The following is a 57671-nucleotide window of genomic DNA, read 5'->3' as shown; positions in this document are numbered from 1 at the left end:
GGTTTCAACAGACAAAGCGGTTAATCCAAGTAATGTAATGGGTGCTAGCAAAAGAATTGCTGAAAAATATGTTCAATCATTATATTTCAATGAGTTGAAAGGTAATGCAGATACTACAAAGTTTATTACAACTAGATTTGGAAATGTTTTAGGTTCAAATGGATCAGTAGTTCCACTTTTTTCCAAGCAAATTTCTGAGGGTGGGCCAGTTACAATTACCCACAAAGAGATTATAAGATATTTTATGACTATTTCAGAAGCTTGTCAATTAGTTTTAGAAGCTGGTGCAATGGGAAATGGTGGTGAAATTTATATTTTTGACATGGGAAAACCGGTTAAAATTTTTGATTTGGCAAAAAAAATGATTCGATTGGCAGGGTATGTTCCTGATAAGGAAATAAAAATTAAAGAAATTGGATTAAGACCTGGAGAAAAATTATATGAGGAACTTTTAAATGATAATTCAAGAACATTGCCTACCCATCATGAAAAGATTATGGTAGCCCAAGAAGAAATTGATGAGCATTATTCTGTGAGAAAGTCTATTTTAGAAATTTTAGATGCTTCTACACAATATAATAATCATTTGATAGTTTCGAAGATGAAAGAATTAATTCCAGAATTTAAAAGTCTAAATTCAATTTTTGAAATTTTAGACAAAAAAGTTAATTAATAATTATGATTAAATTACCCAAATTTGTTGAAATTGGTTTATTGTTATTTGCGTTATTGTTGATAACCAGTTGTAGTCAACAAAAAAAAATTACCTATTATCAAAACGTTGATCAAATATCAACATTTAATGGTTCAAGTTTTGAACCCACAATTCAACCTGATGATTTATTAATGATTATAGTTTCGGCACCTGATCAAGAGGCTGCTGCTCCTTTTAATCTTACTTCTGAAAATATACCAACTCCTAATGGACAAGCTTATACAGCTGCGCGTCAACAGCAACTTTATTTAGTTGATAAAAATGGGCTTGTTGATTTTCCTGTTCTAGGTCAATTACAATTTGGAGGTTTAACAAAAACCGAAGTCATTGAGCAATTAAAAGAAAAATTGTTAAAATATCTAAAAAACCCAATAGTTAATATTCGTATTATGAACTTTAAATTCACTGTTCAAGGGGAAGTGACTAGACCTGGAAGTTACCCAATTAATAGTGAAAGAGTAACTCTAATCGAAGCATTAAGTATGGCGGGAGATTTAACTATTTATGGTAAAAGAAATAATATAGTTGTTGTTAGAGAACTAAATGGAAAAAAAAGCATAGGCAGAGTTGACATAACCAAGGCGGATTTTATTAATTCACCTTATTATTATCTTTCTCAAAATGATTTGATATATGTAGAGCCTAATAATGCTAAAAGTAGTGCTTCAACATTTAATCAAAATACAGGAGTATGGATTTCTATAGCTTCATTAGTTTCTTCTGCTATTTTCTCTATAATATTAATTAATAAAAATTAAAATAGGTTATGCATCATAACGTAGATAATACGGAAGAAAATAGTTTGAATTTTAGAGATTTATTGAATAAATATCTTATACATTGGAAATGGTTTTTGTTTAGTGTATTTGTTTTTTTAGCATTATCTAAAATTTATTTGCGCTATTCAGTTCCAATTTACAAATCTTACACAAGTATTCTAATTAAAGATGATAAATCTGGAGGTTTAGCATCAGAGTTATCTGCTTTTCAGGATATAGGTTTGTTTTCTGGGTCAAAAAGTCGTCTAGAAGATGAGATAGAGATATTAAAATCTAGAAAATTAATTGAGAAAACAATTAAGGAGGGAGAGTTTAATGTTAATTATGTTCAAGAAGGTCGTATCAAATCTTCTGATGTTTATGGAGATAATCCAGTAAAAGTATCTTTTTTCAATAAAAAAGAACTTCTTTATAAAATGGATACAGTATTTAGTGTTGATGTAATTTCAGAAAGTCATTTCGATTTATTTAGTCAAGACAATAATAAAATTGGAAGATTCTCTTTTGGACAGAAAATCAAATCAATAAAATTAGGGGATTTCATAATACAAAAAAATATAATTTTTGATGATTATGATAGACCTGAGCCTTCAAGAAAAGGAAAAGTAATTATATCAATAACAAATATTGAGAGTTTAGCAAATAATTTTAAAAGTAGACTAACCGTAGAGCCATTATCAAAGTTCGCCAACGTTGTTGAAATGTCAATAACAGATCGTGTAAGTGATAAAGCAGAGGATTTTTTAGATAGATTAATAGAGGTTTACAATAAAGATGCAATTAATGATAAAAATCTTATTTCTGAGAAGACTGCAAAATTTATTAATGAAAGATTAGAAATAATTACAAAAGAATTAGGGGATGTTGAAATTGATGCAGAAAAATACAAGAAAAATAATAAAATTACTGACATTCCTACTGAAGCAGAATTAAATTTGAGAAAAGCCAGTGAAATTAATGCAGAAAATATTGGCATTGAAACACAGCTTAAAATTGCAGATTTAATGATAAATTATTTACAAAAAAATAAGGAGTCAGATATTATACCTGCAAATATTATTCCTTCAGACAATAACTCTTCTCACATGATATCCGAATATAATGGATTGGTCGTTGAAAGAGATCGCATTTTAAAAAGTTCAACGAGTGATAACCCTTTAGTAATTCGTTTAAATGAAAAAATTTCAGCTCTTAGACTGTCAATTAGTGAAAGTTTATTGAGGTTGAAATCTTCTCTGTTAGTTACAAATAAAGAAATTAGTAAACAAAAGTATACTATAGGAGGAAGAATATCTCAAATTCCAAAACAAGAAAGAGAGTTTCGTAATATATTTAGACAGCAACAAATTAAAGAAGAACTCTATCTTTATTTATTTAAGAAAAGAGAAGAAACTGCAATAGCTTTAGCTGGTTCTGCGCCAAATTCAAAAGTTGTAGATGAAGCTTATTCTTCTGATACTCCAGTTTCACCAAAAAAGCAAATGGTTTATTTGATAGGATTGATTTTAGGTTTTTTTATTCCTTTTTCTGTGATTTATTTAAAAAACCTTTTAGATACGAAAGTTAAGGATAGACATGATTTAGAGCGTATTGGAGTACCATTTATTGGAGATGTGCCCCATTCAGACTTTAATAACGAAATTATTCAAGCAGATAGCAGGACTAGTTCTGCAGAGGCAATTAGAATAGTAAGAACTAATTTAGAGTTTATATTAAATAGTGTTAGTGTTGATAAGGCTAAAACAATATTTCTCACATCAACCCTTCCAAAAGAAGGAAAAACTTTTATAACTATGAATTTGGCAGCTACGATAGCCATTTCTGGTAAGAGAGTTTTGTTGATTGGAATGGATATACGTAATCCAAAACTGGAAGAATATGTAAGCCTTCCTAATAGAGGTTTGACTAATTATTTGTCTTCAATTAATACAAATATTCATGATTATATAGTGAAACAAAAGGGATATGAATGTTTCGATATAATTCCAGCAGGTGTAATACCTCCTAATCCTGCTGAGTTACTTATGAGTAAAAAAATCGAATTAATGTTTGAACAACTTAAAAAGGAATATGACTATATTGTTGTGGATACTGCACCAATAAGTTTAGTTACAGATACATTGCTTATTTCTCAATATGCAGATTCTTTTATTTATGTGGTTAGAGCAAAATATTTAGAGAAGGGACTTCTGAGAATTCCTGAAGCTTTATATAGAGATAAAAAATTACCAAATATGTGTGTTTTATTAAATGATACCGATACAATTAATGGTTATGGTTATGGTTATGGTTATGGAGTTGAAGTCGAGTCTAAGCCGTGGTACAAAAGATTTTTTAGTTTTATTCCTTTTTTAGGATAAATTATTTGAATAATATAAAAAACCTCTAATTAACAATTAGAGGTTTTTTATATTAAGATTATTATTTAAAAAATTCATTATTTTTTAAGACTTCTTCAAGTGTTTTTGTGTCTTTTAATAAGATTTTGTTTTCAAAGGCTTTTATATGTTTTTGATGATGAACATCTGAACCTGAAAAATCATACAGTCCTTTTTCTAAAATTTTTTTTGCTGTTTCGGCTACTTCGTTTCCATAATAACCAACTGTCGAAAGCAGATTTAATTGAAGATAACAACCTGCATTTTTTAGTTTTTTAAATTCATCAAAATTTTTGTGATAAAATAAATAACGCTCTGGATGCGCTAAAACAGGTTTGTATCCAGCAACTTGTAAGTCAAATAATAAGTCATATAGATGAATAGGAGCATTTAAATAAGACATTTCGACTAATACCAAATTATCTTTCAAAGTCAATAAGTCTCCTTTTTTGAATAGTGAAGCAAAATGGTCGTCTAATAAATATTCTGAGGCTGCTTTTAATAATATATTATTTTCAGCTAACATTAGGTTAGTTTCCTTTTCTTTTTCTAAAATACCTTCTTTTGTATTATCCCAAAAACCAGTAAAGGTATGAGGGGTTGTGATAAATTTTTTGAAGCCTATTTTTTGTAATTCAGAGATTAAATACTTTGTATCGTCAATTGTTTTTGCACCATCGTCAATACCTGGTATTAAATGAGAATGAATATCTACATAATCATTAGGGATAAGATCTTTTAGTAGCGTTTTGTTTTTTTTGAAAAAAATCACGATTTTAGGGTTTAGTTTATTGCAAATTTAATAAATAGCCACTGATAATCATCATGATTTAAAAATGATGATATTATTGATTTTATCTTTTAATTTCTTTATGCTAATAAAGTTTTGTTATGCTTGATTTTGGATCGGCTATACAATAAGCGAAATTTATTTTTTATTTTCTTTTAGTTTAATAGAGTAATAAATGATTTTAGATTTGCTTAAACCTTTAAAAAGGTTAATTTTGAAGTTAATAAGATGAGAATGTTAATTGATGGACAAAAAAGAATTTTCGGAAGGTGAGTGGCTCTATGAAATTGGACCAAAAAATAATGTTTTTGAACTGAATTTTAAAGAGATTTGGCATTATCGTGATTTATTAATGCTTTTTGTCAAGCGAGATATTGTTACAGTTTATAAGCAAACCATTCTAGGGCCTTTGTGGTATTTTATACAGCCCCTTTTTACGGCCATTACTTTTACAATCATTTTTAATAATGTTGCAGGAATACAAACAGGAAAAGTACCTTCTTTTCTGTTTAATCTTGCTGGAATAGTTGTTTGGAATTATTTTACGGCTTGTCTAAATGAAACTTCAGATACTTTCAAAAAAAATGCTGCCATATTCGGTAAAGTCTATTTTCCTAGAGTTATTTTGCCAATGTCAATTGTAATTACCAATCTAGTTAAGCTAGGAATACAATTAATCATTTTTATTGTTTTTTATGTTTATTTCTTAACTCAAGGAATGGAATCCCATGTAAACTGGCTCTTTATTTTTTATCCTTTGTTAATCGTTGTGATGGGGCTCTTAGGATTAGGTTTTGGAATGCTTATTTCATCGATGGTAACAAAATACAGAGATTTAACATTTTTAGTCTCTTTTGGAGTGCAATTACTTATGTATGTTTCTGCAGTCATGTACCCTATGGATTTAGTAAAAGAAAAGTTGCCTCAATTTGGCTGGTTAATAGAGTATAATCCTTTAGCTTATGTAGTTGAGACTTCACGTTATTTACTTTTAGGGGAAGGAACTTTTTCAATATGGGGAACCGTTTATACAATTTTAGTGTCAATAATAATATTTTTGTTTGGTTTGATTATTTTTAACAGAACAGAAAAGAGTTTTATTGATACAGTTTAAGAAAAAATAATCAAATTCTGAATTAGAATAAGGAAAATAATTTTAGGGTTTAGAAATTGTTTTAGACATATTCTTTCAATTTTCATATTTATAGATGGAAGAAAATAATACAATATTAAAAGTTGAAAATATATCCAAACAATACCGTTTAGGTACAATTGGAACAGGAACTATTAGTCATGATCTAAACCGTTGGTGGCATAAAATAAGAGGCAAGGAAGATCCTTATCTGAAAGTTGGTGAGACAAATGATAGAGCTCTCAAAGGAGAAAGTGATTATGTTTGGGCACTGAAGGATATTGATTTTGAAGTTAAAAGAGGCGAAGTTTTAGGTATTATTGGTAAAAATGGAGCAGGTAAATCTACTTTACTTAAAATTTTATCTAAAGTAACTGCACCAACTACAGGTAAGATAAAATCCAGAGGCCGAATAGCTTCATTACTAGAAGTTGGGACTGGTTTCAATCCTGAGCTTACAGGAAGGGAAAATATATATTTGAATGGAGCAATTTTAGGCATGACTAAACAGGAAATAACCAATAAACTGGATGAAATAATAGAGTTTAGTGGTTGTCAACGTTATATTGATACACCTACGAAACGTTACAGTAGTGGTATGACTGTGCGATTGGCATTCGCCGTGGCAGCTTTTTTAGAGCCTGAAATTTTGGTTGTGGATGAAGTTTTGGCCGTTGGAGATGCTGAGTTTCAAAAAAAAGCCATCGGTAAAATGCAAGATATTTCAAAAAGTGAGGGAAGAACAGTGTTATTTGTAAGTCATAATATGGCAGCAGTTAAGAGTTTATGTACAAAGGGAGTTGTTTTGGAAAATGGAAAGGTAGTTTTTAAAGGAGATAGTGATGAATCTGTTGATTTTTATTTAAATATAAATACAAATAGCGAGCAAAGAGTTTATGATAATGTTAAAATAAAAAAAAATGGAATCAAAAAAGTCGAATTTTTAAATTCAAACATTCCAATAAAGCATTCAGAAAAGATTAGAATAAAAATTGATTTCCACGAGCAAATTGCTAATTTTAGTATTGGATTAGCCTTGCTAGATGCTAATAAAAATAAAATTTTTACTAATGTTTTTTTTGTTGAGAATACAAAGGAAACTATAACATGTGAGATTCCAGATGAATTACTCTTAAAAGGGTTTTATAGTTTTGACGTGGCTACTTTTAATACCAGTCAAGTATTTGAATATTTACATGATGTTTGCAATTTTGAAATTGAAGATTTAGATAACGATTACAGATTTCAAAATAGAAATATAGGCAATATAAAAGTGAATTGTGAATGGTATTAGACAGATTAAAAAAAATTATTAAAAAAATAATTTATGGAAGCAATAAGATAGAAAATAAGAATATTATTTTAGATCCAAAGGTTTGGGTTTATTCTAATGTTGTTATGGAGACCAATAAGGGAGGGACAATTGAAATAGGTCATTCTACAGAAATATTAAATGGAGTTTTAATACTTACTTACGGTGGTAATATAAAAATAGGTTCAGGCTGTTCTATTAACCCCTATACAATTTTATATGGACATGGTAATTTAACTATTGGTAACAATGTACTTATTGCTGGACATTGTTTAATAATACCTGCAAATCATAAATTTGAAGATTTAGAAAGACCAATTAATAAACAGGGATTGTCTAAGAAAGGTATCTTAATTGAAGATGATGTTTGGATTGGTGCGGGTTCTAGAATTTTAGATGGTGTAAAAATTGGTAAAGGAGCAATTATTGCCGCTGGAGCAGTTGTAAATAAAGATGTAGAGCCTTATACCATTGTTGGAGGTGTACCTGCAAAGTTTATAAAAAAAAGATAGTATGCTAAAAGTTATAAAAAAAATTTACACATATATATTTAAAAAAAAGTTGTCACCAGATGATTTTTTTGAGAGAGAAGTTGCAAAAAATAAATTGATTCAAAATATTGAAAAAAACGAGAATCATTTTCTAATTAAAACACCAAATTTATCATTAGTAGTTAGAAATCAAAATCATAGTGATTTTAGTGTTTTCAAGCAAGTATTTAATAAAAAAGAGTACAAAGCAATAACAAGTTATTTGAAAATCAATCTTGTTAAAAATGATAAAATGACACTTATTGACGCTGGCGCTAATGTTGGATATACCTCAATATTTTTTTTAAATGAAATTAAAAATATTCAAGTTTATGGTATAGAACCTTCTAAAGATAATATGGAGGTATATAAAAAAAATGTTGACTTAAATAACTATAAAAAAAATGTTTTTTTTTATGAAAATGCCCTTTCTGGAATTGAAAACAAGTCATTTTCTTTAAATAATTCATTTAGAGATGGAAAAGATTGGTCAATTGCTACAAGTGAAAATATTGATGGAGAAATAAAAGGGATAACAATAAATCAAATCATTAAAGAGCATGAATTAGAACACATATCGTGCTTAAAAATTGATATTGAAGGAGCAGAACGGTTTATTTTTACATACGACAATGATCTTTCTTTTTTAAATATTACTTATTTAATAGCAATTGAAATTCATGATGAATACGACTGTAGAAAAACAATCTATGAAATATTAAAAGAATATAATTTTGTTCTATTTGAGACAGGTGAATTAACAATTGGAATAAATAAAAAATTTATCTAAAAAACTATTTAAGTCTTTTATTCTCTCCTAAAAATAATTATAGAATTAATTTGATATTGGACAATAATTTTGATAGTATATTTTTTAAATATAGTTTTTTTTGCATTTAAAGTAAATCAATTAAGAAAATGGATAAATTCAAGTATTTTCTAAAATATTTAAAATATGTTTTTTCGAGAAAAAAAAGAGCAATCTATATTGGATGTCTAGGGAATAATAACTTGGGTGATGATGCTGTTTATACAGGCATAGTTAATATGGTAAAAAGCAAATTAGTTTTATATGATATTAATTACGCAAAAGTGAGTTCAGGAAGCTTTTTTCGAAAAATCTATTTTCCAGAACCTGATTATATTATTTTAGGAGGAGGAACAATTATAAGAAAAGGGAAAAATGAGAGCTATTTAAGGCTTTTAAATTTATTTTTGGATAAATACCCCAATGCAAAACTTTTAAGTTTAGGTGCAGGTGTAGCAAATACAGAATTTGCCCAAAAAATAGGATTTCCTACAGATATTCCTGCATGGATTGAATTCCTAAATAAATGTTTTTTTATTTCTATCAGAGGACCTTTATCCAAGAATATATTAAAAAATGAATGGAAAATAAATCAAGAAGTAGAAATACTGTATGATCCCGCAATCTTTCACAATCAAACTAAAGAAATAAAAGCCAAAAATAAAACTATAGGAATCAATTTTTGTGATATAATAGGCAGAATACACGGGTTTAATCAAGAAGCTGTTGGAGTTTTTGCAAAATCTTTAACACAAAAATTACTGGATGAAGAATGGATAATTTGGTTATATCCAACTACCCCTAATGACATAAATTACATGATAAAAATATTAGGAGAAGATATTGTAAGCAAAGTTAATATTTATAAAAATTGTTTAGATTTAAATAAAAGTATTGATTTCTTTAACTCTATTGATTTGTTTGTAGGCATGAGATTGCATGCAATTGTATTTTCTAGTTTGTCTAGTACACCTTTTTTTGCAATTGAGTATGAGCAAAAAACTTCAGATTTTTTAAAATCGATAGATTTGGAAGAATATGTTATTCGGACTGATAGTTTGGATGTTGATGAAGTTTTAAAAAAAATACATGATATATATCAAAATGTAGATATTTTGCAAGACTCCATTTATCAAAAGATGTTATTTGCAAAAAAGGAGCAAGTGACTCGTGTTAAAGAATTATTATCAAGATTATAAAAGGTGAAAATTTCCATTATACATCCATTTACTCCACAAGCAGCAGGAGTTGTTGAAAAAAGTGTATCAACTTATCACAGTCAGCCACATGTAATGGCTATGGCAAATTTGGCCATACAAGAAAAATATACGTGTGTGATGGAATATTTTACTCCAAAATGGTTTAGATATTCTTCTTTTAACTCGATTTTAAAATGGAATTTTTATCCTGTTGATTTCAAACTCAATGGAGATCATAAAAAATGGAAGAAACAACGTTCTTCTTCGTGTTTAAAGAATTACAAAAGGGAAACACCTGATGTAACTATCATTAATATGTCAGCACATTCCAGTCCATTTTCTTACGAATTATCTAAAATAATATTAGAAAATGGGAAAAAATATATAGCCATGTTGGGAGGGCAGCATTATACCGATGTTGAATGGGCAAGAGATTATTACAGAAAGGCAAATCATATTTTGGTTCATACTTACATGCAAAAAAGAGAAATGGAAAAAATGGAGATGTTTAAAGGTTTAGATATAAGGGTGTTTCCATTAGGAGTTGATTGTAATGTTTTTACTCCACAAAATACTAAAAACGTATCTCCGGAACTATTATATGTTGGGAGAATTGTTGATTGGAAAAGGGTTCATTTAGCTATTGAGGCTATTTATGAATTAACTCAAAATGGTTTTCCTGATGCTAAATTAAAAATAATAGGCCCCATTTCTTCTGAAGAGTATTTTAAAAAATTAGAAGACCTTGTAGAAAAATTTAATTTGCAGGATAACATTTTCTTTTTAGGACATAAAGAACATAATGAGTTACCTGAGTTTTTTCAAAAAGCTGACTTGTTTTTGTTGCCAAGTGATAAAGAAACTTTTGGGATGGTTATGATAGAGAGCATGGCCTGTGGTACTCCAGTAGCGGGAATGAATTGTCCGGGTGGTCCCGCTGATGTAATTACAAATGGAGTAGATGGAATCTTATCTACACCAGAGGAATACGCTCAAGCAATAATCAGATATTTTCAAGATCAAGTTTCAATAAAGCAAATGAAAGCAAAAGCTAGAGAGACAGCTGTTGTTAAATATAGTATTGATGAAACCACAAGAGTATTGTTTGAATCTGTTCAATCAGCTTTACATTCGTAATGAATCAAATTCTAATAAAAATATTTACACCACAGGAACTCAATCACTCTTCCTATATTCAAACAGGTTTGTTTGAATTAGAAAAAGAGTCTTTTTTAAAAACAAAAATCAATCTTTCTTTTTCCCAACGATTAGGAACTATAAGAATTAATGATAAAGAAATTACTGAAACGCAACAATCACATCCTAAAACTTCATTCTACCAGTTAGTTGATATTAAATCAGGTAAAAAAATAAATTTTGCAACTGATTTGTATGATGCTTCTTATTCTTTTTCAAAGTACGCCTTAGATTATTGTGACTTTGTCTTTAAAAGAAATTATAAAGAAGAGGATATCAAAAAATTATCTAAAAATTATCAAGACAAGATTTATCCATTAGGGTTAAGTTTTAAGGTTAAACCAGATAATGGAAAAAATAAGTATGTTTTTTATTTAGGGGTTTTTGTTATCAATGTAATTCAAAGTATTAAGTTAGACTCTCTGTTTTTTAACAGGTTGAAAAGAACTATTAAAAAACAGATACAACATTGTAAAAATGCCTATAATTCAAATGACTTAGAGAGTTACGAAAAATTCAATTTTGTTTCTCCTGAAAATTCAGTATTATTTCAAACTCGTTGTTTTCCATCAGAAGAACAAAATGATGTATTTAAAATACACCAACAACGCTATAGAATTATACTAGCTTTAAGAAAGAGATTTGGTGACCTATTTAAGGGAGGTTTTATTCCATCAAATTTGGCCAAAGCGAAATATCCCAATGCTCTTACTAATTTACCTACCGATCCAGATTCATATTTAGAATTAGTAAAAAAAAGTAAAGTAGTCATTTATACTCGAGGATTAATATATTCACCAGCTTGGAAAATGGCTGAATATCTTTCTCAGGGTAAAGTTATTGTTGCCGAAAAATTAACCGCAGAGTTACCTGTTCCTCTGGAGAATGGTAAGGAGGTTTTATTCTTTGAAGATGAAAAAGAGTTAATTCTACTAATTGAAAAGGTTTTAAATGATTCGCAGCTTTCAGAAGTATTGTCACATAATGCAAAAAAATATTTTGATAGCTATGTTCATCCAAAAGAGAATATGAGAAGAATCATTACTTTTATGCTCAATCAAAATAAATAATGAAAAAAGTCATTATCCATCATCGTTCATCACATCATTCCGAATATTCTGGATATGCTAAATTAATTAATTATATAGATGATGCAGAAGTCATTTCTGGAGAAAATTCTATTTTATCTGAGAGATTGGCTCGTTTTGTTAAAAGATATTGTCCTCAAAATTTTGGAGGATATGACAGTGTTAGTGCCAAAAAAAACGAAGAGTTATTGAGAAAATTTTTGTTCTCTAGGAATAAAAATATTTTGATTCATTATTTAAATGGAGAAAGAGACATAAGACAAGCAATTAATTTTTTGCCTAAGAAGATAGTTAATATCGCAACTTTTCATAAAACACCAACTGTTTTAGCGACAGAATTTAATAATCTTAAATATTTTCAAAAACTTGATGGTGCAATTGCTGTAGGAATTAATCAAGTAGATTTTTTAAAAAAATGGCTTAATACTGAAAATGTGGTTTACATTCCTCATGGTGTTGATACTGATTTTTTTGTGCCAGATTACTCTAAGAGAAAAGAAAAAAGCCTTTTGTTTGTTGGGCAGCATTTACGTGATTTTGAGGTTTTAAATTATACCATTCCTTTTTTGGTAGATAAAGTTCATAATCTTGAAATCAATGTGGTTTTAAAACAAAAATTCCAAAAAAAAATTATTGAGCATAAAAGTGTAAATATTTTTTCAGGAGTAGATGATATTACACTTCGTGAAATGTATCAAAAAGCTTCGTTATTATTTTTACCCTTGACAGATGTTACTGCATGTAATTCTATTTTAGAGGCAATGGCTTGTGGATTGCCAATAGTAACCACTGATTTAGAGGGAAATAGAGGTTATGGTTTAAATGAGTACAATAGCTTCTTAGTTCCTAAAAATGATTATTCGGCATTATTAGATACAACCTTATATGCCATTAATAAGGATACAGCTCATATGGCTATTGAGACTAGAGAAAATGCCTTAAAATTCAGTTGGAATAAAATAGGATTAGAAGTGAACAAATTTTATGAACAATTAAAAAGATGATTACTTTTTTTAGTTATCTAAAAATAATTAAAAGCATACATGGTATATTTTTAAATTTTAATGATACTAAGTTTAAAATATCATTAAAAAAATGATTGTTAGTGATAAAAATAAAAAAATAATGAAAAAAACAGCAATAGTAATTACTTTAGGGAAACATCACGTTCATTATTGTAAAGCGCTTATAGCGAGCATTGAATTTTTTAATCCTGAACTCCCTATTGTTATTATTAAAGATGGAGTATTCAATACTAAATCACTAGAAAAAAGAAAGAATGTCTCAGTTGTAAATTCTAAAGAAATAAATAAAATACATCAACTGGATTTATATATTCTGCTGAATAAACTGAACATTTTATTTTTGCCTCAAATAGGATTTGATTTTGATTGCTATATTCACCTTGATGCTGATTCTATATTGACTAATCCAATTGAATATGAATTTTTTAATCAAGAATCAGATTTTTTTATCTTACAGGGTAATATAATTAAAAAAAATGATAATGAAAAGATGAATAATCTAGCTCATTATGCTTTTAATCTTTTAGATTTTCCAGAGTATAGTTTTGATGATAACGAATTGTATTTTTTTTCAGCTAGCCATATAGCTATCAATAAAAGAATTATTCCAAAACTAATAGAGCTTTTGAAAAAACATCGTTACGAATTGAATAAAGAATTTATAAACGATAAGAGAATTCGCTTTAACGATCAAGGTTTTTTAAACTTAATGATTAATTATTTGAGCCATATAAAAGAGATAGTAGTTAAAATAAAAGACATGGGAATTTATGGAAAGCAAGCAGCAAAAGATTTTCCAAAATTGACCTTGGAGAATATTAAAAATAAGATAGATACAGAGGTCATGTTTATTCATTACACGGCTCCTTCCAGAAAAGTAACCATGAAGGCACATAATTTTGGAGATTTGTTAGATTACTTTCTAAGATTGTTTTACAACAATGGTTATTTGTTCTATATTGATGAAAATTTAAGATATGCTAGACATTATAGGGATTGGTTTTGGAAAAGAGCTAAAAATAAGCTTAAGCATATTTCAAAAAAAATCTAAAAAACAATATAAATTATAGCTTAAAAATGTGTGGATTTTTAGCCGAATTTAACATACAGAACAACTTAACCAATAAATCTGAATTTAATAGGTTATTGGACTTTTCTCAGAATAGAGGACCAGATTATCAAGGGTATTGGAGCAATTTTTCATCAGTACAATTTGGTTTTAATCGTTTGGCTATCTTGGATTTGTCTTCTGCTGGAGATCAACCTATGACAAGTCCTCATGGAGAATACACTATTGTTTTTAATGGTGAAATATACAATCATAATGAATTAAGAAAGCAACTTACCATCACCAATTTTAAAGGAAGTAGTGATACCGAAACAATTACAGCTTGTTTGGAAGAATGGGGTATCAAAAAAACAATAATGGCTTTAGATGGTATGTTTGCAATTTCAATTTACCATAACCCTTCTAAAACTATTACTTTAGTAAGAGACTTCGCTGGTATTAAACCTTTGTTTTATGGTTGGAATGGTACTACATTAGTAGCTTCGAGTCAGTACGATCAAATTATAGAACATCATAATTACAAATCGAAATCAATCAATTCAAATGTATTAAAATTATATCTTCAACAGCATTTTGTTCCAGCTCCTTTTGGATTGTATGAAGATACATTTCAAGTCAGACCTGGTGAGATGATAACTTTTACAGTTGATGGTAAAAAAGAATATTTCCGTTATTGGGAATTGCCTTCAAACAATTCTTTTTCTATTTCAGATGTTATTACTGCTCAAAAATATATTGCAGATACTTTAGATTCTTGTGTACAAGATCAATTATTAGCAGACGTTCCCTTGGGAGCTTTTTTGTCTGGTGGAGTAGACTCTCCATTAGTTTGTGCTTTTGCAAAAAAATACCAATCTAGCCTGAAGGTTTTTTCCATTGGATCTGATAGTAAAGTACACGATGAGTCGTTTCGCGCTTCTCAATTTGCCAACGCCTTGGAGCTAAAACAAGAGTTATGGAAATTGAATGCTTTGGAAATGAAAAAATATTGGAACGAAGCAACTCAAGTTTTGCATGAACCTTTGGCTGATTTTAGTGTTTTTCCGACTTATTTAGTATCAAAATTAGCAAAGAAAAGTGTAACTGTAGCATTAAGTGGAGATGGTGGAGACGAATTGTTTTTTGGATATGAGCGATTTTGGAGTGTAGGGAAAAATATTAAATATCAACATTATCCTTCAATAATTAAAAAAGGGATTTATGGTTTTGATAAATATGCAACAGGAAATAAAAGAGTAAATAGTGTATTGTTGTCTTCTCATCAAGGAAAGGCTCATGAAAGTTTGCATTCCCGTTTTCGGGAAAACTGGCTTAATCAAGTAGCGCCTGATTTGCAAAATATAACTTTACCTGAGGAATGGGATGTTTATGAGTATCAAAATTGTAAAGATGAAAGAGATTTAATGGCTAAAATGCGTAAAGCTGAGTTTTATGGTATGATGCAAAAAACATTGCGTAAAGTAGATTTGGCTAGCATGGGAAACAGTTTAGAAGTTAGAGTTCCCTTTTTACAAAAAAAAATGATTGAAGCAAGTTTACAAATCGATCCGTTATTGAGTTATGGAAATGGTCAACAAAAACAATTGCTCAAAAATATATTAGCTCAACAAATTCCCACCGTAGTTAGAGAGGAAACAAAAAAAGGGTTTTCAATACCATTGTCTAAATGGATTAGAGAAGATTTAAAAGATACTTTTTCGACAGTTTTGTTAGAAAAGGATTTATCAACTTTTGGTTTTGATAAAAGTGTGGTCGAAAAAATGTTGAGCAAACATTTAAAAGGAGAAGTCGATTTAAAATGGCCTTTGTTTACTTTATACGCTTTATTGAAATGAAAAAAATAAAGATTTTGTATACCATTCCTAATTTCGATACAGCTGGAAGTGGTAAAGCACTTTTGAATTTAGCGTTAGGTTTAGACAAAAATAAATTCGAGCCCCACATTCTATGTCTTCATAATAATGGGATTTTTTTTGAAACAGTAAAAAAGTCAGGTATTCCTATTCATATTTTTGATTATTTACCCAAAGAAAGACCCATTCTAAAAATGTTAAGGGACTGTTGGAAAGTTTCAAGGAAATTAAAAAACATAAATCCAGATATTATTCACAGTTTTCATTACAGTTCTAATTACACCGAAGCTTTATCAGCTAAGATGGGAGGAATTTGTTGGACCTTCACCAAAAAAAATATGAGTTGGGGTGGCAATTCAGCAAACAGTTGGAAATTACGTTCCTTTTTGGCAAAAAAAATCATTGTGCAAAATACAGATATGCTTCGTGAGTTTTATCCAAATAATGTAAAAACTACATTAATACCGAGAGGAGTGGTTTTGGAGAAGTTTCAATCAACTATGCCTATACTTGAGATTAAAACAAAGATGAATACTTTACCTAATCAACGAGTATTAATTTGTGTGGCCAATTTTACACCTGTAAAAGGGATAGAAACCTTAATTAATGCTTTTGCTCAAGTACATAAGAAAAATTCGGATTGGGTTTTGTGGTTGGTTGGAGATAACAATAATGAATACGGTCAAAAACTAATTAATATGGTTAATTTGTTAGGTTTAAAAGAGAAAATTATTTTTTCTGGTAAACAAATGAATGTAACTGACTATCTTAATCATGCAGAACTATTTGTCCTGCCAACTTTAGAAAAAGGGGAAGGTTCTCCAGTAGCTATGTTGGAAGCTATGGCTAATGGTAAAGTCGTTTTAGGAACTGATGTTCCTGGTATAAAAGACCAATTAAAAGATTATCCAAGTCATTTATTTGCCGCAAAAAGCACTCAAGAACTGGCAAGTAAATTAGATAATTACATGATAAAAACGAAAGAGGAATTGAATGAATTAGGAATACAGTTTTATAATTTGGTTAGCAAAAATTACAGTATAGATTTAGAAATTGAAAAACATGAAAAGTTTTATTTTTCTTTAGTTTAAATGAATCAAAATGCAACAAATAATAGAATTCCTTCTTTAGATGGATTAAGGGCTATTTCCATTTTAATGGTGGTTTTTGGCCACGCTTTTCATATAGGAAATTTGAATATTGCAAATTTAGGGGTGCGTATTTTCTTTGTCATTTCAGCGTATTTGATTGTGGGTATTTTACTTCGAGATGTTGATAAAGGCCAATTTTCTATTAAAACTTTTTATTTTAAACGTTTTTCAAGGACTTTCCCAGCTTTTTATTTCTATTTACTAATAGTATATGTTGTGTTGCAATTTCTTGATCTGTTTGAATGGGAACAATTTTGGAGAGCACCTGTATATCTCGAAAATTACCATCCAAGAAGTCTTTGGAATGATAAACAATGGTTTGTTGGGCATACTTGGTCATTAGCGGTTGAAGAGCAGTTTTATGTTCTTATCGCTCTACTTTTTTTATTTCTAAATAAGAAAATTTTATCAAAGCGTCATTTAATTTTAGTGTTTATTTCAATTGTTTTATTAGTTCCATTGATTAGGGTTTCGTACTTGTATTTTACTTTTATTCCTGATATTTTGGCTGGATCAATCCATCGTTCGTTTGAAACAGTTGCTGATTCATTAGCTATTGGAGGTATTATGGCAATCTTTCCTTCACAGAAAATAAAAGCATCAAAATATTTTCTATATTTTAAAAATAAAATAGCAGGGTTAATCCTTATTATTTTATTATGTCAGTTAATGAATAGTTCTTTTGTGGTTTCTCTATTAGGACTTAAGATACGTTATTTGTATAATCTGATAGGACTAACTGTCATTAACAGTTGTATCGGTTTAATTTTATTGTTATCGATTCATTTCCCCTCTGATTCTTTTTTTACAAGATTTTTAAATTGTCGATTTATGGTTGTAATTGGTTTATGGAGTTATTCAATTTACTTATGGCAACAAATTTGGTTGTATTCTTGGGATTTTCCTTTGATTTTTAAATTTATTGGAATATTGATTTGTTCAGTTATTTCGTATTATTGTATAGAAACAAAGTTTTTAGCTTGGCGAGATACTTTTTTAAAAAGAAATGAAAATATTTAAAATACCAATAATTCCTTACAAGTCCACATTTGTTGGTGAGCAAAATACATTGGACTATCAAGCCATTTGTATTTTTGCAGCTACTGGTTTTTTTTTGGATGATGATACTTTTTTTAAAGAGCAAAAGGTATTGCGCCCATCTAACACTTACCAAATAGAAAATAACACAGTTGTCTCTAAAAATACTTATTTTAAATGGCATTATAGTCCAGTTGAAAGACCATTAGATCAAATTGTTCAGGAATTTGCTACTTTATTTGAAACTATTATAAAAGAACAAGTAGGTGATAAAAAAGTCATTTTGCCTTTATCAGGAGGGCTTGATAGCAGAACTCAAGCTGCAGCATTAAATTATTTAAAAATACCTGTTTCTAGTTATAGTTATGAGTTTACTGATGGACATAAAGAAACAAAGTACAGTGAAAAAATTGCTAAAGTCTGTAATTTTCCTTTTTCAAAATGGGAAATCTCTTATGGTTATTTGTGGAATTGTATAGAAGAATTAGCGAAAATTAATGACTGTTATTCGGAGTTTACACATCCTAGACAGATGACATTTTTAGAGAATTATAAAAAAATGGGAGACATTTTTTCTCTTGGGCATTGGGGAGATGTACTCTTTGATGATATGGGAGTGTCTGATGATTTGTCATTCAATGACCAAGTTGAAATAATTATAAAAAAAATAGTTAAAAAAGGAGGAATTGAATTAGCCGAATCTTTATGGAATGAATGGAATTTGGATGGGAGTTTTAAAGATTATCTTAAAAATAGAATTATTACTCTATTGAAAGAGATAGATATACCTCAAAGTGCTAATGCTCAAATAAGAGCTTTTAAAAGTCTCTATTGGGCTCCTCGCTGGACAACTACCAATTTGAGTGTTTTTGAAAATGCAAAACCTATAACTTTGCCTTATTATGATAATAGGATGTGTGAATTTATTTGTTCTGTTCCAGAGCATTATTTATCAGGAAGACAAATTCAAATCGCGTATTTAAAAATGAGAATGCCAGAATTGGCAAAGATTACTTGGCAAGATCATAGGCCATTTAATTTGTATAATTACCATTGGGATAAAAAACCATGGAATATTCCTTATAGAATTTTTAATAAAGTATTCCGAATATTAAAAAACAAGAAAATTGTTCAACGTAATTGGGAATTACAGTTTTTAGGTGAAGAAAACGACAAGCAACTACAAAAATGGCTTTTTGAAAATGAAAAAATGCAAACGATTATTCCTGTGAAATTAATTAACATATTTTATAAAAACTTTCAAAACAAAGATGCAGTAAATTACTCACATCCAGTTAGTATACTTTTAACTTTATCGTTGTTTTTTAAAAATCAAAAGTGAAAGATAATTTAAAAATAGCAATCTATTCTGGAGAAATTCCTAGCACAACTTTTATTGAACGTCTTATTTTAGGATTATCTGATAAAGGTTGCAAAATTTTGTTATTTGGATATGTAACAAAAAAAATAAAATATAAAGAAGGTGTCATTATAAGAGGTTATGCAGACAACCGCTGGTATAAAATGTCTCAGTTTTTGAGATACTCGGTATTACTTTTTTTATTTCGAAATACAGAAAAGAAAAAATTGGATGAATACATTGCAAAAGAAATGAAAAAGAAAACGTTTGCAAAAATGAAGTATTACCCTGTTTTATGGCATAAACCTCATATTTTTCATTTACAATGGACAAAAAGTGTTAAAGATTGGATTTGGGTTCAAGACTTTGGGATAAAACTAGTAGTAAGTCTTCGAGGAACGCATATTACAACAACACCTTTATCAGATTTGAAAGTATCTGAAGAATACAAAAAATACTTCCCAAGAATAGATGGATTTCATGCAGTTTCAGAAGCTCTTAAGAAAGAAGGAGAAAAATATGGAGCAGATTCAAGTAAAATAAAAGTGGTGTATAGTGGCTTGTCTGAGGCAGATTTTGTAGATAAGAAAAGAAATCAAGATAAGGTTTTTAAAATAATTTCAGTAGGAAGAAATCATTGGATAAAAGGCTATTCTTATGCTTTAGACTCCTGTAAAATTCTAAAAGAGAATCAATTCGAATTTGAGTATACCATTATTGGAGCCTCTGGAGCAGAAGAATTAGAGTTTGTTAAGGAAAAGTATAAATTAAGTAAAGAAGTAATATTTACAGGAAACAAATCCTTTAATGAAGTTCAAGAAAGCATTAAAAATGCCGACTTATTGTTATTGCCTAGTATTGAAGAAGGAATTGCTAACACTGTTTTAGAAGCTATGCAGTTGGGAACAATTGTACTTACAACCAATTGTGGAGGTATGTCAGAAGTAATAAAAAATGGAAAAAATGGATTTATAGTTCCAATTCGTGATCCACAAATGATTGCGGAAAGCATCATGAATTTAGCTTCTATGGATCAAAAGAAAAGCGAAGAGATTATCAAAGAAGCTTTTATTACCATACAAAATAATCATTCTGAGAAAAAAATGATCACTGATATGATTTCTTTATATAATGATGTATTAAACAATGCTTATCAAAATAGTAGTCAAGACAAATTAGGAAAATGAAGATTGGATTAGTATTGCCTTCAACTCCAGGTTATTCCGAAACATTCTTTAGGAATAAAATTCTAGGATTGCAACAAAATGGTATTAAAGTTATTCTTTTTGTAAATGATTACAAATCGGATGAATATTTTTTAAACTGCAAAGTTATTAAAGCACCAAGACTTGGTGGCAATAAGTTTAAAGTAGTTTTAAATATTTTTATGCAAGTATTAAAAATGGTTTTAGTAAGTCCAAGAAATAGCTTAAAACTATTTATCCTGAATAAAAAAGACAAACTTTCCACCACTCAAAATGTAAAGCAAGTTATAGCAAATCAGTTTTTGCTAACTGAAAAGTTAGATTGGATCCATTTTGGATTCGGAACAATGACTTTAGGACGTGAAAATGTAGCACAAACCATAGGCGCTAAAATGGCAGTAAGTTTTAGGGGGTTTGATATTGGTATTTATCCTTTAAAACATCCAAACTGCTATAAATCAATGTTTCAAAAAGTAAATAAAATTCATGTAATATCTGATGATTTAGCTAATTTATTATATCAAGAAGGCTTGTCTGAATATAAAAAGATAGTTAAAATTACCCCGGCTATTGATACTCATTTTTTTCTTTCAGAGGCAAAAAAAGAAAATGCAATTTTGCAATTTACAACTATAGCAAGACTACATTGGAAAAAGGGATTGGAAAATACTTTGGAAGCATTGTGCTTACTTAATCAGCAAGGAATTGATTTTAAATATACAATTATTGGAGATGGAGGTGAAAAAGAACGGTTAATATTTGCAGTAAAACAATTGAAATTGACAGAAAAGGTTATTTTTACAGGTAAATTATCATCTGAAAAGGTAAAAAAGCAATTGGAAGCAACCGATATATACATCCAATATAGCCTGCAGGAAGGTTTTTGTAATGCAGTTTTAGAAGCTCAAGCTATGGGGGTGCTTTGTATTGTATCAGATGCTGAGGGACTTTCTGAAAATGTTATAGACAAAGTAACAGGTTTTGTAGTGCCCAAACAGCAACCTAAATTACTATTTAAAAAAATAAAAGAGGTGATTGATTTGGATGATGCCCAAAAGAAAGAATTAAGCCTAAAAGCTATGGAAAGAGTTCAAAATGAGTTTACTATCGAAAAACAGCAACAAGAATTTTTAAATTTTTATGAGGAAAATTAAAAAAATTATTTTACAAATTTTTGCGACTACTTTTTTTCAGCCTTTTTTTGAAAAATTACATTACATAGCGCTTAAAGGAATGAACTATGGTTCTGCAAATAGCCCTTTAGATTCTGGTGAAAAAGCAGTAGTGAAATGGCTTAAAAAGGAGTTGCCACAAAACCCTGTTTTATTTGATGTTGGAGCAAATAACGGGCAGTACTTAGAGATGTTATTAAATGTTTTGCAAGATATAAATCCAATAATCCACTCTTTTGAACCAGATGCAAAGGCATTTCAGAAACTATCTGAAAAATTTGGACATCTAGAACATGTTATTCTAAATAATTTTGCTTTGGGTGATAAAGAAAATACTTCAATACTTTATGTTAGTAAAGATGGAGGTGTTGATTCGAGTTTAATCAAAAGTAATAATCATGATTTTTTAGAATACACCATTCAGGTGAAGACTTTAGATTTATATTGTTTAGAACATTCAATTTCAAAAATAGATTTTCTTAAAATTGATACTGAGGGATATGAAATGAGTGTTTTAAAAGGAGGTATTAATATGATAGAGAAAAAAGGAATTCACAAAATACAACTTGAACACGGCTCAATTCATTCTATAATGGCTGGATCTAGTTTATTTGAATACAATAAAAAACTTTCTGATTTTGATCTTTTCCATGTAAAGCAAAATGGGATATATCCTATTCGATATTCTCCTAAAAATGAAATTTTCTACAATTCTAATTATATTTTTACATTGAAATCAAGATAGAGATTTTATAAATACTATTAAGTAAGATAATGTATTAGAGAAATTATTACCTGTTTTGTTTGATTAGGTCATACCCAATAATTTTTTGTGGAGGACATGAATCGTTTTAAGTGAATCAGAAATAATGAATGTTGTTTTTATTATCAGACAAATAAAAAAATGATTACTAAAGAGATGAAAATTTTTATTGAAGATATTTCATGTGATTTAAAAAATAAAAGAGAACTTTTTATTTTGACACGCCCCTTTTGGACTAATAAAGGATGGAGTAATTCTTCAAAGGAAAGCCCAAATTGGGATGATTTGGAGGATTATTCATTTACTGATAATGTTTTAGAAGCCCAGGTTTATTTCATTCCTCTGCCTATAAATCAATACCCTAAAGAAAAGCTAGATGAGATTAATGAACTATGTCAGAAAAATAAAATAAAAGCATACGGATACATTTCAGGTGATTTTGGAGAAAATTTAGGTAATTACGAGAACATAGTCTTTTTTAGAATGGGAGGCTTTAAATCTCAATTAGGTGATAACAATAAAGGATTTCCTGTGCCACTTTCAGACCATTTTCAAAGACTATTTCATCACGATCACCCAATACCGTCAGATAAAAGTTCAAAACCTATAATAGGTTTTTGTGGTCATGCTTCTCTATCTCAGAAAAAAAGACTCAAAGAAATTTTAAAATGCATAAAAGAGAATTGTCGTCGTTTTTTTAAAAATTATAAGCGCAAAGATTGGGAACCAATGTTTGCATCAGCTTATGAAAGAGCAAAACTTTTACAATTGTTTACAAAATCTTCTTTAATTAAAACAAATTTTATTTTTCGATCACAATATAGAGCTGGTGCACAAACTGAAGAGCAACGAACTAAAACTACTTTAGAATACTATAATAATATTAAAGATTCAGATTATGTTTTGTGTGTTAGAGGGGCAGGTAATTTCTCTGTTCGTTTATATGAAACATTAATGATGGGTAAAATTCCTTTATTTGTGAATACAGACTGCTTACTACCTTTTGAAGATAAGATAGATTGGAAAAAGCATGTTGTTTGGGTGGAATGGAAGGATAGAAAAAATATTCTGCAAAAGGTGATCTCTTTTCATAATCAGTTAACTAATGAGGAGTTTTTAGAGATTCAAATTAATAATAGAAAACTCTGGAAGGAAATACTTTCTGTAAAAGGAATTTTAGAATTAGTGAAAAATGATATTTAATTTTTTAAAATATTTAAAACCTATTTGGTATTTTAATTTAAGACCATCTACAGATTTTTGCTACTTTCCAACAGAGACTCAATTAAAAGAGGCTGGTATAGGTGTCTTAAAAGATGAACGTTATCTAAGTGATGATGCTAAAGTTAGGGATTTGGGCTGGACTGCTTTTCAAAGAGGATTTATTAGTAAGACTAATGAAAAAGGTTTAGATGTTTGGCAAAATATTAAAGTGCCCATTTATGATGAGTATGTTTTTTTACGTAAAAACTTTCATTGGGCTTGGGTTACTTATGTTTTATTTCTTCGAATCATAATGTTACATAATCCGTTTGTAGACATTAAGTCATTTTTGAAAACTAGAAGCGTAAAAAGAGTCGATTTTTCCAAAGATGTTATCATTTCTAATGATTATGAGAATTTTCATAGTCAATTAATTAATTCAAAACCATTTGTGTCAGTAGTTATTCCTACTTTAAATAGATATCAATATTTGAAAGATGTCCTTCGCGATTTAGAAAATCAAACTTATAAAAACTTTGAAGTCATAGTGGTTGATCAAACAGATGATTTTAGAGAAGATTTTTATAAAGGATGGAATCTTGATTTGAAATATTGGTTTCAGGAAGAAAAAGCACTTTGGCGAGCCCGTAATGAAGCAATTCAATCTGCTAAAGGGGATTATATTTTATTGTACGATGATGATTCTTTGATAGAGTCTAATTGGATAGTTGAACATTTAAAAACAATAGATTTTTTTGATGCTGATTTATCATCTGGAGTTTCCATTAGTACTGTTGGTGCCGATGTACCCAAACACTATAGCTATTTTAGATGGAGTGACCAGTTGGATACAGGTAATGTGTTGTTGAAAAAAGAAATTTTTAAAAATATAGGACTATTTGACCGTCAATTCGAAAAGCAAAGAATGGGAGATGGTGAATTTGGGTTAAGAGCATACTTACACGGCTATAAAAACATTTCAAATCCCAAAGCAAAAAGAATTCATCTTAAAGTTGGTGAAGGAGGTCTAAGACAAATGGGGAGTTGGGATGGATGGCGTCCTAAAAAGCTATTTGGACCAAGACCAGTGCCAAGTGTTTTGTATTTGTCGCGTAAATATTTTGGCAACAAATTCTCAATATTTTATATTTTTAGTGCTATTTTACCTTCATTAATCCCATATAAGTTTAAAGGAAATAAATTTTTAAAAGGATTATCATTTTTATTAATACCTTTTCTTTTACCTTTAGTTATTTATCAAGTTGGAAAGTCATGGAATTTTTCAACCAAAAAAATTATTGAAGGTGAAAAAATTGAAAGTTATATATAAGTTTTTTTGAGATGCTGAAAAAAATAAAAAAAGTAATAGGGTATTATATCAACAGAGAGGATAGTGGTTACCATAATTTTAATATTTCTGGAGTGACTTTAAGAGGAATTAAAGGAACAAACAGAAAAAAAGTTGATCAAGATGATGCCTGGTTTTTTGAGCTTGCAAAAAACGCTGAACATATTTTCGATTTGGGCTCTAATATTGGATATATGTCTTTGTTGGCTGCCATACAAAAAAATAATAAAAGCATTTTATTGGTAGATCCTAACCCCGAAGCTCTAGCCAGAGCAGCACAAAATATGATAGTAAATGGCTTTGGGCATAAAACTAAATTTATTTCAGCATTTATTGGAGATGTCGATGGCGAAAAAGTTAAATTTTATACTGTTGGAACTGGTGAAGCCGGAAGTATGTTTTCTGGGCATGCTGAAACAGCGGCTGTCATAAATTCGTTTTATGAAGTAGAAAAACTAACAATTGATACTTTGGTTTCAACCTTAAATTTAGTTCCTGATTTAATTAAAATAGACGTCGAAGGCGCTGAGTTTTTAGCGCTTAACGGAGCAAGTAAAACAGCTTCATTAAGCAAAACTAAATTTTTTATTGAAATGCATTCTCCTCCGGAGTTGCCTATGAAAGAAAACGCACAATTAGTACTTAATTGGTGTTCGCAAAACAATTATAAAGCTTACTATTTAAAAGACGCAGTTCAACTTAAAGAAGCCGATGTCATAGCAAGCAGAGGTAAATGTCATTTGTTATTATTGCCAAAAGATGAGGGATATCCTGAGCGCTTAAGGAATATAAAACAAGGAGATTCTCTTCCTAAAATGATTTAATTTGATACAAAAGATTGTTTTAATTACTTCTGAATTTCCACCTTTACCAGGAGGAATAGGAAATCATGCTTTTAACTTGGTAAATCAACTAGTTGCTAAAGGTTTTGAAGTTACGGTTTGTACAGATCAACGATCCAAAAATCTTCAAGAAGATTTGCAGTTTGATAATGAATTGCCTTTTTTTGTTAAGAGGATAAAACGTTATAGAATTGTTTTTGTGACTTATTTTATGAGGTTAGTAGTGTTTTTTGCTGAAGTAAAAAATAAAGAGACTATCTTATTATCAGGCAAATTTTCGTTGTGGTCAGGAGCGATTCTTAAATTTTTTTTTAGAGAAAAAAGGTTTGTTGGAATTCTTCATGGATCAGAATTGTTAGCAGGAAATAAGTTGCAACAAGCGTTTACAAAATGGAGTTTGAAACAACATGATGATTTAATTGCGGTTTCACATTTTACTAAAAAAATGGCTTTGCAACTTGAAAATTCACTTTCAATTAACGTGATAAATAATGGATTTTCATCACAATTTGAAAATGACATTATACAAACATTAAATGGCTTTCCAAAAATTGTTACTGTGGGTAATGTAACTTATAGAAAAGGTCAGCAAAACATTATTAAGGCACTACCTAATTTGAGAAAAACTTATCCTGATGTTCATTACCACATAATAGGTTTACCAACAGAGAAAAAAAATTTTATTGAATTAGCAGAGCAACTGGACGTTTTAGAATCAATTACATTTCATGGTGCAGTTTCTAACAATGAGTTAAAGGCGATTGTTTCAAGTTGTGATTTGTTTGCAATGCTTAGTCAAAAACTTTCAAATGGTGATTTTGAAGGTTTTGGAATCGCAATTTTAGAAGCGAATGCATTGGGAATACCTGCAATTGGTTCATCAGATAGTGGAATTGCTGATGCTATATCAGATAAGTTTTCAGGTAGATTGGTACTGCCTAATGATCTTGAAAGTATTAACGAAGCAGTTAAAGAGATAATGAAGGATTATGAACAATATTCTGCAAATGCTAAACAATGGTCAAAGCAATTTGAATGGGAAGTCGTTATTGATAAATATCTAGATCTAATTTGTAAATGAAAAGAAAGAAGTTAGTCATTATTTCTCATACAGAGCACTACAAAAAAGAAAACATAATCACTGGATGGGGTGCAACAGTAAATGAAGTTAACTTTTTAGCTGATTTTTGGGACAACATTACTCATGTAGCTTGTTTATATGATCTGAATTCTCCAAAAAGTGCTTTGCCATATATAAAAGATAATATTGAATTTGTTCCAATTCCTCCTTATGGAGGTAAAAGTTTTTGGGATAAACTTTTGATTTTTTTCAAAATTCCAGCAATTATTTTTACAGTTTTAAAGTCAATTAAAGGAGCTACTGAAGTTCAGTTGAGACTACCTACAAGTATTGGGATATTTTTGTTGCCTCTTTTTTCAATTTTAGCTTTTAGAAAGTTTACTTTTTGGGTTAAGTATGCTGGAAATTGGGAACAAATTAATGCTCCTTTGTCTTACAGATTTCAAAAATGGTGGCTGGTCCAAAATTTTTTCAAAAGCAAAGTAACGATAAATGGATTTTGGGATAAGCAACCAAAAAACTGTATTTCTTTTGAAAATCCATGCCTTAATCAGGATGATTTAAAAAATGGTAAAGAAACAAGTTTGTTAAAAACTTTTAATGGGCCGTTTACATTTTGTTTTATTGGAAGAATTGATGAAGCAAAAGGTATTTTAGAATGTATTGATGCTATAAAAAAAATCAATTTTCACTTGATTGAGAAAGTTCATTTTGTAGGAGATGGAGATTTATTAGCCAAATGTAAAGATGAATTGTCTTGCTTAGAAGATAAAGTTATATTTCATGGTTTCTTGGATAAAACAGGAGTTCATGAAATTTTAAAAATAAGTCATTTTTTGCTTTTGCCTTCAAAATCAGAAGGGTTTCCTAAAGTAATTGCAGAAGCAGCTTGTTACGGTGTTCTATCAATTGCTTCAGACGTAGGTAGTATACCTCATTACATTAATCAATCAAATGGTTTTTTGTGGAATATAAACTCAGTTGAAAAGTATCAGAATGTTTTATTAAAAGCGATTTGTGAGAATTCAGATATTTTGAAAGAAAAGTCAAAAACGGTTTTAAAGTTAGCCGAAAGTTTTACTTTTGATATGTATTACGAAAATTTGGAAAATAAAATTTTAAAGTCTTAAATGGGTGAGCAGTTTTTGTTTTTTTGGCAGGACATTTTAAGAATAATTGGTCGTAAAAAGTATAGATTTTTTGTATTGCTTTTTACACGATCATTTTGGGGATTGTTTTTGTATAGATTTGAAAGAACAGGTTTTCTTATTTTTGGACAATTTTATGGAGTTATAAGACTTCCTTTTATTCCTTTTTTTGCGATCATGCAAAGTTTTTCAAACATTGATATTCACTATAAAGCAAGCATAAAAGGAGGAGTTTTAATTCTACATCCATCAGTTGGGGTTGTTATTTCTGGGAAATCTATTATAGGGAAGCAATTAACTTTAACAGGAGGAAATGTCATTGGGATTAGCTCAACATCAAAAAGTGAAATTTTTGAGATAGGTGATTTCTGTAATTTGGGGGCAAATGCAACAATAATAGGGCCGTTAGTTTTAGGTAATCATATTACAATAGGAGCGTCTTCTTGTGTGGTTAAAAGTTTTGAGCAAGATAACTTAATTCTGGCAGGCGTTCCAGCAAAAAAAATTGTTAAAGCTAATGGAAAGTAATCCTGAAAAAAAATATTATCTATCACTAATAATTATTCATGCTTTAGTTGGTATGATTGTTTTGTGGTTTCGGCCTATTTCTGTTCTTTATGCAACATTAATTTTTGGATTGGGTTGCTATTTTATTGTGAAGAATAAAAACCAAAATAACGAGGCTTTGTTTTGGGCCGCATATGTAGTTGGTGCTGAGGTTTTCTTGAGAATGACTAAGGGTAATATAGGAAATGAGTATGCAAAATATTGTGTTATAGTTTTTATGTTATTGGGGCTATATTTTAAAGGTACTTCAAAGAAAGCGATGCCTATTTTGACATACTTAATTCTTTTAATTCCAGGTGTTATTATAGGAATTTTAAACCTTAGTTTTGATGCAAATATTAGAAAAGCGATAGTATTCAATTTGTTGGGGCCAATTTGTTTAGCAATTGCTTCAATTAGTCTGGCGGGTAAGCCAGTCAGTTTGAAAGATGTTGATAAGTTGACAAGATGGATGTTATATCCTATTGCAGCAATGTTAGTATACATTTTTTTATTTAATCCAAGTGTTAGAGAGGTCGTTACAGGGACCGATTCTAATTCTGCAACATCTGGGGGGTTTGGTCCTAACCAAGTATCTACAGTTTTAGGATTGGGAATGTTCTTAGTTTTTGTCAGAATAGTTTTTTTTTCAAAAAAAATACAACTTATACTATTTAATCTATTCTTCTTGTTGGCATTAAGCTATAGAGGTGTTTTAACCTTTTCAAGAGGAGGTGTTTACACAGGAATGGCTATGATTGCAATTTTAATATTAGCAATTTATCCTTTTATATCGCTTAAAGGCAAATTCAAGGTTAATTTACTTGGAGGATTGTTGATTTTTGGTGGTTTTTTGGTTTTTGGTTATAGTATTTCACAAACTGGAGGTTTAATTTTGAACAGATATAAAGGAGAAGATGCTTTAGGAAGAGAAAAGGCAAGCAAATTTTCAGGAAGAGAAGAAATTGCTGCCAGTGAAATTCAAATGTTTTTTGAGAATCCTATTTTGGGTGTTGGTGTTGGTAAAAATAAAGAATATCGTGAGGAAATGACTGGTATTAAAGCTGCTTCACATAATGAAATTTCAAGAATGTTGGCAGAACATGGGTCTCTAGGTGTAATTTGTTTATTGATTTTATTAATCACTCCTTTGGTTTTTTACTTTAATAATAAACAGCATATTTTTTTATTGTCTTTTTTTATTTTTTGGCTTCTTACAATTAATCACGCAGCTATGCGTATTGCTGCGCCAGCTTTTATATATGCACTCACTCTTTTAAAACTAACTATCGTTGAAAAGCCTACTTTACATAGGGAATAAGTTGACCAATACGGGTCTTAATGCGACAACGATTGATACTTTAAGCAAAAAATTGCAAGAAGAAGGTTTCTCAATTACTACTACTTCATCTAAGAAAAATCAAATCGTAAGGTTATTTGATATGATGTTTTCAGTTTTGAAAAATTATAAAGTAAATTATGTTTTGATTGATACATATAGTACTTCTGCTTTTTGGTATGCTTTTTTTGTAAGTCAATTGTGTAGATTTTTGAAGATTAAATACATTCCAATATTGCACGGTGGTAATCTTCCTTTTCGATTGGATAATAGTCCAAAACTCACAAAAATGATTTTTAATAACTCCCATATAAATGTCGCCCCTTCAAATTATTTGTTGAGTGAATTTAAAAAAAGAGGATTTGAAAACACAATTCACATTCCGAATAGTATTGATGTCAGTAATTATGCTTTTAAATTAAGAGATAAAATTACACCTAAACTGCTTTGGGTTAGAGCATTTGCATCTATTTACAATCCGAAAATGTCTATTGATGTCTTAAGTAAAATAAAGATAAATTATCCAGAAGCTACACTTTGTATGGTTGGTCCTGATAAGGATGGTTCCTTAGAAGCAACCAAAAAATATGCTAATGAATTGAAATTAGATGTAGACTTTACTGGTAAATTAACAAAGGAAAAATGGTGTAAATTAGCATCTAGTTATGATATTTTTATTAATACCACTAATTTTGATAATACACCTGTAAGCGTTATTGAGGCTATGTCTTTGGGATTGCCTATTGTTTCTACTAATGTAGGAGGTTTACCTTATTTAATTGAAAATAATAATACAGGACTTTTGGTAGATGCAAATAATGTTGAAAAAATGGTTGAAGCCGTAGAAAAGTTATTACAGGATGTTGAATTAACTCACAGACTTTCGAATAATGCGCGATTAATGGCAGAAAAGTTCGATTGGAGTCAAGTTAAAAAAGAGTGGATAAATGTTTTAAAGTAATTGATATTTTAAAATAATTTGCTGTTATTTGGGTATAATAATCTTGATCTCCTAAGCCCTTAAATATGAGCCAACATAAACAAATACATTTTGAAGTTTCTGAAAGAAAAGTACTTCTCAGACTTTTTGATGTAATTGTTGTTTTACTATTCTTGCATTTTTTAGGAGGTTTTTTCGAATTCCATTATTTCACAATCTCTTCTGAAAATTTTTACTGGACAATTGTATTGTCTTTTTATATTCTCTTTTTTGGAACTGTATTTGAAATGTACAATTTGCAAGTGGCAAGTAACCAGTACCAAATATTAAGAAGTATTGTTTTAACCTCTTCTTTAACCGTTTTAGTTTATCTTTTAACTCCAATTTTAACTCCTGTTTTGCCTGAGAATAGACTGCAAATAGTCATGTTTTATTTTGCTATTCTTTTTTCGCTTTTTTGTTGGAGGATGATATATGTGAAATTTCTAGCTTCAACACGTTTTGTTAAAAGTGTAATTTTGGTATGTGATAAGGCTGAATTAGATGAATTAGTTAAAGGAATTCAAAATGTTGATCCACATTATAAAATTGTTGGTTATGTTAATCTAGAAGTTAATCAGACTAAAGGTGTTGCATACAAGCAAATCAAATCTATCGAATTGAATCAGATAGATTATTTTTTAGAAACAAATTTCGTTTCTGAAATTGTAATTGCATCCCAAAAAACAGAAAGTATTACTGTTGATTTGTATAATAAGCTTATCAATCTTTTAGAAAAAGGGTTTATGATTCGTGAATATACTCAAGTATATGAAAATATAACCCATAGAATACCTGTTCAGTACGTAGAAAAAGATTTCTATAAATACTTTCCTTTCTCAAGAAGCAATCATAATAAATTGTATATAAGTGTTGTAAGGTTTTTAGAGATACTTATTTCGTTATTAGGATTAGGTGTAGGGGTTTTAATTTTGCCTTTTATTTTAGTTGGAAATATGATTGGGAATAGAGGTCCATTATTCTATACACAAGAAAGGGTGGGTAAAAATGGCCAAGTTTTTAAAATATATAAACTAAGGTCTATGATAGTTAATGCCGAGTCAGATGGAGCGGTTTTTGCAACAGTTGGAGACAGTAGAGTTACAATGTTTGGTAAGTTTCTAAGAAAGTCTAGGCTTGATGAGGTGCCTCAGTTTATTAATGTTCTCAAAGGAGATATGGCTGTAATTGGTCCAAGACCGGAACGACCAGTATTTGTTAAAGAAATTGCAGCAATGATGCCTTTTTATGAAACAAGACATGTAGTTAAACCTGGTTTAACAGGATGGGCACAAGTGAATTATTCTTATGGTGAAACCTTACAGGATAGTTTGATAAAATTACAATACGATTTATATTATATCAAGCATCGTAGTTTGTTTCTTGATTTAAATATAACTGTAAAAACTATTAGTACCGTTTTATTCTATAGAGGGCAATAAAAAGCTTTATTCTTTATTAGTTTTCGTTTTAAAATATAATCTCAATAAAATTATTGTTGAAGTGAACAAGATTGGTAAAATCATTATAAGATGTGCCTTATTAATCATATACAACACATAAGCTCCTAAACAAATCAAACAGATAAGACTTACTTTTTTGATAGCTTTTAAGTTGTTTTTGACTAACGAATAAGCTAAAATTAAAAACAAAGGATTAAATAATAAAACATTATAGTTCCAAAGTACTTCACGATGTAAGGAATAAAGTCCAACCAAACAGAAAAATAATCCAATAAGTCCAAAAACGCTCAAAAATAGAATATTTGTTGCCTTTTTATTTAAAATTGCAAACGGAAGAAGGAAAACGATTAAAGCATAAGAGCTGTTCCAAAAATCAAATTCATTTTCTTCTGGAGAAGCTTGGAATAATGTCTCAATTTTTCCTACTAATGGCTTTCTTTGATATGAAGTTTTTTCTAAAACTTTCATCAAATCTAAAGGTAAAAACAAAACCTTGGCTTGTTCGTCAGGACGATGACCAAAAATAATGTTGATTCCTAAATTTAACCAATACTGTTTTTCTTGGTAAGGAAATAAAACATCACGATAGCTTTCGTTTTTGTGTAAAGTGTTTTTTATAGGTTTGTTTTGTAATACCTCATTTACGACATCAAGTACTTTGGTAGTGCAATTTCGATCAATAAATTTGTAAGTGTAAAATTTATCTTCAGAAAAAATAGATTTATTAAGCTTTTCAAACAGTTCTTGCTTTTCAGATAGTGAAATATTTAAGAATTGCTCGTAAATGCTTCTGTTCTCTTGTTGGTAACTATATTCAAAATCAGCATAAGGATAAGCTGCTGCATAATATTGAAGATCCCCTTTAACGAATTTTAATATAAAATTTTCAGTTCTAAAATCGAACATACCATAATTCCATACGTAATCAAAATTGTTTTTTACATCCTTGATTCTAATGGCTGTATGACCATATAGTGTATGTGATTCGTTAGCAACATCAACGGTAAGAATGCTGATTTTTGTTTCGGGAGTTATGGGGTTAAATTGTGAAAAAGCAATAATACTGTTCAGTAAAATAATAAAATGCAGTAACTGTTTTTTCATGATTAATTTTATCTAAAAATGGATAAATCTACTTTTAGTGAGAATACATTTGAATATAAAGCCGAAGCTTGGTTTCCTAAATCGGTTAATGCATAATCAACCGAAATGCCTTTGTAATGAAATCCTAAACCTATATTAGGTTGAAAGCTTACTTTTTCTGATCCGCTGATTTGTAATGTATTTTGAAAATTTCCAACGCCAGCTCTAGCAAAAGCCAAATTATTATACCCAAATTCGAATCCTACAGCAGGGGAGATACTTACAAAACTTGTAGAAATGATATCATTGGTTTGTTGGAATTGCATATTCAAATTAGCAGACGCTAAAAGACTCATGTCATTGTGAAAATCAAATTTTCTTGCCGCACCCAGTTGAGCTTTAGGTAATGTTATTTCGCTATTTTCTGGTAAGTCTTGATTTTGTAGTGGACTTTGAGTTTGAGCATCTTTAATTTTTTGGAATTCTTCTTCGTTAATGTTCCAAATGTTGTAAGTTGTTGTTACATCGCGAATCATTAGTCCAAATTGCCAATCGTTTTTTTGAAATTGTAATCCAATATCAAATCCAAATCCCCAAGAACTAGCAAAATCTCCAATAATTCTTCGAATAACTTTAGCATTAACACCATATTGAAATCCTTGAATTGGAAGTTCTCTTGCGTATGAAAAAGTTACACCATAATCGGCAGTAGAAAACAAACTGATTCGATTATAATCAATATTGCCGTTAGAATCTATAAGTTGGGTTGTATTTAGGATGTCATCTACCCCAAAACGAATAATATGAGCACCCCAAGCACTTCTGTCATCAATTTTTTTAGCAAAACCAGCATAATCATACTGAGCAATATTTGCAAAGTAACTGGCATGCATTAAAGCAGCTTCACTATCTTCAATTTTTAATAAACCAGTAGGATTCCAGTATCCAGAATTTACATCGCCACTGTGAGCAACCATGGCATTAGACATACCAAAGGCACGTGCATCTACTCCTATATTCATGAATTCATTAGAATACTTTCGTATAGTTTGTGAATGGACCATCGAGAAGGTCATTAAAAATGCAAATAAGACTAGTTTTTTCAAGAGGAAAATAGTTTCAGCAAAGATTAAATAAAAATCTGATATATTAAACTCTGTTCTATATAAAGTTATTGTGTTAAATTTGCTTTCTTACATATAAACTTAATAGTACTAATGGATATTAAAAAGCACATTCCCAACATTATAACATTACTTAATCTTTTTTGTGGTTGTATTGCATTAGTTTTTGCGTTTCAAAAACAGTTTGAATTAACATTCTTATTCGTGAGTTTGGGGATATTTTTTGATTTTTTTGATGGTTTTTTTGCTAGAATGTTTAAGGTGCAGAGTGAATTAGGGTTACAATTAGATTCATTAGCTGATATGGTAACGAGCGGAGTAGTGCCAGGCTTTGTGATGTTTCAACTTATGTTAAATTCTTTTGGAGCTGATAAAGTTATAGATGTAAATTCTTGGGATAATTCTGTGATGATAATTCCTTTTTTAGGATTTATAATTACACTTGGTGCTTGTTTTAGATTGGCTAATTTCAACATAGATACTCGTCAAACAGATTCTTTTATAGGATTGCCAACTCCAGCAAATGCTTTGTTTATTTTGAGCTTACCTCTTGTGATTGAGTACTCAGGAATTGATTTTGTATCGGAGTCATTACAATCTATTAAGGTTCTTTTGGTAATTACAATTTTAAGTGCATATGTAATGAATGCAGAAATCCCTTTGTTTTCGCTTAAAATCAAAAACTTTTCATTTCAGAAAAATGCTTTACAAATTTTCTTTTTAGCTGTTTCGATTGTATTTCTTTTAGTTTTTAAATATTTAGGCGTTCCGTTGATTATTCTCTTTTATGTTTTATTATCGGTAATCAATAATGTATTTGTTAAAAAGGAAAAGTAATCTATGCCTGTAAAAAAAGTTGCTGTTAAAAGACCACCAGCTAAAAAAGGTGGTAAGACTACAGCTAAGAAACCCTCTTTTTTTTCTAGTTCTACTTTTTTTAAACTGATTTTGGTATTCAGTTTAATTGTCGTGATTTACAGTCAGCGTGATGTTTTAGCATATTATTTAGGTTTTAAAACAGATAAAATCTTCTTTGAACCACGAGAAGTAACTGTAAATAAAGTACTTGATGCTCATATTGAGAAATCATTTGGAATAGACATATCTGAATATCAGGATAAAATTAATTGGGATAAGGTTAAAGAAATAGATGGCGGTTATCCAATAGAGTATGTGTTTGTTCGTGCTTCTATAGGAAATGAAAGAGCCGATAAAAAGTTCAAAAAATATTGGAAGAAAGCCAAAGAAAAAGGATTTGTTTGTGGAGCCTATCATTATTATCGTCCCAATGAAAATTCTATTGAACAAGCAGATAATTTTATTAAACAGGTTACTCTAGTTGAAGGAGATTTTCCGCCAGTCCTTGATATTGAAAAGTTACCTAAAACACAATCAATTGAACGTTTAAAAATAGGGTTGAAGAGATGGCTTGAGAAAGTTGAAGCACATTATGGTGTTAAGCCTATTATTTATAGTAGCGAAAGTTATTACGAGGATTTTTTAAAGGATGATTTTGAGGAATATCCTTTTTGGATTGCAAACTACACCGCTTTTTATAAAGATATAGATGACGAATGGTCTATCTGGCAACTTACAGAAAACGGTTGTGTACCTGGAATAAAAGGTCCAGTAGATGTAAATATCTACAATGGAACTTCTGTCGAAATGAAAGAATTGTTACTGAAATAGTTTTTTAATCATCTGTAAATCAATTTATTTTTTAAATGGCGTAAGAATGTCATAGCTAATTAATGGTAAAGTTTTGGGGTGTTTTTTAGAAGTTATTATTCTTGCAGTACAAATTTGAATTATGAATCAACCAGAATTAGGGAAAAAAATTTTAGAGTTAAGACTTTCAAAAGGATTAACACAAAATGAACTTGCAGATAAATGTAATGTAAGTTTACGTACTATTCAGCGAATTGAATTGGCTGAAGTGACTCCTCGTAGTTTTACTGTAAAATCTATTTTCTCTGTTTTAGAATATGATTTTTATAATTCAAATTTTCCAATTGTAAATGAAAAGATGTCGTCAAATACAAATTGGGTAAAAGATTTATTTAATTTAAAGAAAAACACAATGAAAAAATTATCAGTATTGTCTATTGTCTTAATTGTTGCTACAGTTTTTTTGACAAGAAGTGAAAGTCAAGCGCAAAATGTTAATGGATGGTTTAAAACAGGTAGTAAGCCGAAGAGTTATGAAACAGTACTTAATAGCTCTAAAAGTAAAACAGGAAAAAAATGTGCATACATAATGTCTATTGAGGATAATATTGAGGGTTTTGGCACATTGATGCAAACTTGTGAATCTAGATTTTATTTGGGTAAAAGAATTAAAATGACAGGTTACGTAAAGACTGAAAATGTTAAAAATTGGTCTGGAATGTGGCTGAGAGTTGATGGAGTTACTGATCAAGGTAAACGTAAAACGTTAAGTTTTGATAACATGTTTAATCGAAGTCTGAAAGGTGATAATGATTGGGTAAAATGCGAAATTATCTTAAATGTTCCAAAAGATAGTAAAACATTAAACTATGGTGTATTGTTAAATGGGACAGGGGAAGTTTATTTTGATAGAGTTTCTTTTGAAATATTAGGAGATATCTCTGAAGATACTACAGAAAAGAAAATGTTGGAAAAACCCGCAAACATTGATTTTGAAGAATAATAAAAAAGAGGGCGCTATTGTGTGCCCTCTTTTTTATTGTTTTAGTGTTCTTTTGGTAAAAATACCATCATTAGAATGATAATAATTGTTAGGCCAGCAAAAATTCCAATGCCTTTTTTATTAGCAAAATTTACGGTCCAACCCATCCATTCAATTCTTTTATTAACCCATCCTCTTGGGTCTTCAGGATTGTAATAAATTCCTCCCCATTTCCAATTTTTAGGGTCGTTGTGCCATTTTTCGATTTGTTCTTTCGTAGGTTGCATTAAAATAGATAGGGTATTATGTTTGTTAGAATTGCTAAAAAATAATATTCATATTTGAAATTTGTTCGATGGGCTTTAACAATAAAAAAAAGAGTTAAAAGAATTCTGCTAAACCAGTAAAATAAAAAGAACATAGGTAATGCAAAATTGCATCCACCTTGTTCATTATCGGATGGTAAAAAGCAACAATAGAGCAAATACATAAAAGTGTAAAATGAAATTATTGCTAATTCTTCAAAATGTCTTTTGCAAAAATCCATTAAAACTCAATCTTAGTTCTTCTTAATTCGAAGTTTTGACCAAGATATACACGGCGTACCATTTCATCTTCCACTAATTCTTCAGGAACTCCGGCTTTAAGGATTCCGCCTTCAAACATTAAGTAGGTTTTATCAGTGATGGCAAGAGTTTCTTGTACGTTGTGGTCAGTAATTAAAATCCCGATGTTCTTGTTTTTAAGTTTAGCTACAATACGCTGAATATCTTCTACAGCAACAGGGTCAACTCCTGCAAAAGGTTCGTCAAGTAAGATGAATTTAGGGTCTGTTGCCAAACAGCGAGCAATTTCAGTACGACGACGTTCACCACCTGAAAGTAAATCACCTCTATTGGTACGAATATGACCTAATGAAAACTCATCAATCAAAGCTTCCATTTTAGCTTCTTGTTCTTGCTTACTCAAGTTTGTTAACTGAAGCACGCTCAAAATGTTTTCCTCGATAGTCATTTTTCTAAAAACAGAAGCTTCTTGAGCAAGATAACCAATTCCGTTTTGAGCGCGTTTGTACATTGGAAAATCCGTAATATTCATGTCATCAAGATAGATGTTACCTGAATTTGGTTTTACCAATCCCACAATCATATAAAAAGAAGTTGTTTTTCCTGCTCCATTTGGGCCCAATAAACCAACAATTTCTCCTTGGTTTACTTCTACCGAAATCCCTTTTACAACCGTTCTTTTTTTGTAGGTTTTGATTAAATTATCTGCTCTTAATATCATGTATGTGATTTTGGTTATTCGTTTATTCGTTGATTTGATATTCACAAAATTAGGAAATAACCAAATAACCAAATAAACACATTAACAATTATTTAGTTTCTTCTAAAGCTTCCCAGAATTCGTAAGCCCTTCTTAAATGAGGGATTACGATTGTTCCACCTACTAATGTAGCAACACTCATTGCTTCCATCATTTCTTTTCTATTGATGCCTAACTTGTAGCAAGTTTCTAAATGATACTTAATACAATCGTCACAACGTAATACTGCCGATGCTACTAATCCTAATAATTCTTTTGTTTTAACATCTAAAGCTCCTTCAGCGTAGGTGTTAGTGTCTAAATTAAAAATACGTTTGATGACTTTATTGTCATCAGCCAATAATTTTTCGTTCATTTTAGAACGATAATCGTTAAACTCTTGTACTAAGTTGCTCATTTTTTTCTTTCTTTTTTACTACTAATTTCGAGATTAGGATACTTATTTCATATATCAAAAGCATTGGTACTGCTACAGTGATTTGACTTACTACATCAGGAGGAGTCACAATTGCTGCAATAATTAAAACAATAACAACAGCATACTTTCTTGTATTTTGTAAAAATGTAGGTGTTACTATTCCAATTTTTGTCAATAAATAAATTATAATTGGTAATTCGAAAAATAAACCACCTGCAATTACTGAGGTTTTAATCATACTGATGTACGATTCTAAATTGAATTCGTTTTTTACAACACTACTTACGGAAAATGTAGCAACGAAATTTACAGACATTGGTACAATTACATAATATCCAAAAAGGACTCCTATGAAAAAAAGTAATGAAGCGGTTATCACAAATACCCTGGCATATTTTCTTTCGCTTTCATACAAAGCAGGACTAATAAACTTCCAAACTTCCCATAAAAGGTAAGGAAAACCTAATATAAAACCTGCTGTTATACAAGTCCAAACAAAAACATTTACTTGACCTTCCATACTTGTATTCTGTATGGTGAATGGAAGTTCTTCAATACAAATGGTTTCAGCGAAGCCTAAATAATGAGAAGCATCGCAAAAAAACCTGTAAGTTATAAAATCAACTCTTGTAGGGCCAAAAATAATATCGTCAAAGATAAAATCAGAAATAAAAAATACTGCAATTGCTAATGCTACAATTACAAAAGAGCTTCTTACTAATAACCATCTTAATTCTTCTAGATGGTCTAAAAAGGACATTTCGCTTAAACTTTTCTTTGCCATTTTATATAATCCCTTCTTTTAAAATATCATGAATGTGTATAATGCCCACATACTCCTCCTTGTCAAAAACTACAAGTTGAGTTATAGAAAAATCCTCCATTGTATTAAAAGCATCGATGACCATGCTGTCTAACTGGACAGTTTTAGGATTTATAGTCATAATGTCTTTTGCAATTAATCCAGAAATGGTTTCTGTTTTATTAAGCATTCTTCTAATGTCGCCATCAGTAATGATTCCAACTAATTTTTTGTCTTCTATTACAGCGGTAACTCCTAAACGTTTTTCGGATATTTCCACAATAACATCTTTAATAGACGAACTGCTACTTACCATCGGTTTGTGAGTTCTGTCAAGCATGTCAGTAACTCTTAGTAAAAGTTTTTTTCCTAAAGCACCACCTGGATGGTATTTAGCAAAATCTTCGCTTTTGAAATCTCTCATTTCCATTAAGCAAATAGCTAATGCATCTCCTAAAACCAGTTGAGCTGTTGTGCTGTTTGTAGGGGCTAAATTATTTGGACAAGATTCTTTTTCTACATAAGCATTTAAAACTAAATCAGACTCTTTTCCTAAAAATGAAGTAAGATTAGCTGTAATTCCAATTAATGGATTGCCATATCGTTTTAAAAGAGGAACTAAAACTTTAATTTCAGGACTGTTTCCACTTTTAGAAATACAAATTACTACATCATCTGGTTGAATCATTCCTAAATCGCCATGAATGGCTTCTGCAGCATGTAAAAACATACTTGGTGTTCCAGTTGAGTTAAAAGTTGCTACCATTTTTTGAGCAATGATGGCGCTTTTTCCTATCCCAGTTACGACTAATCTACCTTTACTTTTGTAAATTACTTCTACAGATTTTGCAAAATCTTCAGATAAGTAATTGATTAGCTTTGCTATAGAGTCACTTTGGGATAAAATGGTGTTTTTGGCACTAGCCAGAATATTTTCTTTTGTTATCAAAACAGAATAGTTTTAAATTTGTGTGTGAAAAAGAAATTTGTATCTTTATATGTGCAAATTTATAAAAATACTGTTATTATAGGATGAGTTCTAACGAAATTGATTTACATAAGGAGCTAAAAAAATATTTTGGGTTCGACCAATTTAAAGGATTGCAAGAACAAGTAGTTCGAAGCATAGTTTCAGGAAAAAACACTTTCGTAATAATGCCTACTGGTGGAGGCAAGTCATTGTGTTATCAATTACCCGCTTTAATTAAGGAAGGAACAGCGATTGTAGTTTCTCCTTTGATTGCTTTAATGAAAAATCAGGTTGATGGATTAAGAAGTTTAGGTTCGGAGTTTGGTATAGCGCATGTTTTAAATTCTTCACTGAACAAAACAGAAATTGCACAAGTAAAAAAAGACATATCAAATGGTCTTACAAAATTACTTTATGTAGCTCCTGAGTCACTTACAAAAGAAGAGTATGTTGAATTCTTAAAGAAAGAAAAAATTTCTTTTGTTGCTATTGATGAAGCTCACTGTATTTCAGAATGGGGACATGATTTTAGACCAGAGTACCGTAATTTAAGAAATATAATTAAAGCATTAGGTGATATTCCTATTATAGGTTTAACCGCTACTGCTACTCCAAAGGTTCAAGAAGATATCTTGAAAAATCTTGATATGCCTGATGCTAATACTTTTAAAGCATCATTTAATCGACCTAATTTATTTTATGAAGTACGAACCAAGACCAAAAATGTTGAAGGTGATATTATTAGGTTTATTAAGCAGCACAAAGGAAAATCAGGAGTTATTTATTGTTTGAGTAGAAAAAAGGTTGAAGAAATTGCTCAGGTATTACAAGTAAATGGTATTTCGGCAGTTCCATATCATGCTGGTCTTGATGCAAAAACAAGAGCCAAACACCAAGATATGTTTTTAATGGAAGACGTTGATGTTGTTGTTGCTACAATTGCGTTTGGTATGGGTATCGATAAACCCGATGTACGTTTTGTAATTCATCACGATATTCCTAAATCATTAGAAAGTTATTATCAAGAAACTGGTCGTGCTGGTCGTGATGGTGGAGAGGGACATTGTTTAGCCTACTATTCCTATAAAGATGTTGAGAAACTAGAGAAATTTATGGCAGGGAAGCCTGTGGCAGAGCAGGAAGTTGGTTTTGCTTTACTTCAGGAAGTTGTTGCTTATGCAGAGACTTCGATGTCAAGACGTAAATTTTTATTGCATTATTTTGGTGAAGAGTTTGATAATGAAACAGGTGACGGAGGTGATATGGATGATAATGTTCGTAACCCTAAACCACAAGTAGAAGCAAAAGATCAAGTAGTAAAACTACTTGAAGTGATAAAAGAAACTAAGAGCATTTACAAATCAAAAGAAATTGTATTTACACTTATTGGTAAAGTAAATGCAGTTATAAAAGCGCACAAAACTGACGCACAAAAATTCTTCGGAATAGGAAAGGACCACGACGAACGTTATTGGATGGCTGTTTTACGTTTGGCTCTTGTTGACGGATTAATTTCTAAAGATATTGAGTCTTACGGTATACTTAAAGTAACTGATAAAGGTTTAGATTTCATCAAAAATCCTAGTTCATTCATGATGGCTGAAGACCATGAGTATAGTGAGAGTGAAGACGAAACTATTGTGACCGCTTCGAAATCTTCTGGAGTGGCAGATGAAGCTTTGATGTCTATGCTGATTGATTTAAGAAAGAAAGTTGCTAAAAAGGAAGGCGTCCCTCCCTATGTTGTTTTTCAAGAATTTTCACTTGAAGACATGGCTTTAAAATATCCTGTTTCTATAGAAGAAATGAGTAATGTACAAGGCGTTGGTGAAGGAAAAGCGAAGAAATATGGAAAAGAATTTGTTGCTTTAATTGCTAGATATGTAGAAGATAATGATATTATGAGACCTGATGATTTAGTGGTTAAATCTACGGGTGCAAATTCAGCATTAAAGCTTTATATAATCCAAAATATTGATCGTAAGTTGCCTTTAGAAGACATCGCTAAAGCAAAAGGATTGGATATGGATGCTTTGCTTAAAGAAATGGAGCAAATTGTATATTCAGGAACAAAACTGAATATTAAATACTGGGTAGATGATATTCTAGATGAAGATCAACAAGAAGAAATTCACGATTATTTTATGGAGTCACAGTCGGATAAAATTCAAGATGCTCTTGATGAATTTGATGGAGAATACGATACTGAGGAATTACGCTTAATGCGAATAAAATTTATAAGCGAAGTAGCAAATTAAAAAAAGAGGAAGTCAAAACTTCCTCTTTTTTATTCATAAATTTCGCCCCGATGAGGTTTTAAAGCATCTCTAACCTGAATCATGTAATTATCATTTACAACCATCCAAGCGATGGCATGCATGTCACTTATAACTTCAAATCCAGTAATATTTATAGGCAATTTTTCAATAGTAATATATTCCTTTAAATGAATTTCATGATGTTCCGCCGTTTTTGGAGCTGCAGGGCCTCTAAAATCCCAAATTAGTTTTATTTTTTTCATAAAATTTGCAATCAAAAAATAATTTATATTTGTTAAAATTATACTTTTTTAGCATGAAACAAAAATACATTCTTTTCATAATATTTTCTTTATTAGTTTTTAAAGGAAAAGCACAAAACAATTATAGTGTTGCACCAATTCCATTTCAACCATTTATAGGTTCTTTGACGCCTTTGAATGCGTTGGATGATATGTATTCAAATATTATTCCGTTACCATTTAGTTTTGATTTTTATGGTGTGACCTATAATCAAATGATAGTTAGTACTAATGGGTTTATCAATTTTACTACAACTTCTGCAGGAGGAGTTTCACCATGGAGTTTTTCTCAGCAAATACCGAATGCTTCTTTTCCAGTAACGAATTCTATTTTAGGTTGTTTTGAAGATTTGTATAATAATTCTGGGACGGGATCAATAACATATGGGGTTTACGGAACAGCTCCTTATAGAAAATTTGTGGTTTATTTTAATGATCAGCCTCATTTTTCCTGCAACACCATTGCGATTTCTTCTTTTCAAATGATTTTGAGTGAAACAGCTAATACTATTGATGTTCAATTGATTGAGCGTCAGCCTTGTTTAGGTTGGAATAGCGGTAGAGGAGTAATGGGTATTGTCAAAGATGGAGCAAATGCATTAGCAGCTCCAGGCAGAAATACAGGTAGTTGGACAGCTAATAATGAAGCATGGCGTTTTTATAGAGCAGGCTATTATCCTAATTATTCTTTTGTGCGTTGTGATGATGATACAGATGGTTATCAAGTATTTAATTTGTCAGTAGCGGCTAATGATTTAGTGCCTGCAAATCCATCAAGTGTAATTTTTTATTCTACTTTGACTGATGCTCAGGCAGATACTAACTCTATAACTAATCAAACTGCATATACAAACAATTCAAATCCTCAAATTATTTATGCTAAGGAAAATGGAATTATAAAAACAGTAACATTAAGTGTTTTTGATTGTAATGTTGATGCTGATAATGACGGAGTGAGTTCTTCAACTGAAGATGTAAATAATGATACTAATTTGGCTAATGATGATACTGATTTTGACGGTATACCTAATTACTTGGATAATGATGATGATGGTGATTTAGTGTTAACCAATATCGAGTATGTATTTGGTAAAAATGTTTCAGCATTATTAGATACTGATAATGACGGAATTCCTAATTATTTAGACAATGATGATGATGGTGACGGTTCGCTTACTTTTTTAGAAGATTATAATCATGATGGAAATCCTGTAAATGACGATACAAATTTTAATAATATTCCAGATTATCTAGATCAAGCTGTAACTCTTGGTGTTTCTCAAGTAAGAATAGATGATAATGCTATTTTAATGTATCCAAATCCAGCAACTAGTATGTTGAATATTTTAAATAAAACAACAGAAAATGTAATGTTAATAGAAATCTATAACTCTAATGGATCTCGAGCTAAATCAATTAATTCAACTCAATCATTAACAACTATTCCTGTGTCTGATTTGCAAAGTGGTGTTTATTTTGTCAAAGTAATAATGAATAATCAAGTAGTGAATTATAAATTTATAAAAGATTAGTAGGTAGAATTTTTAAGATTGTGATATATTATTTTATAATAATAAGCCTGATTTTATCGGGCTCATTTCTTTTAAATGAGATTTAATTATTCAGTATTAGTTTATTTAAGATTGTAGATTTATTAAAATATATTTGTGTTAAATTATAAAGTTTATGGACGTCAGATATATAATCATTGTTTTGTTTTTTCCATTTCTAGTTACTTCTCAGAGTAAAACATATCAAATTAATTATCAGAAAAAATCTAATGGCAAAGAAGTCTTAAATGATGACATAATTCAGGTTTATGTTCAATCTAATTTTTTTCTAATAACGACTCAAAATATTGAAAGCAATAAGGCTAATTTTCCATTCGAAATAACAGAAGTTATTAATGATGAAAATAAGATTATTCAGTTTGCACAATTAAATGAAACGAAAAAGATTTTTACTGTAGATAGTTTATCATTACCAAAACAAAGTTTTGAGTTATTGAATGAAACAAAAAAAATTCTTGGGTATACTTGTAAAAAAGCAAAAATTATTATCAATTCAAATACAATAGAGTTGTGGTATACCAATGAATTAGAAGTAAAAGGTGCACCAACAATTATTGGGGCAAATCTTGGTTTGGTTCTTCAGATGACAAGAAATGGTAATTATGAAATTACAGCATCTGAAATAAAAAAAACGAAAAAGAAGGTTTCTCAATACTCAAAAGAGAAAAAAAATAAAGAGTATGATTTATTGTCTTATAAAGACTTATTGTGGAAAAGTCGTTTTTTAACAACTTCTATTTTTAAAGATGAGGTGATTAATTTTTCGTCAGACTCAAAGTCAAATGATAGTATTTTTCGTTTTGCAAACGGAACCGTTATTCTTAAAAAAATTAAACTTCCAAAAATAAATTCTTCATTGTCATTTATTGACTTAACAGAAAAATCTAATGGAGATGCATATGATAGAACAGGTTCGGTTTTTTTGATAGAGTCTAAAAATGGAAATAAAAAGACTTTTCTCGAAGCACTTCAAAAAGGTATTGCTAATGTTCCTGCTTATGAAAATGGAAATGGTAAAAAATATCAAGGGATAGTAGCAAATGATAACTATGAACCTTTAATTGAATTGATGCGTTTCTTTACTCCTTTTGGTATACATCAGTATAATCATATACAATTAAAAGATAAGGAATGGGAAGATCAAGTTTATTATAGACAAGAAGTTACTGATGTTTTAATGCCTTTTTCTGAAAAGGAGGTGTATGTGGGCGTTTTTATTGGCAATTATGATAAAGGTGGGCATAAAATTTCATTAAATTTAAGTTATCACAAAGCGGATGGGTCTTCTCAGAACATCGTTCAAAGCTTATTTTCATTGTTTAACACTACAAATGTTTTGGAAATGGCTGGACAAGAATATGGAACTTTATTTAATTCTAATAAAGGATTAGAAGTGTCTTTTACTCTTGCTAAAGATATTAAAAATGCGAAGTTACGCTATATAACTACTGGTCATGGTGGATGGGAAAATGGAGATGAATACCTTCCTAAAAAAAATACAATTTATTTAGATGATGTACAAGTTTTTTACTTTACGCCTTGGAGGCAAGATTGTGGTACTTATAGATTGTATAATCCAGCATCAGGTAACTTTATTAACGGACTATCTTCATCAGATTACAGTAGATCAAATTGGTGTCCGGGAACGGTAACTAATCCTATTTATATCGAATTAGGAGATTTAAAAGCAGGAAATCATAAAATTAAAATAACAATTCCCCAAGGGGCAGTTGAAGGAAATAGTTTTAGCTCATGGAATGTTTCTGGAATATTGTTTGGTGAATAAGAAATCTGTTAAGAAGCAGAATTGAATAAAATTGTTTTATTTTTGCAGTTTGATTTAAATAATGCCTAAAGAACTTCAAATACAGGTTTCTCCAGAGATTGCAGCAAATGAATTGCTGTTAAAAGAACATATTTCTAAATTAGTTCAGACTCCTTTAGCTGAAATACAACATGTTTCTGTGCTCAAGCGTTCCATTGACGCCAGACAAAAAAGTATAAAAATAAATGTTAAAGCGACTGTTTATTTTCAAGGAGATGTTATTGCTGAAGATAAAATAGAACTTCCAGAGTATAAAAATGTATCTAATGCACAAGAAGTAATTGTTGTTGGTGCTGGTCCTGCAGGTTTATTTGCTGCTTTACAGTTAATTGAACTTGGTGTAAAACCTATTGTTATTGAAAGAGGTAAAGATGTTAGAGGGAGAAGACGTGATTTAAAAGCTATCAATAGAGACCATATTGTAAATGAGGATTCTAACTATTGTTTTGGGGAAGGTGGTGCAGGTACTTATTCTGATGGAAAATTATATACTAGATCTAAAAAACGTGGTGATGTTGATCGAATTTTAAAGTTATTAGTTGCTTTTGGAGCTACACCAGAAATTTTGGTAGAAGCTCATCCTCATATTGGTACCAATAAACTGCCTCAAATTATTCAAGATATTCGCGACAAGATTATTGAGTTTGGAGGGAAAGTGCTTTTTGAAACACGTGTTACAGATATTATAGTAAAGTCAAACGAAGTTCAAGGTATAATAACTCAAAATGGAGATGTAATTGAAGCAAAAAAAATAATTTTAGCAACAGGTCATTCTGCTCGTGATATTTTTGAACTATTAGATAAAAAGAAAATTTTAATTGAAGCTAAGCCTTTTGCTTTAGGAGTTCGGGCAGAACATCCTCAAAGTTTAATAGATAGTATACAATACTCATGTGATTTTAGAGGTGAATATTTACCACCAGCTCCTTATTCGATAGTAAAACAAGTTAATGGAAGAGGAATGTATTCTTTTTGTATGTGCCCTGGTGGTGTTATTGCTCCATGTGCAACTAGTCCTGGAGAAGTGGTTACAAATGGGTGGTCTCCATCAAAAAGAGATCAAGTTACGGCTAATTCAGGTATTGTAGTTGAGTTAAAACTTGAAGATTTTAAGCCGTTTGCTAAGTTTGGTGCTCTTGCAGGGATGGAATTCCAAAAAGCGATTGAACAAAAGGCTTGGCATTTAGCTGGGAAAACTCAAAAAGTGCCTGCACAAAGAATGATTGATTTTTCTCAAAATAAAGTTTCTACTGATATCCCTAAAACTTCTTATGTGCCAGGAACTACATCTGTAGAGTTAGGCCAAGTTTTTCCTGGATTTTTGACGCAAATTATGCGTCAAGGGTTTCAAGAGTTTGGAAAATCGATGAAAGGTTATTTTACTAATGAAGCTATTTTGCATGCACCAGAAAGCAGGACTTCTTCGCCAGTAAGAATACCAAGAGATAACTTTACGCTAGAACATTTACAAATTAAAGGATTGTATCCATGTGGAGAAGGTGCTGGTTATGCAGGAGGAATTATTTCGGCAGCGATTGATGGTGAAAAATGTGCTATCAAGTGCGTCGAAAGTCTATAATATAAAACAAAAAGCTCTGAAAAAAATCAGAGCTTTTTGTTTTAATTACAATTTTCGTAGGAACTAATAAGTTTTTCAAAATCATTAAACTGATAATGGTGAACATTAAGCAAGTCTTTTCTTTGATTTTTATCTAATTCGCCATATTCTTTCATTAGTTTTTTTTCTTCTTCTTTTTTTGCTTTGCGTTCTTCTTTGCTTGCATTTTTCCATTTGTTTTGAAAATTGTCAATTTCCTTCAATGCACTTGGACAATCTTTGAATAATATTCTAAATGGATTTAATGTTCTTTCTTGGATGTTAAACATTGCAGAAAATCCCATGTTAAAGTAGTTTATAGCGTAATCTTCTTTAGCATTCTGATAATAAAACACCTCTCCAGTGTATGGGCCAGAACCAGAGCCAGTTTGTGTAGAATATCTTAATCCATAAATGTTGATTTTTCCTTCTTTTAACAATGGAAGAAAAACTTTTCGAGATTTTTCTTTAAAATCACCTTTTTTATCTAGCTCTTTTAGATATAGCACCCTGTAAGTTATGGAGTAATTATTCTCGTATGAAATTGTTATTTGTTTAATGTCATCTATTGATAAATCTTTTACTTCAGCATCATTAGATAGTTTGAATTTTATAATCTTATCATCTAGATTTAATTCATGTTCTAGATTACTTGAGAACCCTGCTGATATTGTTCTTTGTTCTAAGAAAGATTTTACAAGTCCAGTTTCTGAATGACCATCATTAAAAAGAATGGTAGCATTTTGAAAACGAGCATTTAATAGTATGCTGTTTAGTACTAATATAAGTATGAATAATCTTTTCATTTTTAAAGAATTAAGCCAACAAATGTAAAAGAGTTTATAGATCCTTTTTAAATTTCTTCAGTTTCAACCACTTTTTCTTTTAAAATATTTTTAAGTACAATTAATCCTAAAAGGCCTGCTGTTAAGGATGCTAAAATGATATGAAACTTAGCATTATTTATAACTGATTGATCGGTAAAAGCTAATAAAGTTATGAAAATTGACATTGTAAAACCTATTCCTCCTAAAATTCCAACACCCACTATTTTAGACCAGTTTAGATCTGATGGTAGTTTAGAAAATTTAAAATGAACTGAAAGATATGAGAATATAAAGATTCCAAGTGGTTTGCCAACAACTAAGCCAAAAATAATAGCGTAGGCGTAAATTGGAAATAATGAGTTTGAATCACTAAATGACAAAACAATTGCAGTATTAGCTAAAGCAAAAATAGGCAATATAAGAAAGGAAACTGGTTTGTGAAGCCAATGTTGAAGTTGATATGAGATCGATTTTTCTTCACCATTTTCGAATGGAATGGCAAAGGCTAGTAAAACTCCTGTAATTGTTGCATGCACTCCTGAATTAAGCATGAAATACCACATTAAAACTCCTCCAATTAGATAAGGTAAAAGTTTGTATACTTTTAATCTATTCATAACAAGCAAAATAGAAAATACTCCTAATGAAAGCAATAAGTAAGTTATATCGATTTGTTTTGAATAGAAAATAGCAATAATAAGTATGGCGCCTAAATCGTCAATTACTGCTAGCGCTGTTAAAAAAACTTTTAATGAGGTTGGAACTTTATTGCCTAAAAGTGAAAGTATTCCAATTGCAAAAGCTATATCTGTAGCCATTGGTATGCCTATTCCGCTATGGTAAAGAGTGCCGTTTGTAAATGCAAAATAAATTAGTGCTGGAATAATCATGCCACCTAACGCAGCAGAAATCGGAAGAAGTGCATTTTTTAAATTTGATAATTCTCCTATATAAACTTCTCTCTCGAGTTCAAGACCAATTAATAAGAAAAAGATCGTCATTAAACCATCATTGATAATGTGTTCTATGGAAAAACTTCCAATTTTTGAATGCCAGAAATGAGTGTATGTTTCACTTATAGAAGAATTAGCTAATAGTATTGATAATAAAGTGCAGATTAATAAAGTTATGCCGCTAGCTTTTTCATTTTCAAAAAATTCATTAAATAACTTTGTGGCTCTCATAAATTAAGATGTTGGGTTAAATATTAAAATTTATAAATTTACAATTATAATTATAAACTCATGTCAGTATTAAAGAACAGAGGTAAGAAAAATTCAAACAAGCAAACTGGTTTTGGAACTAACGCTTCAAATTATGGCGGTAGGTTCATTAATAAAGACGGAAGTGCAAATGTAAAAAAAATTGGCCTACCTTTTTTTGAAAGAATTAGTTGGTATCACACAATGCTAAATATTTCAGGATTTAAATTTATAACCATAATTTTTGTTTTCTATCTTTTAGTAAATTTTGCTTTTGCTTGTATTTATACTTTGATTGGGGTACAGTATCTACAGGGGATCAAACCGAATAGTTTTATTGAAGATTTTGGGCAAGCATTTTTTTTTAGTACACAAACATTCACCACAGTTGGTTACGGACATATAAGTCCAGTTGGCTTTTTGGCAAGTTTTACAGCTTCGGTAGAGGCTTTGTTTGGTTTGTTAACATTTGCCATAGCAACAGGTTTGTTTTATGGTAGATTTAGTAAGCCTAAAGCGCATATTATGTTTTCTGAAAATGCAGTTATTGCTCCTTTTCAAGGAGTTAAGGCTTTAATGTTGAGGATAACACCTCATAAAAATACCAGTTTGATTGATGCAGAAGCAAAGGTAAATCTAGGAATGACTGTAAAAGAAAATGGGGTTGAAGTAAATAAATTTTTCAATTTAGATATAGAATACGACAAAATTAATACTTTGACTTTAAGTTGGACAATTGTTCATCCAATTACTGAAGATAGCCCTTTGTATGGATTTACAGAAGATGATTTTAAAAAAAATGAAGGGGAGATAATTGTTTTTATAAAAGCTTTTGATGAGATGTATAGCAATACTGTTGCAATTAAATCCTCATATATGTTTTCGGAAGTAATTTATGGAGCAAAGTTTGTTCAGATGTTTGATGATGAAGATGATACCGTGACGGTTCTTGATCTGAGTAAGCTAAATGCTTATCAAAAAATAAATTTTTAATTATTTAAGAGAATAATCAATTTGTACGTTTACTTTTTTAGCAACTTTACTTCTTACTAGAATTGGTAGTTCAATGCCAAAATCATCGGTGTTTAAATTAAAATTAGAACTTAAAAAAATTGAATTTTCTTTTTTCGAAATTTTAACAGTAATTGTTATGTCTTTAGATTTTCCATGTATTTCCATACTACCGTTGATTGTGAAATCTTGATTGTTTGAAGTTAGGTTTTCAATATTGAAATTTTGAATTTTTCCTTTAAATACACCTTTTGGATATTTGTCACTTTCCATATAATTTTCATTGAAATGTTCTTCCATTAAGGCTGATTTAAATTTGAAATTTTTCATCATCAATAACCCAACAATTTCACCAGTTTTAGTATTTAAAATACATCCAGAGAGTTTATTCGTTGCTTTTACCTCTTCAAAAGACGGTACTGAGGCTTCAAAAGTAGTAACTCCAGACTTGGTTAAAACTTTTTCTTGAGCTACAGTGTTATTGAATGCCAAAATTGCTAAAGCTAGGGCTAATAAATGTTTCATAGTTCAAATTTTTAACAGATTAATTTCAATAATTATTCCAAAAAACCATCAGCTTGCCATTTTTTTATGATATCAATACTGTTTTGTGGTAATCTAATGCCACCATTTGGCATCATTCCAGGTGCTCCTTGGTCTCTTGAGATTCTGTCTAATAACCCTCTGTTCACTATAGCATCTTGAACTTGTAATTTTGTTAACAATGACATAGGTGCTCCATTAAGAGGAGGATTGTTGTGGCAGGGAATGCAGTTAGAATCAGTTATAGGTTTTACATCTCTCGAATAGCTTACTTTTTCAGGAATTGGATTTACTAAATCATTACTGCTTTCATTGCTGCAACTACAAAAAAAAGTAGTGCAAAGGATTAAAATAAATCTTATTTCTTTCATTTGTTTTATTTTAAAGATAAATTAAAATAACTATTAAATTGTTTTAAAAATAGTAATTTTATATTAAATTTGATAGAAATTTCTTAGATAAAATGAAAAAAAAATATTTATTTTTATTGATAACATTACTCTTTGTAAGGTTTACTGTTTTTTCTCAAGATGATTTATTATCTCAAATAGATTCTAAAGATTCAAATACCGAAGTTTTAGCAGCTTTTAAGGCGCAAAAAATAGTAAATTTAGAATCTACTAAACTTCTCGGAAAAAAAGAACTTTACTTTGTTGTAGCTCATAGATTTGGATCTGTAAAAGATGGCTTCGAAGGTTTCTTTGGGCTAGATAATGCAGTAACTCAAATCAAGTTTATTTATGGTTTAGGGTCAAAAGTTTCTATTGGGGCAGGAAGAAGTGAGCAAGCTTATGATTTTTCGATAAAATATCTTATTGCTCCTCAGAGAGAAAATGGTTTGCCATTTACATTTGTAGGTTTCAATAGTGTTGGTTTTAATAATCAAATGAAAGAGTCGAATTATCCTAGAATGGAATTTAGTGATAGAATGATGTATGTTAATCAAATTCTGATTTCTCGAAAATTTAATGATAAACTTTCTTTAGAACTAGCTCCATCTTATTTTCATGAAAACTTTGTAATAGACGATGGCCAAGATAACAGTCAATTCTCATTAGGAATGGGGGGACGTTATAAAATTTCAAAACGTGTCTCTATTAATATGGATTATGCAGCACATTTAAATAGATCATCAACGTCACCGTTTAGAAACCCATTGTCACTTGGTGTTGATATAGAGACTGGGGGTCACGTGTTTCAAATGCATTTTACCAACGCTCAAGCTATGCATGAAGCTGGTTTCTTAGCAAATGCAACAGGCGATTGGGGTAAAGGAGATATCTTTTTTGGGTTTAATCTAGTAAGAGTGTTTTAATTAGGCTTTTTTACAGCAACCATCTAATTTTTCATAAGCTTTCGCGTCAGCTTTTATATCATCGGCATCATAACCTAATTTAGATATAGCTGTTTTTATTGTTTGCAGATTTGTTTTTTGAGAATTGTAATAAACTGTAATTGTCATCTTTTTTTCGTCTAGTTCATACATTTTCAAACCTTTTATTTTAAGCATGTTTGCTTGAAAATTTTTTCCACAAGTTTCACACTCTTTGCAATGATCACAGTAAATAGCTGTTTTGATTATTGCTTTTAGGTTTTTCCTAGGTTCTTGAGCATTAGTAATAGAAAATGATAATAGTAGTAAATAAAGTATTTTTTTCATTTTTTTAAGTTAAATGCGTTCTAGTTGAACATTGTATTTGCTCAATTTTGATAGTGAATCTTCACTTTTATAATCAAAGGTTTCTTCGTGGTTTTGCTTGTCTTTTTTAATAGCAATCATTTTAATGCAATTCCAAAATCGTCTGATGTCATCATCAGTCGATAAAATTAATCCAGGAACAAGAGCATTATTCCCAGATTTATCTTTTGCAACCATGGTAAAATAAGAAGAATTACAATGCTTTATTTTTCCAGTTTGAATGTTTTCAGCTTCTACCCGAATACCAACAATCATAGAAGTTTTTCCAACATAATTTACTGATGCTCGCATGGTAACTAATTCACCTACTTCAATTGGAGCCAAAAAATCAACAGTATCAACCGAAGCGGTAACACAATAATGTCCTGAAAATTTTGAAGCACACGCAAAAGCTATTTGATCCAATAACGACAAAATATAACCACCATGAATTTTCCCACTAAAATTAGTGTGTGAAGGAAGCATCAATTCAGAGATGACAACTTTAGACGATTTTACGCTTTTGAATTGGGTATTCACTACTTGTTGATTTTAACCTTAAAAGGAGAATCTTCTTTAACAACTTCTGTTACAAAATATTTAGTATCTCCCCACCAAGGAAAGGTTTTGTATCGTTCTTCATAGGTGACTTTTACATATTCTCCTTGTAAATCCTTCATCTGCTGAATGACTTTCTCATCTTTATCTAAAATAGAAAATTTAAATATTTGAGCTCCAGCAACCCCTTGACTTAATTCACCTTCCCAAGTTTTAAATAGCATTCCTTTGTGACTAATTTTTATCAATTCACCCGAACGATAGCCTTCACTAAAAGTTGCATAATACAATACAGCAAAATAGCCAGAGATTACTAATAATACAGTAAGAATGGTTATTATTATAAATTTTCGTAACATAATTTATTGAGATAAAGTGTTAGTTTCGTTTTCGGCTCTGCTAATGATACTCTCAGGAAGTGATTTTTTAGCTTTAGCTCCCATTTTCTTCAGTTTTTCAACGCTAGTAATTAAATTCCCTTTTCCTTCTACCAATTTGTTCATGGCGTTGCCGTATTCTGATTTTGCTTCGTCCATTCGTTTTCCAATTTTAATCAAATCGGAAACAAATCCTTCAAATTTATCATACAAAGCTCCGGCTTGACGAGCAATCTCATAAGCGTTTTCTTGTTGTTTTTGGTTGGTCCACATACTATCTATTGTACGTAGAGTAGCTAATAATGTTGATGGTGTTACAATAACGATATTCTTCTCGAAAGCTTTGTTGTATAAAGTGGTATCCTCATTTAAAGCCAAAGCAAATGCGGGTTCCATTGGAATAAACAACAATACAAAATCGGGGCTTTCTATTTGGTAGAGATCCTGATAATTTTTGTCGCCCAACTGTTCTACATGGCGTTTTATCGCGATAACATGTTCTTTAAGATATTGCGCTTTCGTTTCTTCGTCGTCTTCGTTAATATAGCGTTCGTATGCTGTTAAAGTTACTTTCGAATCGACAATCATTTTCTTTCCGTCGGGTAAATTGATCACGACATCTGGAAAAACTCGATTACCTTCTTCGGTAGTGAAACTTTGCTGTACTTCATATTCACGTCCTTTTTCTAATCCAGATTTTTCTAAAACTCGTTCTAGAACTAATTCACCCCAATTTCCTTGCATTTTACTATCGCCTTTTAATGCTTTCGTTAAGTTTAGGGTTTCTTTGCTCATTTGAGCATTCATTTCTTTCAAACCTAAAATTTGTTGACGCAAGGCCGCGTGATAATCTATACTTTCTTTGTGAGTATCTTCTACTTTTTTCTCAAAAAGCTGAATTTTATCTTGTAATGGAGAAAGTATAGTCTTTAAATTTTCTTTATTCTGCTCGGTGAATTTTGTTGTTTTTTCCTCAAGGATTTTATTGGCTAAGTTTTCGAATTCTTTAGTGAATTTCTCTTGAAGTTGTTCCACTTCTTGTTTTTGTTCTCTATTACGTTCTAGAAGATTATCAAAATCAACTTCTTTCTTTGATAATTGAATGGCTAAAGCATCTTTTTCGGTACGAATAGATTCTTTTTCAGTCGTGCTTTGACGCAATTGATTTTCCCATTGATTTCTCTCCGTCAGGAATTGTTGTTTTAATTGTTCTATTTGAGCCAATAAGCCATTGATCTTTTCTTCCAATGAAGCTTTTTCCGATTTTGAATTGGCTGAGAAAAGTGCTTTTCCAATAAAAATTCCAATAGCTAGTGCAATTATAAATGAGGCAAGTATAAGAATGTTTTCCGACATCGATTTTGATTTTGTTATGTAAAAGTAAACAATAAAATGTATTAGTAAAAGTCCTATTGTTTAGTGTTAATGTAAAAATCTCTAAATTGCGTAAATAAAATCTTACTATGAAACTAAATGCTCACTGGAAGTATCTAATTCTGTTTTTGTTTGTCCTTTTTAAATTTTGGTTGCAGTTCAACTTGATTACTTCGGAATATAGTTTGCATCGCGATGAGTTTTTGCACTTAGATCAAGGACAGCATTTAGATTGGGGTTATGTTTCTGTGCCACCACTTTCAGCTTGGATATCTTATGTGATTTATCTTTTGGGGAACTCGGTATTTTGGATAAAATTTTTTCCAGCTCTATTTGGTGCTTTGACAATTGTTGTAGTTTGGAAAACAATAGAAACTCTAAAAGGAAATCTTTTCGCATTAGTTTTAGGAAGCATTTCGGTGTTGTTGTCAGTTATTACACGAATGAACATATTGTTTCAGCCTAATAGTTTAGATATTTTAGTATGGACATTGTTTTATTATACAGTAATTCAGTACATAGTATCAGAGAAAAATAAATGGCTCTATATTGCTGGGATTACTTTTGCTTTTGGTTTTTTAAATAAGTACAATATTATCTTTTTAATGTTGGGTTTGTTGCCAGCTATTTTGTTGACAAAGCATCGCAAAATTTTAACAAACAAGCATTTGTATTATGCACTTGCAATTGCATTTTTTATTGTGTTGCCTAATTTAATATGGCAGTTTCAGAATGATTTTCCAGTGATTGGTCATATGAAAGAACTTAAGGAGACACAACTTGAAAATGTTGATTTAGGTGATTTTATAAAAGAACAAATACTATTTTTTTTAGGCGCCTTTTTTGTGTTGATTATTGGTTTTATTTCTTTTTGGAGATATAAGGCTTTTAAAGAGTATAGAGTTTTCTTTTGGTCATTTCTATTCACAATGATAATCTTCGTTTTCTTTAAGGCTAAAGCTTATTATACCATTGGATTGTATCCTATTTTATTAGCTTTTGGTGCAGTTTATACAGAGAAAATTTTACAAGGAAAATGGTTAAAATACCTTCGTCCTGTAGCTATTCTAATTCCTGTTTTTTTATTTATTCCAATGTATCAATTGGCTTTTCCCAATGTGAGTCCAGAGTATATTAAGAACAATCCAGAACGTTATCAAAGGCTAGGTATGTTAGAATGGGAAGATGGCGAAGATCATGACTTGCCTCAGGATTTTGCCGATATGCTTGGTTGGCAAGAACTAGCCCAAAAAACAGACAAAGCGCTCAATACAATTGGTAATACTTCAAATACACTGATAATTTGTGATAATTACGGGCAAACTGGAGCCGTTAATTTTTATGCTAAAAACAAGTCGGTTAAAGCAGTTTCGTTTAATGCTGATTATGTAAACTGGTTTCCTTTAGAGAAAAAAATAACGACTTTAGTTTGGGTTAAAGAAGCCAAAAACAAAGAGTATTTACTAAAGATGGCAGAAAAAAGATTCAATAAGGTTATCGTTTACGACTCCATTGAAAACAAATTAGCGCGCGAAAACGGTACAACGATTTATATCCTTAAAAATCCCAAAACGGATATTAATGGGTTATTAAAGAAATGGATTGCTGAAAGTAAGCAATAATTCATTCAAAAGGGTCTAATTCAGGTTCCAGAAAATCTTT

Annotated in this window: 55 protein-coding genes and 1 pseudogene (2 of these 56 running past the window's edge); 38 read left to right on the top strand and 18 right to left on the bottom strand. The window is 30.2% G+C overall.

Translation table 11 applies throughout. The features are described from left to right. The 3 genes in view from BUC09_RS11055 to BUC09_RS11045 are tightly spaced (at most 8 nt apart) and all read left to right on the top strand, a layout consistent with a single transcriptional unit that may run on beyond the window. On the top strand, nt 1-673 hold the 3' portion of the coding sequence (locus tag BUC09_RS11055) for a polysaccharide biosynthesis protein (protein WP_073311817.1). Its footprint begins 1304 nt before the window's first position; only the last 673 of its 1977 coding nucleotides appear in the window; its start codon lies beyond the left edge, outside the window; it ends in the stop codon at nt 671-673. A gap of 5 nt (nt 674-678) precedes the next feature. After that, nucleotides 679-1473, top strand: coding sequence for a polysaccharide biosynthesis/export family protein (locus tag BUC09_RS11050; protein WP_073311608.1), 795 nt, complete (start codon nt 679-681; stop codon nt 1471-1473). 8 nt (nt 1474-1481) lie between these two features. Further along, nucleotides 1482-3854, top strand: coding sequence for a GumC family protein (locus BUC09_RS11045; RefSeq protein ID WP_073311606.1), 2373 nt, complete (start codon nt 1482-1484; stop codon nt 3852-3854). Nucleotides 3855-3915: 61 nt separating this feature from the next. Here BUC09_RS11045 and BUC09_RS11040 read toward each other — a convergent pair whose 3' ends face one another. Beyond that, nucleotides 3916-4644: a tyrosine-protein phosphatase gene (locus BUC09_RS11040; protein ID WP_073311604.1), complete on the bottom strand. Its 729-nt coding sequence runs from the start codon at nt 4642-4644 to the stop codon at nt 3916-3918. 262 nt (nt 4645-4906) lie between these two features. Here BUC09_RS11040 and BUC09_RS11035 point away from each other — a divergent pair, with 262 nt between their 5' ends. From BUC09_RS11035 to BUC09_RS10915, 25 genes and pseudogenes are all read left to right on the top strand, one after another. After that, entirely contained in the window at nt 4907-5776 is an 870-nt protein-coding gene (locus BUC09_RS11035; protein ID WP_073311603.1) for an ABC transporter permease, read from the top strand. Nucleotides 5777-5870: 94 nt separating this feature from the next. Then, nucleotides 5871-7088 carry an ABC transporter ATP-binding protein gene (locus BUC09_RS11030; RefSeq protein ID WP_073311602.1) on the top strand — a complete coding sequence of 406 codons (1218 nt, stop codon included), beginning with the start codon at nt 5871-5873 and terminating at the stop codon, nt 7086-7088. A 368-nt stretch (nt 7089-7456) separates the two neighbouring features. Then, nucleotides 7457-7615, top strand: a pseudogene (locus BUC09_RS15025) (DapH/DapD/GlmU-related protein); the annotation flags it as partial. A gap of 4 nt (nt 7616-7619) precedes the next feature. Beyond that, the gene (locus BUC09_RS11020) at nt 7620-8426 is read left to right on the top strand and encodes an FkbM family methyltransferase (RefSeq protein ID WP_073311600.1); all 807 of its coding nucleotides are present in this window, start codon (nt 7620-7622) and stop codon (nt 8424-8426) included. Nucleotides 8427-8647: 221 nt separating this feature from the next. Continuing rightward, entirely contained in the window at nt 8648-9643 is a 996-nt protein-coding gene (locus tag BUC09_RS11015) for a polysaccharide pyruvyl transferase family protein (RefSeq protein ID WP_234972565.1), read from the top strand. 3 nt (nt 9644-9646) lie between these two features. Beyond that, complete coding sequence (locus BUC09_RS11010; protein ID WP_073311598.1) at nt 9647-10780, top strand: glycosyltransferase family 4 protein; 1134 nt, start codon at nt 9647-9649, stop codon at nt 10778-10780. Further along, nucleotides 10780-11910, top strand: coding sequence for a glycosyltransferase family protein (locus BUC09_RS11005; RefSeq protein WP_073311597.1), 1131 nt, complete (start codon nt 10780-10782; stop codon nt 11908-11910). Before BUC09_RS11010 ends, BUC09_RS11005 begins: the two co-directional genes overlap by 1 nt. Beyond that, entirely contained in the window at nt 11910-12932 is a 1023-nt protein-coding gene (locus tag BUC09_RS11000) for a glycosyltransferase family 4 protein (protein ID WP_073311595.1), read from the top strand. The genes BUC09_RS11005 and BUC09_RS11000 overlap by 1 nt, the downstream gene beginning before the upstream one ends. Nucleotides 12933-13053: 121 nt before the next feature. After that, complete coding sequence (locus BUC09_RS10995) at nt 13054-14004, top strand: hypothetical protein (protein WP_143161913.1); 951 nt, start codon at nt 13054-13056, stop codon at nt 14002-14004. Nucleotides 14005-14030: 26 nt separating this feature from the next. Further along, nucleotides 14031-15857: an asparagine synthase (glutamine-hydrolyzing) gene (gene asnB, locus BUC09_RS10990; RefSeq protein ID WP_073311592.1), complete on the top strand. Its 1827-nt coding sequence runs from the start codon at nt 14031-14033 to the stop codon at nt 15855-15857. Continuing rightward, nucleotides 15854-16966, top strand: coding sequence for a glycosyltransferase (locus BUC09_RS10985; RefSeq protein ID WP_073311590.1), 1113 nt, complete (start codon nt 15854-15856; stop codon nt 16964-16966). The genes asnB and BUC09_RS10985 overlap by 4 nt, the downstream gene beginning before the upstream one ends. Next, on the top strand, nt 16967-18046 hold the full coding sequence (locus tag BUC09_RS10980) for an acyltransferase family protein (RefSeq protein WP_073311589.1): 1080 nt from the start codon (nt 16967-16969) through the stop codon (nt 18044-18046). Then, entirely contained in the window at nt 18033-19406 is a 1374-nt protein-coding gene (locus BUC09_RS10975; protein WP_073311588.1) for an asparagine synthase-related protein, read from the top strand. The genes BUC09_RS10980 and BUC09_RS10975 overlap by 14 nt, the downstream gene beginning before the upstream one ends. Continuing rightward, nucleotides 19403-20611 carry a glycosyltransferase family 4 protein gene (locus tag BUC09_RS10970; protein WP_073311587.1) on the top strand — a complete coding sequence of 403 codons (1209 nt, stop codon included), beginning with the start codon at nt 19403-19405 and terminating at the stop codon, nt 20609-20611. The genes BUC09_RS10975 and BUC09_RS10970 overlap by 4 nt, the downstream gene beginning before the upstream one ends. Next, on the top strand, nt 20608-21783 hold the full coding sequence (locus tag BUC09_RS10965) for a glycosyltransferase family 4 protein (protein ID WP_073311586.1): 1176 nt from the start codon (nt 20608-20610) through the stop codon (nt 21781-21783). Before BUC09_RS10970 ends, BUC09_RS10965 begins: the two co-directional genes overlap by 4 nt. Then, nucleotides 21770-22546 (top strand): FkbM family methyltransferase, encoded by a 777-nt coding sequence (locus BUC09_RS10960; RefSeq protein WP_073311585.1) that lies wholly within the window; start codon nt 21770-21772, stop codon nt 22544-22546. Before BUC09_RS10965 ends, BUC09_RS10960 begins: the two co-directional genes overlap by 14 nt. 159 nt (nt 22547-22705) lie before the next feature. Beyond that, nucleotides 22706-23767 (top strand): exostosin domain-containing protein, encoded by a 1062-nt coding sequence (locus BUC09_RS10955; protein WP_073311584.1) that lies wholly within the window; start codon nt 22706-22708, stop codon nt 23765-23767. Continuing rightward, nucleotides 23757-25097 carry a glycosyltransferase family 2 protein gene (locus BUC09_RS10950; protein WP_073311580.1) on the top strand — a complete coding sequence of 447 codons (1341 nt, stop codon included), beginning with the start codon at nt 23757-23759 and terminating at the stop codon, nt 25095-25097. Before BUC09_RS10955 ends, BUC09_RS10950 begins: the two co-directional genes overlap by 11 nt. An 11-nt stretch (nt 25098-25108) precedes the next feature. Next, the gene (locus BUC09_RS10945; protein ID WP_073311578.1) at nt 25109-25939 is read left to right on the top strand and encodes an FkbM family methyltransferase; all 831 of its coding nucleotides are present in this window, start codon (nt 25109-25111) and stop codon (nt 25937-25939) included. A gap of 1 nt (nt 25940) precedes the next feature. Then, complete coding sequence (locus BUC09_RS10940) at nt 25941-27038, top strand: glycosyltransferase family 4 protein (protein ID WP_084127221.1); 1098 nt, start codon at nt 25941-25943, stop codon at nt 27036-27038. After that, nucleotides 27035-28168 (top strand): glycosyltransferase family 4 protein, encoded by a 1134-nt coding sequence (locus tag BUC09_RS10935; RefSeq protein WP_073311575.1) that lies wholly within the window; start codon nt 27035-27037, stop codon nt 28166-28168. The genes BUC09_RS10940 and BUC09_RS10935 overlap by 4 nt, the downstream gene beginning before the upstream one ends. Further along, nucleotides 28169-28714 carry a serine acetyltransferase gene (locus BUC09_RS10930; protein ID WP_073311572.1) on the top strand — a complete coding sequence of 182 codons (546 nt, stop codon included), beginning with the start codon at nt 28169-28171 and terminating at the stop codon, nt 28712-28714. Continuing rightward, complete coding sequence (locus BUC09_RS10925; RefSeq protein ID WP_073311568.1) at nt 28704-30053, top strand: O-antigen ligase family protein; 1350 nt, start codon at nt 28704-28706, stop codon at nt 30051-30053. The genes BUC09_RS10930 and BUC09_RS10925 overlap by 11 nt, the downstream gene beginning before the upstream one ends. Continuing rightward, nucleotides 30025-31032: a glycosyltransferase family 4 protein gene (locus BUC09_RS10920; protein ID WP_073311565.1), complete on the top strand. Its 1008-nt coding sequence runs from the start codon at nt 30025-30027 to the stop codon at nt 31030-31032. The genes BUC09_RS10925 and BUC09_RS10920 overlap by 29 nt, the downstream gene beginning before the upstream one ends. A 65-nt stretch (nt 31033-31097) precedes the next feature. Then, nucleotides 31098-32492, top strand: coding sequence for an exopolysaccharide biosynthesis polyprenyl glycosylphosphotransferase (locus tag BUC09_RS10915; protein WP_073311563.1), 1395 nt, complete (start codon nt 31098-31100; stop codon nt 32490-32492). A gap of 6 nt (nt 32493-32498) precedes the next feature. On the opposite strand, the gene BUC09_RS10910 is transcribed toward BUC09_RS10915, so the two are convergent. Further along, nucleotides 32499-33617, bottom strand: a complete 1119-nt coding sequence (locus tag BUC09_RS10910; protein ID WP_073311561.1) for a lipoprotein N-acyltransferase Lnb domain-containing protein — start codon at nt 33615-33617, stop codon at nt 32499-32501. A gap of 8 nt (nt 33618-33625) precedes the next feature. Then, nucleotides 33626-34702 carry a putative type IX sorting system protein PorV2 gene (locus BUC09_RS10905; RefSeq protein ID WP_143161912.1) on the bottom strand — a complete coding sequence of 359 codons (1077 nt, stop codon included), beginning with the start codon at nt 34700-34702 and terminating at the stop codon, nt 33626-33628. Nucleotides 34703-34813: 111 nt separating this feature from the next. Between BUC09_RS10905 and BUC09_RS10900 the strand changes: the two genes are divergently transcribed. From BUC09_RS10900 to BUC09_RS10890, 3 genes are all read left to right on the top strand, one after another. Next, nucleotides 34814-35557 carry a CDP-alcohol phosphatidyltransferase family protein gene (locus tag BUC09_RS10900; protein ID WP_073311558.1) on the top strand — a complete coding sequence of 248 codons (744 nt, stop codon included), beginning with the start codon at nt 34814-34816 and terminating at the stop codon, nt 35555-35557. A 3-nt stretch (nt 35558-35560) separates the two neighbouring features. Continuing rightward, on the top strand, nt 35561-36409 hold the full coding sequence (locus BUC09_RS10895) for a glycoside hydrolase family 25 protein (protein WP_073311556.1): 849 nt from the start codon (nt 35561-35563) through the stop codon (nt 36407-36409). Nucleotides 36410-36530: 121 nt separating this feature from the next. Beyond that, complete coding sequence (locus BUC09_RS10890; RefSeq protein WP_073311553.1) at nt 36531-37391, top strand: helix-turn-helix domain-containing protein; 861 nt, start codon at nt 36531-36533, stop codon at nt 37389-37391. Between the two features lie 41 nt (nt 37392-37432). Here the strand turns inward: BUC09_RS10890 and BUC09_RS10885 are convergent, their stop codons facing one another. The 5 genes from BUC09_RS10885 to BUC09_RS10865 all read right to left on the bottom strand — a co-directional run bounded on the left by BUC09_RS10885 (nt 37433) and on the right by BUC09_RS10865 (nt 40865). Then, nucleotides 37433-37657 (bottom strand): DUF5808 domain-containing protein, encoded by a 225-nt coding sequence (locus tag BUC09_RS10885; protein WP_073311550.1) that lies wholly within the window; start codon nt 37655-37657, stop codon nt 37433-37435. A 259-nt stretch (nt 37658-37916) separates the two neighbouring features. Then, nucleotides 37917-38657 carry an LPS export ABC transporter ATP-binding protein gene (gene lptB / locus BUC09_RS10880; protein WP_073311813.1) on the bottom strand — a complete coding sequence of 247 codons (741 nt, stop codon included), beginning with the start codon at nt 38655-38657 and terminating at the stop codon, nt 37917-37919. A gap of 88 nt (nt 38658-38745) precedes the next feature. After that, nucleotides 38746-39093: a carboxymuconolactone decarboxylase family protein gene (locus BUC09_RS10875; RefSeq protein WP_073311540.1), complete on the bottom strand. Its 348-nt coding sequence runs from the start codon at nt 39091-39093 to the stop codon at nt 38746-38748. Continuing rightward, nucleotides 39068-39898, bottom strand: coding sequence for a twin-arginine translocase subunit TatC (tatC, locus tag BUC09_RS10870; protein WP_073311537.1), 831 nt, complete (start codon nt 39896-39898; stop codon nt 39068-39070). Before tatC ends, BUC09_RS10875 begins: the two co-directional genes overlap by 26 nt. Nucleotide 39899: 1 nt before the next feature. Further along, on the bottom strand, nt 39900-40865 hold the full coding sequence (locus tag BUC09_RS10865; protein ID WP_073311534.1) for a KpsF/GutQ family sugar-phosphate isomerase: 966 nt from the start codon (nt 40863-40865) through the stop codon (nt 39900-39902). Between the two features lie 83 nt (nt 40866-40948). Here BUC09_RS10865 and recQ point away from each other — a divergent pair, with 83 nt between their 5' ends. Further along, nucleotides 40949-43144, top strand: coding sequence for a DNA helicase RecQ (recQ, locus tag BUC09_RS10860; protein WP_073311531.1), 2196 nt, complete (start codon nt 40949-40951; stop codon nt 43142-43144). 29 nt (nt 43145-43173) lie between these two features. Here the strand turns inward: recQ and BUC09_RS10855 are convergent, their stop codons facing one another. Then, entirely contained in the window at nt 43174-43407 is a 234-nt protein-coding gene (locus BUC09_RS10855) for a hypothetical protein (RefSeq protein ID WP_073311528.1), read from the bottom strand. Between the two features lie 53 nt (nt 43408-43460). Between BUC09_RS10855 and BUC09_RS10850 the strand changes: the two genes are divergently transcribed. From BUC09_RS10850 to BUC09_RS10840, 3 genes are all read left to right on the top strand, one after another. After that, the gene (locus tag BUC09_RS10850; RefSeq protein ID WP_073311525.1) at nt 43461-44978 is read left to right on the top strand and encodes a T9SS type A sorting domain-containing protein; all 1518 of its coding nucleotides are present in this window, start codon (nt 43461-43463) and stop codon (nt 44976-44978) included. A gap of 154 nt (nt 44979-45132) precedes the next feature. Further along, a complete protein-coding gene (locus BUC09_RS10845; RefSeq protein ID WP_073311521.1) occupies nt 45133-46803 on the top strand; it encodes a GLPGLI family protein in 1671 nt (556 codons plus the stop codon). Nucleotides 46804-46864: 61 nt separating this feature from the next. After that, on the top strand, nt 46865-48421 hold the full coding sequence (locus tag BUC09_RS10840) for an NAD(P)/FAD-dependent oxidoreductase (RefSeq protein ID WP_073311518.1): 1557 nt from the start codon (nt 46865-46867) through the stop codon (nt 48419-48421). A gap of 41 nt (nt 48422-48462) precedes the next feature. On the opposite strand, the gene BUC09_RS10835 is transcribed toward BUC09_RS10840, so the two are convergent. Beyond that, a complete protein-coding gene (locus BUC09_RS10835; protein WP_073311515.1) occupies nt 48463-49245 on the bottom strand; it encodes a hypothetical protein in 783 nt (260 codons plus the stop codon). A gap of 47 nt (nt 49246-49292) precedes the next feature. Then, entirely contained in the window at nt 49293-50450 is a 1158-nt protein-coding gene (nhaA, locus tag BUC09_RS10830) for a Na+/H+ antiporter NhaA (protein ID WP_073311512.1), read from the bottom strand. A gap of 60 nt (nt 50451-50510) precedes the next feature. Between nhaA and BUC09_RS10825 the strand changes: the two genes are divergently transcribed. After that, nucleotides 50511-51461 (top strand): ion channel, encoded by a 951-nt coding sequence (locus BUC09_RS10825; protein WP_073311509.1) that lies wholly within the window; start codon nt 50511-50513, stop codon nt 51459-51461. On the opposite strand, the gene BUC09_RS10820 is transcribed toward BUC09_RS10825, so the two are convergent. Together BUC09_RS10820 and BUC09_RS10815 are read right to left on the bottom strand one after the other, a co-directional pair. Continuing rightward, the gene (locus tag BUC09_RS10820) at nt 51462-52004 is read right to left on the bottom strand and encodes a YceI family protein (RefSeq protein WP_073311506.1); all 543 of its coding nucleotides are present in this window, start codon (nt 52002-52004) and stop codon (nt 51462-51464) included. A gap of 32 nt (nt 52005-52036) precedes the next feature. Then, entirely contained in the window at nt 52037-52393 is a 357-nt protein-coding gene (locus tag BUC09_RS10815) for a hypothetical protein (RefSeq protein WP_073311502.1), read from the bottom strand. Nucleotides 52394-52485: 92 nt separating this feature from the next. On the opposite strand from BUC09_RS10815, the gene BUC09_RS10810 reads away from it, so the two are divergent. Next, on the top strand, nt 52486-53337 hold the full coding sequence (locus BUC09_RS10810; RefSeq protein WP_073311499.1) for a DUF5777 family beta-barrel protein: 852 nt from the start codon (nt 52486-52488) through the stop codon (nt 53335-53337). Here BUC09_RS10810 and BUC09_RS10805 read toward each other — a convergent pair whose 3' ends face one another. The 4 genes from BUC09_RS10805 to rmuC are packed head-to-tail and all read right to left on the bottom strand — an operon-like array spanning nt 53338 to nt 55991. Continuing rightward, nucleotides 53338-53682, bottom strand: a complete 345-nt coding sequence (locus BUC09_RS10805; protein ID WP_073311496.1) for a cation transporter — start codon at nt 53680-53682, stop codon at nt 53338-53340. It abuts the gene before it with no gap. Between the two features lie 9 nt (nt 53683-53691). Continuing rightward, the gene (locus BUC09_RS10800; RefSeq protein WP_073311493.1) at nt 53692-54240 is read right to left on the bottom strand and encodes an acyl-CoA thioesterase; all 549 of its coding nucleotides are present in this window, start codon (nt 54238-54240) and stop codon (nt 53692-53694) included. Beyond that, complete coding sequence (locus tag BUC09_RS10795) at nt 54240-54617, bottom strand: 6-phosphogluconate dehydrogenase (RefSeq protein WP_073311490.1); 378 nt, start codon at nt 54615-54617, stop codon at nt 54240-54242. The genes BUC09_RS10800 and BUC09_RS10795 overlap by 1 nt, the downstream gene beginning before the upstream one ends. Before the next feature lie 3 nt (nt 54618-54620). Continuing rightward, nucleotides 54621-55991 (bottom strand): DNA recombination protein RmuC, encoded by a 1371-nt coding sequence (rmuC, locus tag BUC09_RS10790; RefSeq protein WP_073311487.1) that lies wholly within the window; start codon nt 55989-55991, stop codon nt 54621-54623. 107 nt (nt 55992-56098) lie between these two features. On the opposite strand from rmuC, the gene BUC09_RS10785 reads away from it, so the two are divergent. Beyond that, nucleotides 56099-57631, top strand: a complete 1533-nt coding sequence (locus tag BUC09_RS10785; protein WP_073311484.1) for a glycosyltransferase family 39 protein — start codon at nt 56099-56101, stop codon at nt 57629-57631. Nucleotide 57632: 1 nt separating this feature from the next. Here the strand turns inward: BUC09_RS10785 and BUC09_RS10780 are convergent, their stop codons facing one another. Continuing rightward, on the bottom strand, nt 57633-57671 hold the end of the coding sequence (locus BUC09_RS10780; protein WP_073311481.1) for a hypothetical protein. The gene runs 375 nt beyond the window's last position; 39 of the gene's 414 nt are visible here — the last part of the coding sequence; the start codon falls outside the window, past its right edge — the gene reads right to left on this strand; it ends in the stop codon at nt 57633-57635.

Origin of the sequence: Flavobacterium terrae, assembly GCF_900142035.1 — a bacterium.
Lineage (GTDB): Bacteria > Bacteroidota > Bacteroidia > Flavobacteriales > Flavobacteriaceae > Flavobacterium > Flavobacterium terrae.
Note: the sequence above shows the minus strand (reverse complement) of the source record. Positions and strands in the feature narration are given on the sequence as shown.

What these genes read in the sequence shown, in the direction of transcription:
- BUC09_RS11050 (WP_073311608.1), top strand. Translation starts at nt 679, where the DNA reads ATGATTAAATTACCCAAATTTGTTGAAATTGGTTTATTGTTATTTGCG.
- BUC09_RS11045 (WP_073311606.1), top strand. Translation starts at nt 1,482, where the DNA reads ATGCATCATAACGTAGATAATACGGAAGAAAATAGTTTGAATTTTAGA.
- BUC09_RS11035 (WP_073311603.1), top strand. Translation starts at nt 4,907, where the DNA reads ATGGACAAAAAAGAATTTTCGGAAGGTGAGTGGCTCTATGAAATTGGA.
- BUC09_RS11030 (WP_073311602.1), top strand. Translation starts at nt 5,871, where the DNA reads ATGGAAGAAAATAATACAATATTAAAAGTTGAAAATATATCCAAACAA.
- BUC09_RS11020 (WP_073311600.1), top strand. Translation starts at nt 7,620, where the DNA reads ATGCTAAAAGTTATAAAAAAAATTTACACATATATATTTAAAAAAAAG.
- BUC09_RS11005 (WP_073311597.1), top strand. Translation starts at nt 10,780, where the DNA reads ATGAATCAAATTCTAATAAAAATATTTACACCACAGGAACTCAATCAC.
- BUC09_RS11000 (WP_073311595.1), top strand. Translation starts at nt 11,910, where the DNA reads ATGAAAAAAGTCATTATCCATCATCGTTCATCACATCATTCCGAATAT.
- BUC09_RS10995 (WP_143161913.1), top strand. Translation starts at nt 13,054, where the DNA reads ATGAAAAAAACAGCAATAGTAATTACTTTAGGGAAACATCACGTTCAT.
- asnB (WP_073311592.1), top strand. Translation starts at nt 14,031, where the DNA reads ATGTGTGGATTTTTAGCCGAATTTAACATACAGAACAACTTAACCAAT.
- BUC09_RS10985 (WP_073311590.1), top strand. Translation starts at nt 15,854, where the DNA reads ATGAAAAAAATAAAGATTTTGTATACCATTCCTAATTTCGATACAGCT.
- BUC09_RS10980 (WP_073311589.1), top strand. Translation starts at nt 16,967, where the DNA reads ATGAATCAAAATGCAACAAATAATAGAATTCCTTCTTTAGATGGATTA.
- BUC09_RS10975 (WP_073311588.1), top strand. Translation starts at nt 18,033, where the DNA reads ATGAAAATATTTAAAATACCAATAATTCCTTACAAGTCCACATTTGTT.
- BUC09_RS10965 (WP_073311586.1), top strand. Translation starts at nt 20,608, where the DNA reads ATGAAGATTGGATTAGTATTGCCTTCAACTCCAGGTTATTCCGAAACA.
- BUC09_RS10960 (WP_073311585.1), top strand. Translation starts at nt 21,770, where the DNA reads ATGAGGAAAATTAAAAAAATTATTTTACAAATTTTTGCGACTACTTTT.
- BUC09_RS10955 (WP_073311584.1), top strand. Translation starts at nt 22,706, where the DNA reads ATGATTACTAAAGAGATGAAAATTTTTATTGAAGATATTTCATGTGAT.
- BUC09_RS10950 (WP_073311580.1), top strand. Translation starts at nt 23,757, where the DNA reads ATGATATTTAATTTTTTAAAATATTTAAAACCTATTTGGTATTTTAAT.
- BUC09_RS10945 (WP_073311578.1), top strand. Translation starts at nt 25,109, where the DNA reads ATGCTGAAAAAAATAAAAAAAGTAATAGGGTATTATATCAACAGAGAG.
- BUC09_RS10935 (WP_073311575.1), top strand. Translation starts at nt 27,035, where the DNA reads ATGAAAAGAAAGAAGTTAGTCATTATTTCTCATACAGAGCACTACAAA.
- BUC09_RS10930 (WP_073311572.1), top strand. Translation starts at nt 28,169, where the DNA reads ATGGGTGAGCAGTTTTTGTTTTTTTGGCAGGACATTTTAAGAATAATT.
- BUC09_RS10925 (WP_073311568.1), top strand. Translation starts at nt 28,704, where the DNA reads ATGGAAAGTAATCCTGAAAAAAAATATTATCTATCACTAATAATTATT.
- BUC09_RS10915 (WP_073311563.1), top strand. Translation starts at nt 31,098, where the DNA reads ATGAGCCAACATAAACAAATACATTTTGAAGTTTCTGAAAGAAAAGTA.
- BUC09_RS10910 (WP_073311561.1), bottom strand. Translation starts at nt 33,617, where the DNA reads ATGAAAAAACAGTTACTGCATTTTATTATTTTACTGAACAGTATTATT.
- BUC09_RS10900 (WP_073311558.1), top strand. Translation starts at nt 34,814, where the DNA reads ATGGATATTAAAAAGCACATTCCCAACATTATAACATTACTTAATCTT.
- BUC09_RS10895 (WP_073311556.1), top strand. Translation starts at nt 35,561, where the DNA reads ATGCCTGTAAAAAAAGTTGCTGTTAAAAGACCACCAGCTAAAAAAGGT.
- BUC09_RS10890 (WP_073311553.1), top strand. Translation starts at nt 36,531, where the DNA reads ATGAATCAACCAGAATTAGGGAAAAAAATTTTAGAGTTAAGACTTTCA.
- BUC09_RS10885 (WP_073311550.1), bottom strand. Translation starts at nt 37,657, where the DNA reads ATGCAACCTACGAAAGAACAAATCGAAAAATGGCACAACGACCCTAAA.
- lptB (WP_073311813.1), bottom strand. Translation starts at nt 38,657, where the DNA reads ATGATATTAAGAGCAGATAATTTAATCAAAACCTACAAAAAAAGAACG.
- BUC09_RS10875 (WP_073311540.1), bottom strand. Translation starts at nt 39,093, where the DNA reads ATGAGCAACTTAGTACAAGAGTTTAACGATTATCGTTCTAAAATGAAC.
- tatC (WP_073311537.1), bottom strand. Translation starts at nt 39,898, where the DNA reads ATGGCAAAGAAAAGTTTAAGCGAAATGTCCTTTTTAGACCATCTAGAA.
- recQ (WP_073311531.1), top strand. Translation starts at nt 40,949, where the DNA reads ATGAGTTCTAACGAAATTGATTTACATAAGGAGCTAAAAAAATATTTT.
- BUC09_RS10855 (WP_073311528.1), bottom strand. Translation starts at nt 43,407, where the DNA reads ATGAAAAAAATAAAACTAATTTGGGATTTTAGAGGCCCTGCAGCTCCA.
- BUC09_RS10850 (WP_073311525.1), top strand. Translation starts at nt 43,461, where the DNA reads ATGAAACAAAAATACATTCTTTTCATAATATTTTCTTTATTAGTTTTT.
- BUC09_RS10845 (WP_073311521.1), top strand. Translation starts at nt 45,133, where the DNA reads ATGGACGTCAGATATATAATCATTGTTTTGTTTTTTCCATTTCTAGTT.
- BUC09_RS10840 (WP_073311518.1), top strand. Translation starts at nt 46,865, where the DNA reads ATGCCTAAAGAACTTCAAATACAGGTTTCTCCAGAGATTGCAGCAAAT.
- BUC09_RS10835 (WP_073311515.1), bottom strand. Translation starts at nt 49,245, where the DNA reads ATGAAAAGATTATTCATACTTATATTAGTACTAAACAGCATACTATTA.
- nhaA (WP_073311512.1), bottom strand. Translation starts at nt 50,450, where the DNA reads ATGAGAGCCACAAAGTTATTTAATGAATTTTTTGAAAATGAAAAAGCT.
- BUC09_RS10825 (WP_073311509.1), top strand. Translation starts at nt 50,511, where the DNA reads ATGTCAGTATTAAAGAACAGAGGTAAGAAAAATTCAAACAAGCAAACT.
- BUC09_RS10820 (WP_073311506.1), bottom strand. Translation starts at nt 52,004, where the DNA reads ATGAAACATTTATTAGCCCTAGCTTTAGCAATTTTGGCATTCAATAAC.
- BUC09_RS10815 (WP_073311502.1), bottom strand. Translation starts at nt 52,393, where the DNA reads ATGAAAGAAATAAGATTTATTTTAATCCTTTGCACTACTTTTTTTTGT.
- BUC09_RS10810 (WP_073311499.1), top strand. Translation starts at nt 52,486, where the DNA reads ATGAAAAAAAAATATTTATTTTTATTGATAACATTACTCTTTGTAAGG.
- BUC09_RS10805 (WP_073311496.1), bottom strand. Translation starts at nt 53,682, where the DNA reads ATGAAAAAAATACTTTATTTACTACTATTATCATTTTCTATTACTAAT.
- BUC09_RS10795 (WP_073311490.1), bottom strand. Translation starts at nt 54,617, where the DNA reads ATGTTACGAAAATTTATAATAATAACCATTCTTACTGTATTATTAGTA.
- rmuC (WP_073311487.1), bottom strand. Translation starts at nt 55,991, where the DNA reads ATGTCGGAAAACATTCTTATACTTGCCTCATTTATAATTGCACTAGCT.
- BUC09_RS10785 (WP_073311484.1), top strand. Translation starts at nt 56,099, where the DNA reads ATGAAACTAAATGCTCACTGGAAGTATCTAATTCTGTTTTTGTTTGTC.